General features: G+C 40.9%; 47 protein-coding genes, 1 pseudogene and 1 riboswitch (1 of these 49 running past the window's edge). Of the genes and pseudogenes, 20 read left to right on the plus strand and 28 right to left on the minus strand.

Annotation, left to right across the window (positions count from 1 at the left end):
* Nucleotides 1-177 precede the first annotated feature (177 nt).
* The 6 genes from V7K60_RS08615 to rpmI all read right to left on the minus strand — a co-directional run bounded on the left by V7K60_RS08615 (nt 178) and on the right by rpmI (nt 5,269).
* Complete coding sequence (locus V7K60_RS08615) at nt 178-747, minus strand: peptidylprolyl isomerase (protein ID WP_334924630.1); 570 nt, start codon at nt 745-747, stop codon at nt 178-180.
* A gap of 120 nt (nt 748-867) precedes the next feature.
* A complete protein-coding gene (locus tag V7K60_RS08620) occupies nt 868-2,850 on the minus strand; it encodes a primary-amine oxidase (protein WP_334924632.1) in 1,983 nt (660 codons plus the stop codon).
* A 402-nt stretch (nt 2,851-3,252) separates the two neighbouring features.
* Nucleotides 3,253-3,777, minus strand: a complete 525-nt coding sequence (locus V7K60_RS08625) for a tetratricopeptide repeat protein (RefSeq protein ID WP_334924634.1) — start codon at nt 3,775-3,777, stop codon at nt 3,253-3,255.
* 90 nt (nt 3,778-3,867) lie between these two features.
* The gene (locus tag V7K60_RS08630) at nt 3,868-4,683 is read right to left on the minus strand and encodes a transporter substrate-binding domain-containing protein (protein WP_334924636.1); all 816 of its coding nucleotides are present in this window, start codon (nt 4,681-4,683) and stop codon (nt 3,868-3,870) included.
* 12 nt (nt 4,684-4,695) lie between these two features.
* On the minus strand, nt 4,696-5,052 hold the full coding sequence (gene rplT, locus V7K60_RS08635) for a 50S ribosomal protein L20 (protein WP_179065135.1): 357 nt from the start codon (nt 5,050-5,052) through the stop codon (nt 4,696-4,698).
* A gap of 19 nt (nt 5,053-5,071) precedes the next feature.
* Nucleotides 5,072-5,269, minus strand: coding sequence for a 50S ribosomal protein L35 (rpmI, locus tag V7K60_RS08640; RefSeq protein ID WP_104908269.1), 198 nt, complete (start codon nt 5,267-5,269; stop codon nt 5,072-5,074).
* A gap of 115 nt (nt 5,270-5,384) precedes the next feature.
* Between rpmI and V7K60_RS08645 the strand changes: the two genes are divergently transcribed.
* Nucleotides 5,385-5,924, plus strand: a complete 540-nt coding sequence (locus V7K60_RS08645) for a GrpB family protein (protein ID WP_334924638.1) — start codon at nt 5,385-5,387, stop codon at nt 5,922-5,924.
* Nucleotides 5,925-5,937: 13 nt separating this feature from the next.
* On the opposite strand, the gene V7K60_RS08650 is transcribed toward V7K60_RS08645, so the two are convergent.
* The 4 genes from V7K60_RS08650 to V7K60_RS08665 form a co-directional block, all read right to left on the minus strand.
* Complete coding sequence (locus V7K60_RS08650) at nt 5,938-6,651, minus strand: hypothetical protein (protein WP_334924640.1); 714 nt, start codon at nt 6,649-6,651, stop codon at nt 5,938-5,940.
* A gap of 281 nt (nt 6,652-6,932) precedes the next feature.
* A complete protein-coding gene (locus V7K60_RS08655) occupies nt 6,933-9,392 on the minus strand; it encodes an ATP-dependent helicase (RefSeq protein ID WP_334924642.1) in 2,460 nt (819 codons plus the stop codon).
* A 255-nt stretch (nt 9,393-9,647) separates the two neighbouring features.
* On the minus strand, nt 9,648-10,400 hold the full coding sequence (gene aqpZ, locus V7K60_RS08660; protein ID WP_334924644.1) for an aquaporin Z: 753 nt from the start codon (nt 10,398-10,400) through the stop codon (nt 9,648-9,650).
* An 885-nt stretch (nt 10,401-11,285) separates the two neighbouring features.
* Nucleotides 11,286-12,374, minus strand: a complete 1,089-nt coding sequence (locus V7K60_RS08665) for a RuBisCO accumulation factor 1 (protein WP_334924646.1) — start codon at nt 12,372-12,374, stop codon at nt 11,286-11,288.
* 309 nt (nt 12,375-12,683) lie between these two features.
* On the opposite strand from V7K60_RS08665, the gene V7K60_RS08670 reads away from it, so the two are divergent.
* The 3 genes from V7K60_RS08670 to V7K60_RS08680 all read left to right on the plus strand — a co-directional run bounded on the left by V7K60_RS08670 (nt 12,684) and on the right by V7K60_RS08680 (nt 15,793).
* Complete coding sequence (locus tag V7K60_RS08670; RefSeq protein WP_334924647.1) at nt 12,684-13,628, plus strand: response regulator; 945 nt, start codon at nt 12,684-12,686, stop codon at nt 13,626-13,628.
* 82 nt (nt 13,629-13,710) lie between these two features.
* Entirely contained in the window at nt 13,711-14,415 is a 705-nt protein-coding gene (ubiE, locus tag V7K60_RS08675) for a bifunctional demethylmenaquinone methyltransferase/2-methoxy-6-polyprenyl-1,4-benzoquinol methylase UbiE (RefSeq protein WP_334924649.1), read from the plus strand.
* 142 nt (nt 14,416-14,557) lie between these two features.
* Nucleotides 14,558-15,793 (plus strand): DUF445 domain-containing protein, encoded by a 1,236-nt coding sequence (locus V7K60_RS08680; RefSeq protein ID WP_334924651.1) that lies wholly within the window; start codon nt 14,558-14,560, stop codon nt 15,791-15,793.
* A gap of 137 nt (nt 15,794-15,930) precedes the next feature.
* On the opposite strand, the gene V7K60_RS08685 is transcribed toward V7K60_RS08680, so the two are convergent.
* The 5 genes from V7K60_RS08685 to V7K60_RS08705 form a co-directional block, all read right to left on the minus strand.
* A complete protein-coding gene (locus V7K60_RS08685) occupies nt 15,931-16,506 on the minus strand; it encodes a Uma2 family endonuclease (protein WP_334924653.1) in 576 nt (191 codons plus the stop codon).
* Nucleotides 16,507-16,767: 261 nt separating this feature from the next.
* Complete coding sequence (locus tag V7K60_RS08690; RefSeq protein WP_334924654.1) at nt 16,768-17,100, minus strand: hypothetical protein; 333 nt, start codon at nt 17,098-17,100, stop codon at nt 16,768-16,770.
* Between the two features lie 17 nt (nt 17,101-17,117).
* A complete protein-coding gene (locus V7K60_RS08695) occupies nt 17,118-17,837 on the minus strand; it encodes a cold shock domain-containing protein (protein WP_334924656.1) in 720 nt (239 codons plus the stop codon).
* A 124-nt stretch (nt 17,838-17,961) separates the two neighbouring features.
* On the minus strand, nt 17,962-19,314 hold the full coding sequence (locus V7K60_RS08700) for a cytochrome P450 (RefSeq protein WP_334924658.1): 1,353 nt from the start codon (nt 19,312-19,314) through the stop codon (nt 17,962-17,964).
* Between the two features lie 70 nt (nt 19,315-19,384).
* Nucleotides 19,385-20,338 (minus strand): Rieske 2Fe-2S domain-containing protein, encoded by a 954-nt coding sequence (locus tag V7K60_RS08705; RefSeq protein WP_334924660.1) that lies wholly within the window; start codon nt 20,336-20,338, stop codon nt 19,385-19,387.
* Nucleotides 20,339-20,761: 423 nt separating this feature from the next.
* On the opposite strand from V7K60_RS08705, the gene V7K60_RS08710 reads away from it, so the two are divergent.
* Both V7K60_RS08710 and V7K60_RS08715 read left to right on the plus strand, forming a co-directional pair.
* Nucleotides 20,762-21,418: a TetR/AcrR family transcriptional regulator gene (locus tag V7K60_RS08710; protein WP_334924662.1), complete on the plus strand. Its 657-nt coding sequence runs from the start codon at nt 20,762-20,764 to the stop codon at nt 21,416-21,418.
* Between the two features lie 500 nt (nt 21,419-21,918).
* A complete protein-coding gene (locus V7K60_RS08715; RefSeq protein ID WP_334924664.1) occupies nt 21,919-22,302 on the plus strand; it encodes a hypothetical protein in 384 nt (127 codons plus the stop codon).
* A 285-nt stretch (nt 22,303-22,587) separates the two neighbouring features.
* Here the strand turns inward: V7K60_RS08715 and V7K60_RS08720 are convergent, their stop codons facing one another.
* The 6 genes from V7K60_RS08720 to topA form a co-directional block, all read right to left on the minus strand.
* On the minus strand, nt 22,588-22,806 hold the full coding sequence (locus V7K60_RS08720; RefSeq protein WP_334924665.1) for a toxin-antitoxin system HicB family antitoxin: 219 nt from the start codon (nt 22,804-22,806) through the stop codon (nt 22,588-22,590).
* An 83-nt stretch (nt 22,807-22,889) separates the two neighbouring features.
* Complete coding sequence (locus tag V7K60_RS08725) at nt 22,890-25,607, minus strand: HD family phosphohydrolase (protein ID WP_334924666.1); 2,718 nt, start codon at nt 25,605-25,607, stop codon at nt 22,890-22,892.
* A gap of 229 nt (nt 25,608-25,836) precedes the next feature.
* Nucleotides 25,837-26,763: an ADP-ribosylglycohydrolase family protein gene (locus V7K60_RS08730; protein WP_334924668.1), complete on the minus strand. Its 927-nt coding sequence runs from the start codon at nt 26,761-26,763 to the stop codon at nt 25,837-25,839.
* 86 nt (nt 26,764-26,849) lie between these two features.
* Nucleotides 26,850-27,299 carry a type II 3-dehydroquinate dehydratase gene (gene aroQ, locus V7K60_RS08735; RefSeq protein ID WP_334925506.1) on the minus strand — a complete coding sequence of 150 codons (450 nt, stop codon included), beginning with the start codon at nt 27,297-27,299 and terminating at the stop codon, nt 26,850-26,852.
* A 22-nt stretch (nt 27,300-27,321) separates the two neighbouring features.
* Nucleotides 27,322-27,462: a hypothetical protein gene (locus tag V7K60_RS08740; protein ID WP_012410890.1), complete on the minus strand. Its 141-nt coding sequence runs from the start codon at nt 27,460-27,462 to the stop codon at nt 27,322-27,324.
* Nucleotides 27,463-27,893: 431 nt separating this feature from the next.
* Entirely contained in the window at nt 27,894-30,545 is a 2,652-nt protein-coding gene (gene topA / locus V7K60_RS08745; RefSeq protein ID WP_334924670.1) for a type I DNA topoisomerase, read from the minus strand.
* A 481-nt stretch (nt 30,546-31,026) separates the two neighbouring features.
* On the opposite strand from topA, the gene V7K60_RS08750 reads away from it, so the two are divergent.
* Nucleotides 31,027-31,320: a hypothetical protein gene (locus V7K60_RS08750; RefSeq protein WP_334924672.1), complete on the plus strand. Its 294-nt coding sequence runs from the start codon at nt 31,027-31,029 to the stop codon at nt 31,318-31,320.
* Nucleotides 31,307-32,329, plus strand: a complete 1,023-nt coding sequence (locus tag V7K60_RS08755) for a DUF6745 domain-containing protein (RefSeq protein ID WP_334924674.1) — start codon at nt 31,307-31,309, stop codon at nt 32,327-32,329. Before V7K60_RS08750 ends, V7K60_RS08755 begins: the two co-directional genes overlap by 14 nt.
* A 32-nt stretch (nt 32,330-32,361) precedes the next feature.
* On the opposite strand, the gene V7K60_RS08760 is transcribed toward V7K60_RS08755, so the two are convergent.
* Nucleotides 32,362-33,051: a Uma2 family endonuclease gene (locus V7K60_RS08760; RefSeq protein WP_334924676.1), complete on the minus strand. Its 690-nt coding sequence runs from the start codon at nt 33,049-33,051 to the stop codon at nt 32,362-32,364.
* Nucleotides 33,052-33,500: 449 nt separating this feature from the next.
* Between V7K60_RS08760 and bchB the strand changes: the two genes are divergently transcribed.
* Together bchB and V7K60_RS08770 are read left to right on the plus strand one after the other, a co-directional pair.
* A complete protein-coding gene (gene bchB, locus V7K60_RS08765) occupies nt 33,501-35,027 on the plus strand; it encodes a ferredoxin:protochlorophyllide reductase (ATP-dependent) subunit B (protein ID WP_334924678.1) in 1,527 nt (508 codons plus the stop codon).
* 715 nt (nt 35,028-35,742) lie between these two features.
* Nucleotides 35,743-35,961, plus strand: coding sequence for a hypothetical protein (locus V7K60_RS08770; protein WP_334924680.1), 219 nt, complete (start codon nt 35,743-35,745; stop codon nt 35,959-35,961).
* Between the two features lie 50 nt (nt 35,962-36,011).
* Here the strand turns inward: V7K60_RS08770 and V7K60_RS08775 are convergent.
* Nucleotides 36,012-36,764, minus strand: a pseudogene (locus V7K60_RS08775) (tetratricopeptide repeat protein); the annotation flags it as partial.
* Between the two features lie 381 nt (nt 36,765-37,145).
* Between V7K60_RS08775 and V7K60_RS08780 the strand changes: the two are divergent.
* Both V7K60_RS08780 and V7K60_RS08785 read left to right on the plus strand, forming a co-directional pair.
* Nucleotides 37,146-37,439 carry a type II toxin-antitoxin system Phd/YefM family antitoxin gene (locus V7K60_RS08780; protein WP_334924682.1) on the plus strand — a complete coding sequence of 98 codons (294 nt, stop codon included), beginning with the start codon at nt 37,146-37,148 and terminating at the stop codon, nt 37,437-37,439.
* Nucleotides 37,417-37,719: a Txe/YoeB family addiction module toxin gene (locus V7K60_RS08785; protein WP_334924683.1), complete on the plus strand. Its 303-nt coding sequence runs from the start codon at nt 37,417-37,419 to the stop codon at nt 37,717-37,719. The genes V7K60_RS08780 and V7K60_RS08785 overlap by 23 nt, the downstream gene beginning before the upstream one ends.
* Before the next feature lie 276 nt (nt 37,720-37,995).
* Here V7K60_RS08785 and V7K60_RS08790 read toward each other — a convergent pair whose 3' ends face one another.
* On the minus strand, nt 37,996-38,811 hold the full coding sequence (locus tag V7K60_RS08790; RefSeq protein ID WP_334924685.1) for a hypothetical protein: 816 nt from the start codon (nt 38,809-38,811) through the stop codon (nt 37,996-37,998).
* 922 nt (nt 38,812-39,733) lie between these two features.
* Between V7K60_RS08790 and V7K60_RS08795 the strand changes: the two genes are divergently transcribed.
* Nucleotides 39,734-42,901, plus strand: a complete 3,168-nt coding sequence (locus V7K60_RS08795) for a plasmid replication protein, CyRepA1 family (RefSeq protein ID WP_334924687.1) — start codon at nt 39,734-39,736, stop codon at nt 42,899-42,901.
* A gap of 53 nt (nt 42,902-42,954) precedes the next feature.
* On the opposite strand, the gene V7K60_RS08800 is transcribed toward V7K60_RS08795, so the two are convergent.
* Complete coding sequence (locus V7K60_RS08800; protein ID WP_334924689.1) at nt 42,955-44,565, minus strand: long-chain-fatty-acid--CoA ligase; 1,611 nt, start codon at nt 44,563-44,565, stop codon at nt 42,955-42,957.
* Nucleotides 44,566-44,933: 368 nt separating this feature from the next.
* Between V7K60_RS08800 and V7K60_RS08805 the strand changes: the two genes are divergently transcribed.
* Nucleotides 44,934-46,754, plus strand: a complete 1,821-nt coding sequence (locus V7K60_RS08805) for a tetratricopeptide repeat protein (RefSeq protein WP_334924691.1) — start codon at nt 44,934-44,936, stop codon at nt 46,752-46,754.
* 37 nt (nt 46,755-46,791) lie between these two features.
* Here the strand turns inward: V7K60_RS08805 and V7K60_RS08810 are convergent, their stop codons facing one another.
* The 3 genes from V7K60_RS08810 to V7K60_RS08820 form a co-directional block, all read right to left on the minus strand.
* Nucleotides 46,792-47,607, minus strand: coding sequence for a creatininase family protein (locus V7K60_RS08810; protein WP_334924692.1), 816 nt, complete (start codon nt 47,605-47,607; stop codon nt 46,792-46,794).
* A 92-nt stretch (nt 47,608-47,699) separates the two neighbouring features.
* Complete coding sequence (locus V7K60_RS08815; RefSeq protein WP_334924693.1) at nt 47,700-48,251, minus strand: GNAT family N-acetyltransferase; 552 nt, start codon at nt 48,249-48,251, stop codon at nt 47,700-47,702.
* 38 nt (nt 48,252-48,289) lie between these two features.
* A riboswitch (ZMP/ZTP riboswitch) is annotated at nt 48,290-48,374 on the minus strand.
* A 186-nt stretch (nt 48,375-48,560) separates the two neighbouring features.
* A complete protein-coding gene (locus tag V7K60_RS08820) occupies nt 48,561-49,790 on the minus strand; it encodes an FAD-dependent oxidoreductase (RefSeq protein ID WP_334924695.1) in 1,230 nt (409 codons plus the stop codon).
* Nucleotides 49,791-50,068: 278 nt separating this feature from the next.
* Here V7K60_RS08820 and V7K60_RS08825 point away from each other — a divergent pair, with 278 nt between their 5' ends.
* The 6 genes from V7K60_RS08825 to V7K60_RS08850 form a co-directional block, all read left to right on the plus strand.
* Complete coding sequence (locus V7K60_RS08825) at nt 50,069-50,779, plus strand: pentapeptide repeat-containing protein (RefSeq protein WP_334924697.1); 711 nt, start codon at nt 50,069-50,071, stop codon at nt 50,777-50,779.
* 363 nt (nt 50,780-51,142) lie between these two features.
* A complete protein-coding gene (locus V7K60_RS08830; protein WP_334924699.1) occupies nt 51,143-52,618 on the plus strand; it encodes a pentapeptide repeat-containing protein in 1,476 nt (491 codons plus the stop codon).
* 115 nt (nt 52,619-52,733) lie between these two features.
* Nucleotides 52,734-53,810: a pentapeptide repeat-containing protein gene (locus V7K60_RS08835; RefSeq protein ID WP_334924701.1), complete on the plus strand. Its 1,077-nt coding sequence runs from the start codon at nt 52,734-52,736 to the stop codon at nt 53,808-53,810.
* A gap of 200 nt (nt 53,811-54,010) precedes the next feature.
* Nucleotides 54,011-55,315: a P-loop NTPase fold protein gene (locus tag V7K60_RS08840; protein WP_334924703.1), complete on the plus strand. Its 1,305-nt coding sequence runs from the start codon at nt 54,011-54,013 to the stop codon at nt 55,313-55,315.
* A gap of 106 nt (nt 55,316-55,421) precedes the next feature.
* Nucleotides 55,422-55,811 (plus strand): hypothetical protein, encoded by a 390-nt coding sequence (locus V7K60_RS08845; RefSeq protein ID WP_334924705.1) that lies wholly within the window; start codon nt 55,422-55,424, stop codon nt 55,809-55,811.
* Between the two features lie 94 nt (nt 55,812-55,905).
* Nucleotides 55,906-57,671, plus strand: the start of a protein-coding gene (locus V7K60_RS08850; RefSeq protein WP_334924707.1) for an nSTAND1 domain-containing NTPase. It continues 3,130 nt past the right edge of the window; only the first 1,766 of its 4,896 coding nucleotides appear in the window; the start codon lies at nt 55,906-55,908; the stop codon falls past the right edge of the window.

The following is a 57,671-nucleotide window of genomic DNA, read 5'->3' on the forward strand; positions in this document are numbered from 1 at the left end:
ACGTTTTTTACTCATGATGTAATCTAAGAACATCAATCAAGATGTTCTTAGATTACATCTTCTGCATCCTTTTTGCTTAAGTTGACACCAATGGGCACTGCCATACCCCTACACCCCGCGATATAATTTTGTACCGCATCTGAATGGGAACCGCTATACTACAAACCCAGATGTTAATTACTGCCGAAAAATTTCTACTTTTTGTAACACTACTTCTTGATTAGGACGATCTCTAGTTGTAGGCACATTAGCAATCTTGCTGACTATATCTAGACCTTCGACAACTTCACCAAAAACACTGTGATTGTTGTCAAGGTGAGGCGTTGGTGCTTCTGTAATGAACCATTGCGAACCATTAGTACCGCGTCCGGCATTAGCCATCGACAGGATACCTGCACCAGTGTGTCTCAATTCAGGATGAAACTCATCCTCAAATTGATATCCTGGGCCACCAGTACCCCATCGGTTGGCTGTATCCAAATAACGACTCAGAGGATCGCCACACTGAATCATAAAATCAGGGATGACCCGGTGAAAGCGAACCCCATCGTAGGCTGGAGTCCCCTTACCAGATTGACCAGTTTTAGGGTCTTTCCAGTCGATTGTTCCAGTTGCTAGACCGACAAAATTTTTGACAGTGTTAGGAGTTCGTTCTTCCTCTAAACGAACTACAATTTCACCCAAGGAAGTAATTAAACGAGCGTGCAGTGTTCCATCACCGGGAATATTAATTTCTGGAAAGTTCATTAGATATCCTACTTTTAACAAGTGCCAGTATTTGACCTATATAAGTTTATCAGCATTCAAGTTACCGCCTTTAGACATGACAAAAAACCTGAAGGAAGGAAACTTGAGCCAACAAATATTTTACTCAGGTAAATTTATCGCTGGATTCCGGCTAAAGAATCCTCTAGGGACTAACTTAAAGCCAACTCGGTGAACAGGCATCACAGGCCAATCTTCCGATCGCGGAATATGAGTTACGCCCATTGTGTACCACAGTACGATATCTTCACCCAGCAAAGACTCATTGTCTGAGATATATTTTGGTAAACCCTGTCCGGGTTGAGTTTGGTTGGGATAATCTCCCCCTGCATAAAGTTCAGTAGGTTTATATTTTGTTACCCAGAGATGATGAGTCGCAAATTCTGCCCGTTGACGGATTTTTGAGCCTTCTACAGGGAAAAATATGGAATTTCCTTCAGGCATCAGCATATATCCAGGTGCAGCCCCTAAAACATTCTTTTTATCTGCACTGACAATCATCCATTCTCGACTGCTTTTCATATTCAAATCGCGTACAGCAGCCGTTTCTTTGGCTAGTGGGGTTTCTGCAACTGTGATCGCATTTCCTAAAGGATTTTTCTCATCCATCGGCAAAGCATTCACATTCATTTCCATCACAGTATTCGCCTGACCATCGACATCAAAATCTAGGCGATAGTTGAAAAAGTGCTGATGATTTACTCCGAAGATATTCTTAGCAATTAACCGACCAGATGAATCATCATCAGATTGCTTTTGTGCAGCCGTTCCCTGCGCTAGTACAATACCTGTTAACTCATTTTTGACTTCCAAAGTCCCATCTTGGTGAAAGATCCAATTGATGCTGTAATCATAGTTGTCAATGGCCGCAGTCATCGTCATGACTAATTCTCGACTGCGACGGACATTATTACGCTGTGTGCCATAGTCATAGTGCTTCCACAGCATACCGTTATTTCGTTCGTATATGCCGATAACTCCTGGCATGACATAAGGTTCTCCGTCGCCATTAGCAAACACAGCATTTAGCAAAAGACCGTTTTCAGGAATTTCTTTACCTAACTCCATCGTGGTTGCTAGGGAACCAAAATTGTATTCTCCAACATCAAAGGCATTTCTGAATGACCAAGTGGGATCTGGATCGCCGTAAGGCACTACCGTCTCTGATAAGCTAGCGCGGTACAGCACTGGTCGGATATTTTCCCCATCGTTGTGTGTCACTTGGTACAGCACTAATCCACTGCGGGGATGCATGAGATAGCGAAACTTCCAACCTTGCCAGCTAATTTCATTGCCTTTTATCTGGAAACTTGCACCATTTGGTTGGAGAATTTTTAATGCTTTAAGTGGTGAAAGTAATTTACCCAAGGACTTTACATCGTAGTTCCAGTTTTCTTTAGAAAAAGGAACTATCCCTCTATCCACGAAACTGGAAATTTTACCTGTATTCAAATTAACGGTTGCCAGTATTCCTTCAATTGGACTGCCGTAATAATTCCAGTGTTGGCCCTTGTAATAGAATAAACCCCGACAAAGACGGTTTCCTGCTGCTTCTTCCTGTTTACTTAGGATTCCTGGCGACCAACAACTTATTTTTACTTGGTTCAAGTCTGTAATCCCCCGCTTTCGCATCGCTATTTGCCATCGGGGATCGGATTTAAAAGCCTGAGTTGCCAGTTCATATTCTAAAGCAACGATCGCAGGTTGAACTGACGGTATTTCTTTCCAAGAACTTAAGGTTTTGCTTCTTAGGTCAACGATACCCTCAAAGGTTTTGTTTTCTGAACGTTCATAGATTACTAAAAAAACTTTTCGTTCAAAAACTTTACCATGTGCAAACTTTAGAACTTCTTCTTTGTCTGGTTCTTGTAAAGTAATAAGTGGAAAAGCTGCCATTTCACTCAAACTTTTTTCTTTTCTGATAACCGAAACAGCTGTATTAATTTCTGCCTCAGTTAACGAAGTGAGAGGATGGGAAATAGAAGGCTGTTGAGCCGTCAATATTCCTATGAATCCAAGTGAGAAAGAAATGACGGAAATGATAGCAATAGATAGCCACAAAAAACGCTTTAGCCGCTTAATCATCTTTTACATTTTTACAAAAGACTTATAGTTATCTATTTCCAAGCCTAAAATTGAAAACCGATAAATTAAGAGGCTAAAGCTAAATTAATTATAATAAAAGAACCCCACCCCCAACCCCTGCCCGCAAGCCTACAGTGTATACACAAGTCAAATTACCCCCCTTAATCCCCCCCTTCGACAAGCTCAGGGCATCGCTTGGAAAGGGTGGAAAAAGAAATCTAGTTCCCTCCCCAATACATATGGGGAGGGTTAGGGTGGGGTAAAATTGACGCGAAAAACTAGGTGAGTAAACTGTTCCGGAGTTGTGTATACACCGTAGCCCCACAAGCGGGAAGGGGAACTAAAGCACAGCTTTGGCGGGGTGGGGTTCTGGGTATTATGCTTAATTACCTGGACATTATCTTACGCAGAAACCAAACGGCGTAAAGATTCAGCCCGACGTTTAGCAATAGAGTTATTTGGAGCAAATTTGAGTGCTTCTTCGTAAGCTTGTAACGCCTGAGTAGTTAATTTTTTCTTCTCGTAGGCGTGACCGAGATTATTCAATCCTGTCACGTAGTCTGGTTTAGACTTAAGAGCTTCTTTGTACTGACGAATTGCTAAGTCATATTGCTCTTGGGTGAAATAAACATAGCCCAGCCCGTTGTAGATAGGGGCGATATTTGCTTCTTCCTCTTCTTCGGCAGCTTTCAGAGCTTTTTGAAATAGCGCGATCGCTGGAGAATACATTTTTTTTTCTGAATAAATACTGGCTAACTCATAATATTCTTGAGTCGTACCTTTTTCTTTCTCTAACTTCTTTCGCAATTTTGCAAAAGAGCCTTCAACCTTGCGAGTTTTGAAAATCTGGCGAAAAACACCCACGGCTGCAAGTGTGAGTAGAACCACCAAAATTGAGAGATAAACAACGGCTAGACTGTTATCCATTACTGCAAATACAAATATTATAAAGTTTGTTATTTGTCATTTGTCATTTGTCATTTGTCCTTGGTTATTCGTTAATGACTAATGACCAATTTACGGTAAACCCCAATATTGAGAGCGTTGCTGGAGCCAACCTTTTTCTAAATAACGAGCGATCGCTTGATTCACATTTCGTCTTAACTCATCGTACTGCAATCCCTTGGGCATTACTACAGACAAGGGTTCAGTTGATAGCTTAGTTGGTAGTAGCCGATATTGAGGATATTGTTGCACCCAACCGCTTAGAACACTAGCATCTGCGGCAAAGGCTGTTGCGGTATTATTTTCTATTCCCTCTCGCGCTTCTTGATAGGAATCCACTGCTACTAACTCGGCGTTTGGCAGATAGTACCGCACTTTAGCAATGGTACTGGAGTTGTTGAGCACAGCAATTTTTTGTTTTGACAAATCACTCAACTGCTGCACAGAAGCATCTTTTGTAACTAATACAGTGCCATCTAAATAGTAGGGAACACTGAAACTAACTATGCGGGCGCGTGACTCGGTTGCTGTGACTCTAGCGATCGCAAAATCAACTTTCTTGTCTAAGACTACAGACAGGCGATCGCGATTCGCTACAGGTTGAAATTTTACAGCTTCGGCTTTACCAACCAAGTCAACTGCCAAAAGCTTGGCCAAGTCAATTTCTAAGCCTTGCAAATTCCCGTTAGCATCTTTAAATCCCAAGGGACGCAAGTTATCTTTAACGGCAACATTTAAATAGCCCCGCTGCTGAATTTCTGACATTTCGGCAGCAGATGCAGTTAATCCCGTTCCCACTAGAGAAAAGCAAAAAATCCAAAAGATAGTGGCGGATAATACCAGATGTAACCGAGTAATTGCTTGCCGTCTGTTACATCTGTTATACATCCCTTACCACCTTTATCCTTTAGCTTGAATTGCCAATTCAGCAACCTTGCCGAAACTAGCTGGATCGAGGACTGCCAATTGCGCCAACATTTTGCGATTTAGTTGGATATCAGCTTTTTTCAAGTTACCGATCAACTGGCTGTAACTCAAGCCATGTTGCCTGGAAGCAGCGTTGATGCGGGTGATCCAGAGGCGACGAAAATCGCGCTTTTTCTTTTTGCGATCGCGGTAGGCACTCCGTAGCGCCTTCATCACTTGTTGGTTGGCAGTTCTAAACAGAGTTGAATGGGAACCGCGAAAACCTTTAGCTAGTTTGAGAATTTTATTGCGGCGTTTGCGAGCTACATTACCGCGTTTTACCCGAGTCATAACTTATTTCCTAAAATACTTACAAATATGGGAGCATCAAGCGCACGTTAAGTTCATCGCGTTCGTGTACAAGCGTACTCTGGCGCATACCACGTTTTTTGTCAGAAGATTTGTGTTCTAAAAGGTGGCTTTTGAACGCTTTACGACGGACGATTTTACCACTACCGGTGGCACGGAATCGTTTTGCTGCGGCTTTACGAGTCTTTAGTTTAGGCATGGTCTAGCTTTGATTCGACACGATCCATTATTATATACTATTAAAATTGCTATAACTGCAATTAAATAAAGGATTTAAGCAACCGCGATCGCTGTAGATCAACTTAGCTTCACTTATGGATGAGGTCAATATAGTCGAATATGACCCACGTTGGGCGACTTTGTTTACAGAAGAAGCCGAGCGGATTTGGCAGGCACTAGGCAATGACTTGGTTGTAGAAATTGAACATATTGGTAGTACCGCAGTACCAGGAATGGTAGCCAAACCAGTTATTGACATCATGGTGGGAGTGCATTCCTTAGTAGATGCAAAATCTGCTATTTTGGCTTTAGAATCTTTGGGATACGTTTATTGGCATGAAGATCCGCGTCCTGGACGGATGTTTTTTGTTAAAGGAATGCCACCATACGGAAAGCAACGTACTCATCATATTCACATAGTCGAGATTGACAGCGAATTTTGGGAGCGCAAGTTATTTTGTGACTATCTGAGAAAGCATCCTGAAGAAGCGAAACGTTACGAAGTACTAAAACGCGATTTGGCGGCAAGTTTTCGCAGCGATCGCGAAGCTTATACCAATGGTAAAAATGACTATATCCGTGCTTTGATGGTCAAAGCACGGTGTAATGAGATGGGAAAAAGCCAAAGCCATTGATTATTTAACTTTTTTAACTGGTCTTGACTTTGGGATCTAAAATTATTTGCGAAGTGGATTTATTCACATGGTAAGTCCAAGATTGCTCTCTAACCTTGACAATCACTTCCCAGCCTTCCACGGGGTCGTACTGCTGGGTGCAGACTTCACCAAAGTTGAATTGGCAGAGATTTCCAAAGGTTTTTGGTGTAGTTTTAGTAATTTTTAAATCAGTAATTCCCACCCCAGAACGGCTTGAGGCATCACTCAAAATTGCATCTGCGATCGCCTTCGGTAATGTTTGTAAAGTAATCACTTTCGGATCTAAAAGGATTTGCTTTCCAGATTTATCTACATGGTAAGTCCACGAATCTTGACGGACTTTGACAACTACTTCCCAGCCTTCAATGGGGTTGTATTCTCTAGTACAAACTTCTCCAAATTTGAACTCACAGGGATTACCAAAGGTTTTCGATGTGACTTGGGTAATTTCTAATTCCCGTTTAGGTAGGCCGGAACGGAAGGATGCATTTCGTAAAATCTTATCAGCGATCGCTTTCAGCAACTCGTTTGCTTGCGATTTGGATAATTGAGTGCTGTCTGGGTAAGGAATAGCCCCAGCAGAATTGTTTTCAATAAGTCCGAATCCATAAGATAGCAAGCTTGTCAACACCAGTGTCAAGAAAATTCCTCTGGGTGACTGGAAGGTGCTTTTAATTACGGCGGATGCTTGGATGATTGATTTCATATATTATGTATTGATTGTTAAAAATTGAACGAATAATATCGCAATTACAATTATAATTTGTTTGACATTGCAGTTTAAATTCAGTTTCCTTATAAGGAGTGGGAAAGTAGTAGTGCTGAGTGCTGTTATCTATCCGCTAATGGGATTGTTTTGCCTAATGCCCGATGCCCAATACTTCATTCAGCTTCTCTTCTCTACGAGAGGCTGCGCCAACGAGACGCTACACGTAGCTTGCTTCCCCGCAGGGGTACGCTCAGTACAAGTGCCCAATGTCCCATCCCTTATACTTGTTTACTCATTGCCGCTAAATTCACCACACATTCAGGAAATTGACGTTTTAATGCTGGAAACACCGGACAAGGCGCTTGTTCTTGTAAATTATCCGGTTTACTCCAAGTAAAGGGGGCTTTCTGCGCCGCAGACATCCACAACAGAAGCTTTGCTCGTGTCATGGCAACATAGAGTAAACGATACTCTTCAGATGTTTTCAAATTTTTTGCCACCTCCCATGCCTGACTAACATCCGGTATGATAGATTCTTCGTGGAGAGTAGCGCGAATTTGGGCGCGGGCTACTTCTGATAAGGTAAAATCGCCTAAAAATTGGCTTTGGGGAGGAACCCAAAATCTGCCAGGAATCAAGTTTTCATGGAGAAAGGGAAGAAATACATAGTCCCAATCTAGCCCTTTAGCTTTGTGCATAGTGATAATCGTCAGTTGACCACGACGGGTATAACGTTCTTCCGAATCCTCGGTTTCCACTGGTTCAAACCGTTCGGAACTAACGATTTCACTTAAAGCTGAAAGCATTCCCCCCATCGAACTATTGCCAGCTATCTGCTGGTTTACCCGTTCTGTGAGTTTATCAGCAGTTGCCAATTCTGCCTGGTCGTAGTTTAAGGTCAAGGCGAGAAAGGAAATTAGCTGGTATAAGGGTAGTTCTAAACGAGCGCGAAGTAAATTGCGACACAAGCGGGCAGCTTTTTGTACTGTTTCTGGCTGGGGTGTTGCTAAGGGGCCAGGATACAAAAACTCTTCTGGCAGACTGACAAGGGCATTGAGGTCTTGGGTAGGAATTAATTGGCGCTGTACTAATGCTTCTAGGGCGGCTTTGAGGTAATCGGGGGAGTGGGGGCGATCGCAAAATTGCAATAATGCCAAAATTTCTTGAGGAACATGGGAACGGCGATCGCGTTCTCCGACATCGTAAAGTGTAATTTTATGCTCTTTGCACAGAGGTGTTAGAGCCTCTGCTAACCATCGTCCTTGACGATTTTCTCGGACTAAAATCGCTGCACTATTTTTTGTTGGATCTTCACCAAATAACTCAATTACCCTTTGAGATAACAATTCAACCGTGTGATGAATGTCACGCGGTGTATAAAGTTCTAATCCTCGTCCTACGGGTGCAGGGTTGGCGTTAGCTTGCGGATCGCCAGCTTCCACGGGGCGAATTGTCTGCAAGCGAAATGGTCCTTGTCGGTTGCCAGGAATCTGTTGTTTGTTGTTAGTTTTGGTTGTTGCTAACCACTGATTATTGATCCATTTGAGGGCAAAGTTAGCGGCTTCAATGATAATTCTAGTACTGCGACCAGCTCGATCCATCGTTGCCAATCGTTCGATGCGATCGCACTCTTCGCAAAATTGCCGGAAATAAATCGGATCGGCTGGAGTAAAGGTAGAGTTAATCGCCTGGTTAGGGTCGCCAACTCGGACTAAATTTAGTGGGGAGTGCGTAGAGACGCGATGAATCGCGTCTGTATTGAGTGAGGAATTAAGAGTTAGAAGTGAAGAATTCTCTCGCTGATATTCCCCATTACTTGCCAAAATTTCTAATAGCTGCGTCTGAAGAGGGCTAGAATCTTGGGCTTCGTCTTCAAAGACGGCGAATATTTGGTTTTGCTCGATCTGACGGGCACTGTCGTTTTCTAAAACGCGCAGTGCAGCTAAAATCATATCGTCGTAATCTATAAAGTCACGCGATCGCATCAATTTTTGATATTGCTCGTACAATCCTGCTGCTACGCTCAAAATTGCATATTCGTCTGTGGTTTGTTTACTCCACTCCCGCAACAATTCTGGCGATATCCCAGAACTTTTTGCTTCATGAATTACCGTATTAGCCAATTCTGGCAATACTTCTGTTCGCAGCACCGATTGACGACGCAACCTTTCTGTCTCTTCTCCATCAAATTGATGACCTTCCAATAACCGCAAATATACATCTGGATGATTTGCAATCCATTGCTCAACAGCAGTTCTGATAAAGCGGTGACTTTGAGTTGGTGTAATTAATATGACATTTTCTAACTGCAAACCCGACAAATCAGAATGGCGGTTAGCAATGTTCAATGCTAGACCGTGTAGGGTATAGACAAAAAAGCCCGTCTGAGGTAAAGATAAATCATCTCGTAAAAATTTGCGAATCTTCGCTTTAATATTGGCAGCAGCGGAGCGAGTAAAAGTAACGACTACCAACTGACGACGGGAAGATGAACGCTCATATTGACGGGCAATTGCGATCGCTGCTGCTGCCGCCATCCCAGTAGATTTGCCTGCGCCAGGAACGGCTGAAATAGCCAAAGGGCCAGATTGCCAATCAGCCATTTGCTGCTGTCCAGGGCGGAGACTGTTGCGGATTGCAAGAATTTTCTCCTGCAAAGAAGGAATAAGCGATCGCTCAGACAATTCTGAGTCGAGTAATTCTTGAATAGCAGGAGCAGTAAATTTAGAGTCGGACATCTTAAATTATATATTTTAAATAGATATTGAATTTAATTCCCAAACCGCAGATATGAATAATCTTCGGTGATTCTTAATCCCAAATTACTAACAAAATACTTTACTGTTCTTGTTTTAACTGTTCTAGTAAACGATCTGCATCAAATGCGTGTATATATACTTAAATATTATGTCAACCCCCTGACTAAACATATAACACTTAGTTAATTTGTTTAGTTAGGGGATTGTTAAGAAAGTTAAACTAGTTCTTTAAGTTTACCGTTCTTCCACAGTTGATTCACTAAAGATAGCTACGTACAACCATCCTGCTAAAATAGCCCCCAAGATAGGAGCTATCCAGAACAGCCAGATTTGCGAAAAGAGTTCTACACCTGCAAATAGAGCAACTCCAGTACTACGGGCAGGATTAACCGAAGTATTGGTTACAGGAATACTAATCAGGTGAATTAAAGTGAGTCCAAAACCAATTGCCAGCGGTGCAAATCCTTTAGGAGCACGGCTATCAGTCACACCCAGAATAATCAGCAGAAACATGAAAGTCATTACAACTTCAGTAATGAGGCAAGCAAACAGCGTGTAACCACCTGGAGAATGAGTACCATAGCCGTTGGTAGCCAGTGGGTTGAAGCCAGTCAGCGTAAATCCAGTTTTGCCGCTAGCAATCAGGTAGATAATGCCCGCAGCAACAACTGCACCGATCACTTGAGAGAGGATGTAAGGTAGTAAGTCAGACCCCGGAAAGCGCTTACCTGCCCATAGTCCAAACGAAACAGCTGGATTGAAATGACCACCAGAAATATGACCAAAAGCATAAGCCCCTGTGAGGACAGTAAGCCCAAATGCCAGGGATACACCTACTAATCCAATACCCAATGGAAAAGAAGTATTCTCGCTAATTTTTGCAGCATCTTCTGTGTAGGCGGCGGCTATAACAGCACTACCACAGCCACCTAAAACAAGCCAGAATGTACCGATAAATTCGGCCAAACAACGTTTCGTAAGAGACATTTTCAGAAAACTCCTTGTTCAGCTACAAACGAGTAATAGCTATGTTGAATAATGCTTGAGTCATTCCTATAAACAGGAAATCTATTGCGTTTGTTTCGTTATGAAACTAAATTGAAAAAATAGTAATTTGTTTTTTCCTCAATAATTGTGGTGATAAAATATGAAGATACTGGAAAAGCTAAAATTCCAAAAAAATGCTTAATTTATTAAGAATTTTGCTCTCATGATATAAAACTCATATTTGATTTTTTAAATATCCGTAGGGGAGCCAGTGCGTTGCAGTGAATCCAGCGCTGTAGGCGACTGGTGTTAGCGTAGCGGTAGCAGCTAGCTGTGCGTAGCGTCACCGGGAGGTTCCCGACGCTTGTAAGCGTTACGTTACGCGATAACACAATGCCAGTCCGCTCAAGTCGAGCCAGCCGCTTGCGGGGGTTTTCCCCGTTGTGCGGACTGGCGTGGTAAACCCGCCCACAGAACTGGCTCCCCTACATTACTTAAACTTTTTCAAAAATCAAATCGTATTGGTATATCTGTTGAGATTCTTGATCCAGTGCGTTCTATTAAAAGTTATTACGAAATTCAAATAATTTTTGTGCTTTATACACTTTCAGCTTAAAAAATTTGGGTTTTTCTTGTTACAGTCGTTACTTTGTGACTGTTCAGGGGATGTCATCATCCCTCAAAATATGGAATTACACAAGTCAGCGAAAAATCAAGGGTTTAGGCAAAGCATTGCCAAGCCAGTGCCAAGTTCAGGGTAAGAGAGTTAAAGCAGATGGGGCATTGACTAAACAAAAAATTGAACCAATGCCGCCATTTGCTATCTGCTGTTTGAACAGTCAAAACAAGTTCACATCACGCAGTTAGTTCTGTCTAAAATTAAATTTATTCGTCAATTTGCCATGAATCCTTAGTTAATTCTTCATCCAAAATTTTCTTAGGACGCACAATGATAATAATTTGTCCTAGTAGAGGAATGTCTGGCTCATTTTCAAACCATTGAAAATCTAATTCACCACCATTTTCAACAACAAAGTAGCTAGAGACATCCCATTTTCGTTGGGCACGATCTATTACTACTACGACTGGCCCTATTTGGCTTTGGGTTTGGATGGGAAAGCGATCGCTATTTGCTAAAATCACTACTGGATCTTCTGCCGCCAATAACACTTGCCAACCCGGTAATGGTATCCAAGCTTGCTCTCCAGAAAACTTGACCATCCGAAATGGTTCAATTTCTGTCAGTATGGGCATAGCTTGTAAGTCTTGTCGTGATAAAGGCAACTCGCCTACTACGGGCAAGATTCGGGGTAATTGTTCTTCAAATTCCAGGCGGTAAAATGGTAAAATTGGCGCTGGACGCTGGGGAACGGTAGTAAAATCAGTCAGCAGCTGTTCGATTTTTTGCCTTGCACCTGGCGTGTGAGCAAAGCGTAAACCTTTGGCAATTAAACGCGATCGCTGTTGTAAATCTGCATTTTGGCGTGCCAGTTTCCAAACTTGGTGAGCAACAGCATCCCCAGGATGAGCAGAAAACCCTTCTGGTAAAGTGCGGAAATAGGAGAATTCTTTAATTGCTTTTGCCACTTCCTTCACCTCATCGGCATCAAGTTTCTGGACAAAGATCAGTTCGGCGGCGGCGGCGCGTTCTTCTTGAGTAAGTAAACGTAGCTCGTACAAAACATCGCTGCCACGTGTGGCATAATGCGATCGCGTTTCTACCGATACTCCAGAGTTTTCCAAAGAATTGTAAACTTGAGAACCAACAACCACCTGATTTTGTTGAATTGGCTCAAATCCAGTCGCCTCAAAAATTTCTTGGGGGTTATAACCGGCTTTTAGCAACGAGGCGATCGCGGTTCCCCATTCCACCCAGTTGCCTTGTTTTTGCCTCAGCCTTCGCAGTAACTCTTGTGCTACATCGTTGGTAGCATTATCTTCGGGATTCTGAGTGTTGGGTGGTAAATCAGTCATAATCGGAGTGCGAGCTTCAACTTGAGAGGTTAATTAACACCTCATGAGCAAGTCTTATTCTAATCTATACCCAGACCTACACCTCATCCACGATCAAAACTGCCATAGTTTTGCTGATTTAGTTAGTTTTTCTAGCGCAACATTTTTTAATTCAGATATTTAGGCAGACAAATTTCCTCTGTAGCGCTCACTATTAGCGTTTTAGAATATGCAAAATAACTCCGTATAAACCCTTGGCGGTCTTCAGCTATTCTCAACTAAACTTGGTATGGAATATAACAAGAGAGTGAATATTTAAAGGAAAATCTTATGGATAAACCCAATCTCGAAATTGATAAAGTCCAATCTCAAGTTATGACTCTCGAACGACCGAAAAAGCTGAAAATCCTGGTGGTCGACGATGAGCCAGATAATCTCGATTTACTTTATCGCACATTTCGACGCGACTTTAATGTTCTGAAAGCTGATAGTGGGGTAAACGCTCTACAAGTTTTGGCAACAGAAGGGGAGGTAGCTGTGATTATCTCCGATCAACGGATGCCAGAAATGAAAGGGACTGAGTTTCTCAGCAAGACTGTACCTCAGTTTCCCGATACAGTAAGAATAATTCTCACTGGATTTACTGATATAGAAGACTTGGTAGAAGCAATTAATGCTGGGCAAGTCTACAAATATATCACCAAGCCTTGGGACCCAGGGGAACTGAAGGCAGTGGTGCAAAGAGCAGCAGAAACCTACGACTTGCTCAAGCAACGTACAGAAGAATTACGCCGCGCTTATGCTCAAATGGCGCTGCTGAGTGTTTTGGTACAAGTAACTCAAGCCGCTTCTAGTTTAGAAGAAACTCTCGCTCCCATTGCTAGGGCTGTGAGTGAAACTTTTGGGGCAGAAGGCTGTATTTTACAACTTACAAATGGAAATACTCTGGTTGCAACTCAAGGAACTTACAGCGATACAGGTACAATAGAAAATTGGCTATCTCAAGACCCACTAACCAGGGAAGCGATCGCCACGGGACAAATGCAAGTTTCCTTAAATGTACTTAAAGACACTAAATTAGTTGATGCAATTCACTACAAAAATACGAATGTACAAGCACACTTAGTGATCCCAATTAGCTACCGCCATCAACTTTTGGGTGTATTGTCGCTACAGTGGAAACAACCTTGCACTTTGCGAGAAGATGAATTGGTGCTAATTAATTTATCAGCACAACTAGTGGCGATCGCTCTGACTAGTAGTCACTCTCATTAGGGTATTGTGTAGTTGTCATTAGTCATTTGTCCTTTATCCTTGGCAAATGACGAATGACTAATGACCAATGACTTATTGACCAATGACTAACGAAATTCAGTCCATTTTTAACCGCATTGCTCCAGTTTATGACCAGTTAAACGATTGGTTGAGTCTGGGACAGCATCGGATCTGGAAGGAAATGGCAGTAAAATGGAGTGCAGCTAAACCAGGAGATGCTGCATTAGATTTGTGTTGCGGTAGTGGTGATTTAGCTTTACGTTTGGCACGGCGTATCGGAGCTACAGGACAGGTGTATGGAGTGGATTTTTCCCAAAACCTGCTAGAAAAGGCTAAAGAACGCTCACATTGGCAGTACCCTCAACCTGCTATCAGCTGGGTAGAAGCTGATGTACTCAATTTACCCTTTGACGACAACCAATTTGATGCCGCAACAATGGGCTATGGTTTAAGAAATGTTAAAGATATTCCTCGCAGTCTCCAAGAGTTATACCGTGTTTTGAAGCCGGGAGCTAAAGCCGCAATTTTAGACTTTCATCGACCGAGTAATCCTCAGCTACGTGCCTTTCAACAGTGGTATCTGGACGGTTTGGTGGTACCAGTTGCCAATTATTTAGGCTTAAAAGAAGAATATGCTTACATCAGTCCCAGCTTAGATCGCTTTCCCATCGGTAAAGAGCAAATAGAGTTAGCTCATCAAGTTGGTTTTGCAGTTGCCACACACTACCCCATTGCGAACGGTATGATGGGAGTGCTAGTGCTTAGTAAGTTAGGAGTTATTATTTAAAAGTTATGAATTATGAGTAGTGATAAATTCTCATTTAAAATTTATCATTCCTAACTCCTAACTCTTGTACAGACGCGATTAATCGTGTCTCTCTTAACTCCTAACTCTAAGCTCTAACCTCCTAACTTTTTTAATTCTTCCCTTGGACTGGTCTCATCTTTGGCTTTATGTGTCTCCCCCGGTACTGGGTGGAATTATTGGCTATTTCACAAATGATATAGCCATCAAAATGTTGTTCCGTCCTTACCGAGCAATTTATATCGCTGGACGAAGAGTACCCTTTACCCCTGGATTGATCCCCCGTAATCAAGAACGTCTGGCTAAGAATATTTCTAATACAATCATGGGGTCACTATTGACACCACAAGAATTGCAAAATTTGGCGCGGCGTTTGTTGCAAACAGAACGCGTGCAATCAGCAATTCTCTGGTTGTTGCGGTTGGCAATTGAACAAATAAAAACAGATAAAAACGAGAAAAGTGCCAAAATTGTAGCGGGAATTTTACGGGATTTACTAGGAGAATCTTTGCCACGATTGCTTAAGGTTTTAGCGCGGCGTGAAGATTTTTTGGAAGTGCAGATCAATCAAATTTTTGACCAGATATTGCTGGAATTTCAACTGAGTGAAGAACAAGCTACGCGGCTTGCTGATTGGTTGTTGCAAGTGGTTTTACCGCCGGATATTCTCCGCCAAACAATAGTTGATTTTTTGACCGATCGCACGATTCAAATTATCGATGAAGGCTTCCGCGAAAAGACTAGTGGAACTTATTGGGTAGTAGCAAATTTGTTTGGCTTACGTAATACTCTTACACGCCTACGAACTTTTTGTTTGGATGAAAAAGAGGCTGCTAATACCCGCTTGCAGGAATTGACTCAAGATTTGCAGATGCGCGATCGCATTCGGAAATTACTGCAAAATTTATCATTACAAAACTTGCCAATGGGTACGGTTCGCCAACTACGAAAAACCACCCGCGAAAGTGTCCGCCATTACCTGCAAAATAGTGGTAGTGATTTTTTACAAGGATTAACTGATTCTGTTGATTGGCAAAATATTGCTGTAGTGCTGCTGAATCGTCTTAGTACTTCACCAGTTGTCAGTACTTCTTTAGAAGTCATGAGTCAAGAGTTGGCTCTAATTTTAGAGAAGTATTTGGAAAAAGATTTAGAAGCAATTGTGGCACAGGCAATTCCAATTTTGTCAATAGATGAAGTGATAGTTGACCGGGTAAAATCAACTTCATCGGCTGATTTAGAAGCTGCAATTGAGGGAATTGTCAAAAATGAATTGCAGGCGATTGTGACTTTAGGTGGTGTTTTAGGTTTTGTTATCGGGTTATTCCAGACAGCATTTTTAATATTAAGTCAATATTAATTTTTTGTGTTTACCTGTAAAATTTGATCAAATTATAGTTGCAATATCGTCAAACTATGAAATGAGGGGAATTGAGCGATGTCTACGACGGGCTACGCCTACGCCTTTTGAGAAGATATGTGAGTAAAAAGCGATCGCTAACTCAAAATCTGTGCTAAATTCAGCACAAATCCAGGTAATACATCCTCTCCTGATAAGCTAGTAGGCGATTGTAAAACCTCCACATCCTGTCCTGGGCGGTAAATTTCCACCTGTTGGTTTTGCGGATCAATCAGCCATCCTAAACGCACACCGTTGTCAATGTACTCCTGCATTTTTTGTTGCACAGTCTTTAAGCTGTCTGAAGCAGAGCGTAATTCTACCGCAAAATCTGGAGCGATGGGTAGAAATTTGTCGGGGTCTGGATTCAGGGCTTCTAATTGCTCTCGGCTGACCCAAGATGCATCTGGAGAGCGATTTGCACCATTGGGGAGTTTGAAACCCGTTGAAGAGTCAAAAGCCAAACCTGTACCATCAGCGTCAGCCCAATTACCTAAGCGCTGTGTCAGTTTACTATTGCGATTTCCGGTTCCCCATCCAGTTGGTGGCATGATAATCAATTCTCCCTCTGCCGTGCGCTCAAGTCGCAAATCTCGATTATTTTGACACAGTTGGAAGAACTGCTCATCTGTTAGTTCAATGGTAGGGCTGAGGTTCAGAATCAGGGCAGTCATAGTTGCCTCTCAATCTTGCTAAGTAGGACGACGTAAATAATTAAAAGTTTGTAGTGAGGGCTTTAGCCTTACTTTGAGGACTGAAGCCCTCACTACAAACTAATTTGAATATTTTTTACATTAGTTAATATAGTTTGAATTATTCTCACCGACTTACTTAACTGTAGCGTAGCACTTGCTCAACCTAGTATGTTAACCATCTATGGAAATGAGCTTCTAGCTCAGTATAGAAATTGGAGTAAGTGCCATAAAAGAGTAAAATTAAGTTTTATCAATCACTGCAAGGTGTGCAGATAGTTCATCTTCTTCAAAAGCATCTGAATATAATCTTTTATTAAATATCTGAATTAAATCTTGTACTGAAATTTCCTTAATACGAATACCATCAACATCATATAATTCTCTAGTATTTTCTTGGGTAATTATCCATACTTGACGATTTTTACCTTGAATTTGGATCGTTTTTTTCCTGCCTCCACCATCTGTCAGTCTGACATCAATTGTCATCTGAGAATTTTTTAATTTATTTACATAATTTTCAATCTGCTCTTTTTTGTGTTCATCAAAGTTTTTTCTAAGCGTGCAATCATACATTACTGCAAGGCTTCCAATTATAAAGAAACCATCTGCTCTACCAGCTTGATTTTTTTGTCATACTGATACAAGTTATGGATACCGAGAAGTCTAAGAACCATAAATACATAGTCCTCAAACTCTGCTGAGTCTGAAAGCTTCATGCAATTACCTAAGCATGAACTAATTTTTTCTTTGATATCTTTAACATTGAAAGTATCAGTATTAGGAATATCTCTGATATTCAAAGATGCCGTTGGTTTAAGTAAACTTGGAAAAAATAAACGAATTTTCTTAACCGCTTTTATAACCCTTCCATCTTTATAATTTATATTTTGTAATGTAAATTCTACCTGATCTCCTTTAGAGAGATTTTCAAGTGTAATTTCCTCTAAATCTTGCTTAAAAAAGAGCAAATCTTTATCTTGGTTTTTTAGTGGTTTGTCAGGTCTAATAAAACCTCTACCTTCTTGTTGATTCAGCCAGTTAATAACTCCTGTTAATCTGGCATTTTCATTCAAAACACGTACTTCGTCAGCAATTTTTTCTATAGTACCATCTTTTCTATTCCATTCTTTGACACAGAATTCTACTAAGTTGCCTCTTTCTAAATCTTCAATAGTGATGCCAATTAGTTTATCTGCAAAAAAAAGTATATTACCTTCATGACCTGCTATTGGTGTATCAGGAGCAATAAATCCACAAGGTACTTTTCCTTGTTTGATACTGATACCCCTGATTGTTCCTGTAATTTTCATACCTCTTGGCTGACAAGTGTTATAGAGTTTCAAATATAGGATTCCCTAGAAACTGAATGGTATAACACTGCTTGAAAGTTGTAGCAGTTATGCTTAATTTTCGGTTATCGAACTTTATGTCACTTTAAAGACTTAAGTTGCTACCTAAAGGCTCAATATATGCTTCTAGAGTATCTTTAACTTTAGAAGGCTGACGAATTGGAGCGATCGCAGAATAATCCGGTTTTACTGTCCAGTCGTAATGGCGAAGCAGTGTCGAAAGCACAATTTTCATTTCCATCTGGGCAAATTCCATGCCTAAACAACTGTGCGAACCATGACCAAAACCCACTAGTGCTAAGGGATGTTTTTTATCTTCTTCACGAGGTGGTGCAAAGCGATCGGGGTCGAAGCGATCGGGATCGGTGTACAGTTCTGGTAAACGGTGAGTCAACATCGGCGAAATAGTCACAAACCAACCAGCAGGGATGCGATAGCCTGCATACTCAATATCCTTGAGGACGCCACGATTATAGGCATACACTGGCGGATAGAGCCTTTCTGCTTCTTTTAGCACATTGGTTAACTGTGGAAGTTGTTTGAGATGGGACATGCTAAGGGGATTATTTCCCACAACTGCTAACTGTTCTTGGTGCAGTCGCTCTCGCCATTCTGGGTGATTACCTAATTCAAAGATTACCCAAGTTAGCAAGGAGGCTGTTGTTTCATGTCCAGCAAACAGCAGTAGCAATGCCTCGTTGATTACCTGTGCTTCGCTCAATTTATTGCCGTCTTCATCAACAGCCGCTAGCAGCAATCCCAAAACATCTTTTGATTCTTCTAAGTTACCCTGATCGATACGCTCTGCGATCACTTCACGCAAGAAAGCCACTAACTTACCCCTAGCATTTTGACCGCGACCATATAAAGTGAATGGCAGATTCCATTTGAATATCGCCATACTGCTATCTATCAGTTGAGTAAACCACTGACTGGTTTGCTCAACTTCGCTCTTGTTTTGACTTCCCAAAAAGAGGCGAGTAGCAACCATCAGAGTCAGCTGGCGGAAACTAGAATTTAAAGAAATCGTTCCCCGCTCTCCCCAATCTTTGAGGAAGTCATGCACAATATTTTGAATGGTGTCGAAGTATGTAGCGATCGCTTTTCCGTGAAATGCTGGATACATTAAGCGGCGAGTTAACCGATGTTCTTCTCCATCTTGTAATAAAATATTGTTGCCAAATGTTGATTCTAGGAAATACCACCCTATCCGCGACGACATATTTTCTGCTTGTTCCACCAGCACCAGTCGATTAGCATCAGGGCCAATTAAATAAGCACGTTTACGTCCCATGACGCTCGTCTTAAAAACTGAACCATGCTGCTGGAATCGTCGCCATATATACAGTTCTAAATCCCGAAATATTTCTAAAGTCTCCCCCAAGATGGGCAAGCCATAGCTACCAGGCATTTCCTCGGCGGATTTTAGCTGCCGCATATTTGAGTACCTCCAGCAGTAATTAGCTACAGTTTAATTGTAAAGCGCAGTTAGACTTTGCAAATCTAAATTACCAATTGCGGTAGAGTTTTTCTGCATAGAACATAATCTCTTCATTTGGCAATCTAATTTTTGGTTTTTGTCGAAGATACAAACTTTCGACAGTACTTGTATCCTGTTCAATAACTGTAGCTGCTGCTTGTAAAACTGAGTTTTTAAACATAAATTTCATCAAAGGATTGATGACTTTGGCATACATTAAAATAAACGTCTTGGTAATTTTTTCTGTTTCCGGGTAGAGAATATGAATTTGAGCAATATCACCAATAGGCGTTTTAGCAAAAAAAGCTGTAGTTGAAGGAAAAGCGTATTCAAGTGTGTTGGCAAGCTTTCTAGGGAAGATTCCCAAAATAGGATTTTTGAGAATTTCTCCTAACGTGTTGTTGGCTCTTGTCAGTTCTTGTTTGACTGTGGAATAGTATCCTTTTTCTTCAAAATGACTTACATTACAAGATGTAATTCTAAATAGTTCTTTATGAGTACCATTCTGGTGGTTATAGTCATAGTTAACCATCAGGTTACTCAAAAAATTACCTTGAATACTTTTGTCCCCAGCTACTCCGATGAACTCGTATTCATCTCCAATTTTCTGATGCAAATCTGGGATGGGCAATCTTGGCTCAAATCCGGCATAAGTCCAGATACAATCATTGCTAATAATTAGCTCTAATGGTTTGCTAATTGGCTGAGTGTCTTTTTTATCTCCTTGGTTTAGTCTGCCTTGTCCATCAAATTCTAGTGCATGAAAAGGGCAAGTAATAGTATCTCTTTCTTGACAAACCCAGCCTTGTGATAAGGGTGCTTGCATGTGCGGACAGATGTTATCAAGGGCAAACACTGCGCCTTTTTGGTTTTGCCAAATAACATAATCCTGTCCATTTAATGTGATTTTATTGGGTTTATTCACTCCCAATATAGATTTGTGTGCAATTAACCAAGGCGCACCAGGTAAAATCGGTTCCATTTTTCTTCCAAAATTTTGATAATTTTTTGAAAAGTCGCTAGATGTGTTAGCAAAAGGTAACGCAATCTTGAAACTTAAAAGTTGTAAGCTAATCGGCATTTAAATTGCATAAAAGCAGAGCTAGAGCCGCTTACTACGAGCGAATCATTCTGGAAAAATGAATGACGATTAGCTTAGACAAGCTGGTGTCGCCTGTTCTACATCACTCTTTTGAATGTAAATTGGGATAACTAAAGTCTTGTCTGCAATAGACGAACTAATACTACCGGGCAAATGCTTGGCTAACTTCGGCTACTGTATAGACAAATTATACAGTTAACTAAATTTTTAGTTAGTAGATATTAATTTAATAAATTTCATCTTCTATGTCAACTACTAACCAAGTTTTTAGTTAATATATTTTCGTTATGATGATGGAGCAATGTGGGTCGTTCAACGCAGTCAAAATTTTCATCTAAAAAGCCGCGTCAGGTGCGCGATGCAGAAGCAACGAAAAAGCAGATTCTCAATGCAGCGGAAGCAGAGTTTGCCAGAAATGGACTTCAAGGGGCGCGGACAGAGGCGATCGCTAGAGGTGCAGGTGTCACCACAGCGATGATTTACTACTACTTTCAGAGCAAGGAAGGACTGTATCAAGCGGTTCTGCAACGTCCGGTGGTGGAAATGCACGAAGGGTTAGGGCAGCTAAATCTGGATCAGTTCCCACCAGAGGAGGCTTTGAAACTACTAGTCAAAGAAGCGATCGCCTATGAAGCTGCTCACCCGCACAGAGGGATGCTTTGGTTCCAAGAAGCAAACCAAAATCAGGGAAAGTATTTCAAAGAGGCGAATTGGCAAGAAAATTTTAGCTATCTGATCAAGATTTTAGAGCGGGGTATGGCGGAAGGTTGTTTCCGTCAACTCGATCCATTTCTCACTACCCTGCATATTATTGGGGTTTGTAATCTATACTTCAATGCTTACGAAAACATCAAGCATACTAGACCCGATTTGCAACTACTGAGTCCAGAAATGATTGAGCAGCAAACTCAAGCAGCAGTTAATTTTATTGTGGCTGGTGTGCAACGTATTGGGGATTAAAAATTGAATATTAGGGAAAAACAATTTTAAGAAAAGGCGGTTTCGAGGTTCGTATCTACCTTAACGATCATATTCCTGCTTATGTCCATGTTTTAAAGGGGGCAAAAAGGCAAAAATTAACTTCGTAGGTTGGATAATACCCACCTTATTTTTTGATGGAGCAATAACTATCAACTTTTAAGTAAAATCCCTTGTTGCCAGTATTTTATATACAAGGCTACCATTAGTATAGTATTTATCATTTGGCATTTAATATGTTTAGTATAAAATTCATTATAGCCTTTTTAATAGATTTTATATTTTATACTTTTGGTATATATATCATTGGTTATATTTTGGATCGAATAATTAAAAAGTTGTTTAAGATTAACTTTAGCAAGTATTTTAATGAGTCTGATAAACTGAAAATAGTTTTGATTATCAGCCTAATGTTTATAACTATTAAAATATATTATTTTTATAATAAAAGCAAAGTTATAATCGATAACAACGTGGTTACAATGAACGCTCAAGCATCAAATAATAGTCTAAAAGAACTGATGGTAGGTTCTCATAAATTGAGAGTATATAGTGTGATGTATCGAGTTTGGGATGAAAAAATTTGTATTAATAAACTTAATGGAAATATTGTGGATTTATTAGTAAAAGATAAAAAAAATAATGGTTTTATTTGTGTTTCTGATAACTTTGAATATATAGGTAAAGAAGATACAGTAGGCATAAATTTTCAAGTACATGATTCAGCCCAATGTCAAAATATTGTTGCTATGTATTGGTCGAATTATCCTCGTAACCATTACTCTTGGTATCCCAATCCACCAGTAAAAGAACGTAAGCAATTCAAAATAGAAAATAATACTTGTAGTGTTGAATATCCTAATTAACAGCATAATTGCTATTAGATATACAATTATAGCATTTTCCGACCTGGTGAAGTATATTTTCAAAGCTACTAACCTTGGTAAACAAGATTTGGGTGTACCTCAGTTGCTTAGGAAACGCTATATATCTAACCTGTGATCTATGTAAAACTTTGTTTGATCGCACCTCAAAAAAACCTCTTAACAAGATTATCAACAGGTATGCGTAGACGTGGCCCGTTGTAGACATCGCACCTATAATCGCCTCAACTGGGTGCTTGCATCATCCCGCTACAAGCTCTCTTATTTCTATTCTGTCAGATTATCAAGTTTAGCCAGTATTCTTAAGCCTTCTTCTGGGTTGCCAGTTGCAGCCATTGTTTTAAATCTGGTATTGGCATCAAATTCTGCTAGAGCTATGGTAGAAAGTTCTTCAATCAGCTTATTTACACTTATGCCTTTGGCTTGAGCAAGTTCTTTTAATGTGTTGTGCTTGTCGTCTGGTAAATGAATAGTTAAAGTAGCCATTTGTGTTTAACTCCTAATAATTTATTCAGGTTTTAAAATTGATAAGTTAGGAAATAACAATTCAGCATTTTGAAAATCTTTAATTACGAATTCCGCCCAGTGCTACTAGCCTTCAACTTAGGATAAGCAATGCGTTTGTGATGAAATTGCTGCCAAACATCCACAAATATCTGGGCAATTTGTGACATTTCTTCTCTTGTTAGTCCTGAATCTACGAGTTGATTTTCTTGCCATTTGGCACGCAGAATATTGTTAAGCATTGCTAAAGCTTGTTCGCTAGAAACATCTTTGAGCGATCGCTTCTCTCCCACAGATTTAGCCGGGACTTGCAGCGATCGCAGCGCTGCTTCGCAAGAATCTGCTAACATGACAATTCCGGTTTCCCGTGATTGGGGAATTGGGCCGTCGTAGCGAAAATCCACGTCGTCTACAGTTAAACTTGGATCTGACTGAGCCATTTGCTGGGCTTGGTGATGAAAATAAGCAATCAGCATCGTTCCCTGATGTTCTGGAATAAAAGCTTGAATTGCCGTAGGTAAAAGGTGTTTACGCGCCATTACCAACCCTTCAGTTACGTGCTTTTTAATAATTTCTGCACTTTTCCAAGGGTCTTTAATCTCTGTATCGTGTTTATTCGGCCCCCCCATTTGATTTTCAATAAAGCCAAGAGGGTCGTGCATTTTGCCAATATCGTGATATAGTGTTCCAGCCCTGACTAGTTCAACATTGCATCCTAATTCTTTGGCAGCAGCTTCAGCAAGGGTAGCCACAAGTAAGGTATGTTGAAAAGTTCCCGGAGTTTCAGTAGCGAGTCGTTTTAATAAAGGGCGATTAGGGTTCGCCAATTCTGCTAGGCGGATTGGGGTAACTAAATCAAAAACTTTTTCTAGATAAGGACTCAAGCCCAAGGCGATAACACTCCAGCCTAAGCCGGATAAAGCAAATAATCCCGCTTCTTGGAAGACAATATACCAGGTTGAACCAAATACTTGACCAATTAAGATTTTAACAATCAGGTAAATGCCACCCTGAGTTAAGGCGATCGCAACGCCTAATAATGCCAACTCTTCACGCGATCGCAATCGTTGGGCAATATAACTACCTAATATTCCTCCCCCAACACCAGCCAAAAGCGCAGCCTTGCTCATATCCAAGCTAATGCCTAATATCGGCCACAGCAGGCCGACAACTGTCAACCCCAAAGTCGGGCCGTAAAAGCTTCCCAACAATAAACCAAGGGCGCTCCAGGTGGTATAAGGCAATCCGATTACGATTACTCCTGGCACACTCAGAGTTAGCAATAACACCAATAGGCGATCGCGTTGTCGCAATTCGTAATCAATATGGCGTTCTACCCAGACAAAAATGCCAATAGCGATCGCAATAACGCCTCCTAACTTCACCAACTCCTGCCACTTTACCTCCCGGCGAATCAGGTGATAATGCTCCAGCACCTCAAAGTTCCATGCAGTAATCTGCGCCCCTTTTTTGACAATCACCTCACCATGCCGTACCTTCACCATCACACGTGGCACATCAGCCGCAGCCTTTTGAGCGTTTTGTCTGGTTTGCTCTTCATCTTTTTGCAGATTCGGCTTGAGTACAGCTAACAACAGATTCTTTGCCAATGTTTCAGCGGATTCTGGTACAAAGGTCTGTAATTGTAAACTCACCGCATCTTGCAAGATATTTTTTGGCAGTCCCTGTGGAATGCCTTGGGTGAGAATCCTCTCTATACTTTGATGGATTCCTATTTGTGTTTTTTCCCATTCCACATCTGATAAATCCAAAAGTAGAGATTCTTCATATACTGCTTCGGCGCTAAGAGTCTCTAACTTTAAAAGTTTGGCAGTGGCTTGGGTGTATCTTTGACGTGTTTGGGAAATTTTGGCAATTAGTAAGGACAAGCTTTTCTCAGAAGTTGTGAGGCGGTAAGATTCTAGTTCTGCTTCTGCTTGAGTAAAATCAGTGTTTTGAGAAAAATCTACTGCCTGTGTCTTTTCTAGACTCTGGGTATCAGATTTAGATGTGATGTGCGGCTGGCGTTTCTGATTGGGTGCAGCTATGGATGATGGACGGGATGAAGCGGTGGTTTGTCCGATTCCCTTCTGCTGTTGATTTTTACTATTTTCTACAGCCGATAGCAGTGCTTGCCATTGCAACTCAGAACAAGAACGGAGATAACGTTGGGTAGAGATGGATAAAACTACAGGATCAAAAAAAGGAAAAGCTCCAGCAACAGCGCGAATTTCGGTGCCATCAGCTAGAAGTTGTTGCAAATTTTCGTTGATTTTTTCGTTGATTCGCGCATCAAGCATCAATATCTGTAAGGAGCTTGTACTGACGGCTTTGCGCTCGGCTTCGGTTTTTTTCTGATCTTCGATGCTAGCTGTATAAGGCGCTGTAATCGTTTGGGGCGCGGGATGTCCCACTTGGAGTTGAGTCTGATTGTATAATTTATGCCCAATCACGCCTGTGAGGGACACTACAGCGATCGCCAAAATCACGGAGTAACGCTGTTTATATGCCCAATCTAAAGCGACTGCATAAATGCTACTCTTAATTTTGACAGATTTTGCCTTTGACCTTAGCGCTCTTTCTTGTTTTCGGCGTTCGCTTTTCTCATTAGTTTTTGATAAAAACAGGAATACATTCTTGAGCATAGTCCTTATAAGTTCCCTTCTATGGGTTTTACTTTTGGGACTTCTCATTAACTTTCCCTTACGGCGCAGTGTTTTGTACTGTCGCCTCCAGTGAGTCAATTGCTGGTTCAAGAACTGCAAAAATTTATGCATTTTCATTATCTCTACCTGCAATTGCCGACTTTGATAGCTCAAAAAAAGACAATCATCAGGAAAGTTTGATCTGCGGCGGCTGCAACTCGGTGGTGGAACTTTTTTATTGCTGATTTGCCACAATAGCTAGCTACAGAATCAGTCCAAGGGTTTACTGAAAAATTCTAGTATCTGAGACTAATACACTGTGGCAGAAGTTTGCCTACCTTTAACTCTTTATCTGGTTAATTTAAGATTAACGCGACCGAATAACGCGAGGAGCTGCGTAAACTGAAAGCAAAGCCACCTCACATCCCTCCTCTGTTAACTCTTTTGGGTTTAAGGTAAGATTATACACTCCTGACCACACCCCCACAAATGCATCGGTCAATTCTAACATTTGAGAAAAGCTAGTTAGTCCCCATGCTGGAGAATTCCTCTGTAAGAGCAAAACTTGCCAATTTACGGGAATTCCGCCTGTCCCGTTATATGCTCCCGACAAAGCACCACTAATTGCACCTGTAGCCTGTGAGCTTAGAAGCGTAGCATCTTGCACTTTCGCCTGCAAAACTGTCAGACGAAAATCTTCTAAGGTACTCAAGAAGCAGTAAAATGCCATAGCAATAGTGTTACTGAGTTTTTCTTCCTTAGCAAACTCTGCTTGCATCGTTGATAATCCAGCCCCTTGCTCTAATAAATTCTGGACTCTTAATAATTTTTTTGGTATTGATGTCGGTGTTTCTCCGATAAAAGAAATTGTTTGTGGGATAAGAGTTAGAGGTTCAAGTTTTTCAGTTAGGGCAAGAGTGATCGCATATCCTACTGCTAGTGTTCCATCCCTGATTACTGGATCATCCTCCCAGATTTTCAGCACACGCAGCAAGTTTTGTCGGAGCTTAATCGGATTTTCGTGAAAAAAGAGTGCTACTGGTAATGTGGCAATAATTATTTTTATCGAGATGTCATCAGTTGCTACTAAATGAGGAGATTCTTCTTGTTGACGCTCTATCCAATCATCTAAATCTAATCTACCCAACGCAATCAAACTTTGGATACCCAGAACTGCCATTCTGCCTAAATCTAGGTAACTTTCAAACTCTACTTTACCACCAGAAGCTAAACTTCCCCCCAAGAATGCTCCGAGTAAAGTTCCTTTAAACCGACTTATAGGAGAGTAACGCATAAATTATGTAGTTAAAAGTCAGGAATGAAGAGTTAATGAAATATTACTAATTCCCAACTTTACTACCAACTACCAATTCTTAACTTCTAACTCTTAACTCTTAAATGCTCTATCAAAGCTTGTAAGCCCAATAAGTAACTTTGAACGCCAAAACCACTTATTTGCCCGATCGCAACTGGGGCAATGTACGAATGATGGCGAAATTCTTCCCGGCGGTAAATATTACTCAGGTGTACTTCCACTGTGGGCAAATTAACAGCAGCGATCGCATCTCGCAAGGCCACACTTGTGTGGGTGTAAGCTCCTGCATTAATCAGAATTCCCTGATGTTGCCCTAACGCACCATGAATAGTATCTACCAAAATTCCTTCATGATTTGACTGCAAAGGAAAAACTTTCGCCTGTAATTTGAATGCTTCTTCTTCTAACAGGCGGTTAATTTCAGCTAGTGTCAACGAACCATAAATTCCTGGTTCTCGCTGTCCTAACAAATTTAAGTTTGGCCCATGCAGTGCCAGAATACTTAAGGATTGCAACGTCGAGTTTACCACTGTGGGGTTAGTGGCGACGGCGCGAGCGATCGTTCACAGGAATCGGAATCAGTTCCGGTTCCGGTTCAGCCTCTGGCCCTAATAGGCTTTCGATTAGCCTACGAGCTAATTCCTTAAGCTTTTCCAGCACCTTTTCTATATAGTCCATGAACTGACCGCTCCTGAGATACTACCTCAATTTTTGATAAACAGGTACGCAGAAAATGACATACTTTCGCACCTCTGGCTTCCAATCGGGCTGATACACAATCCCGCATTTGGGACATAAGCCACTTCTAAAATTTAGTGTTGTGTTTTCCCTTACTTTTTAGAGTATCACACTTGAACCTACTGAACTGTATCCTATCAAGGATGGATATCAAGGGTCAAGAGTTAAAAATCGGACTTTAGATAGACTATTGAGTAGGAATTTTAGATTTTAGATTTTGGATTAAGAGAATTTTGAGATTCATGCATCGTCCATTATTATGGGCGAAATAAATCTAAAAGACGCTCCTTCTCCCAAGGGGAGACGCTTACGCGAACGTCGCTAACGCTACGCTATCGTAAATCTAAAATCCAAAATTGTTTGACTTGCCACTAACCTTCTGTGCCCTTTTTCTTTGCAGCAGTCGTTGATGATTTAGCAGTTGACTTAGATTTGGAAGTCGTTGATTTACTCGTTTTGCGAGTCGATTTCCCGGTCGATGTCTTAGCTGCCAACAAGTTCAGCGCCGCCGCCAGGGTTACATTTTCTACCGTTTGACCTTCTGGGATACTTACATTAGTTTTGCCATACTTGATATAAGGGCCATAAGGGCCATCGTAGATGTTAATTGTTTCCCCGTCCTCTGGATGCGTACCCAATTCGCGTAAGGCTGCTTTGGACTTGCTGTTGGTGGAACTGCGTCCCTTTTTCGGTTCGGATAACAATTCTAAGGCACGTTCTAAGCTAATTGTCAACACATTGTCAGCAGATTTCAGAGAGCGGTAGTCTTTCCCCTCCTTACCTTGATCATGAACGACATAAGGGCCAAAGCGTCCCAAACTTGCTTGGATTTTGCCGCCAGTAGCTGGATGAACCCCTAACGTCCGGGGTAGTGCCAACAGACCAACAGCCATTTCCAGGGTAACGGTTTCTGGGGTGACACCTTTGAGTAGGGAGGCTTGTTTCGGTTTGGGGTTTTCGTCAGTTTTGTCACCCAATTGGACATAAGGCCCGTAAGCACCAATTTTTACATAAATTGGTTCGCCAGTTTCGGGATGGCGACCTACTTGATCAGGTCCTGTGATTTTTTGCCGCAGCAATACTTCTACCTGTTTGGGGTCGAGGTCAGCTGGTGTCAGGTCTTTGGGAATTGAAGCGGTGATAACTCCTTCCCCATTTTCGACTTCAATATAAGGGCCATATTTACCAATGCGGACTTTGGCATCTAAATTTTCCAGTTCTACAGTCCTAGCTTTGGTAGCATCAATTTGACTTTCCTGCTCTTTTACCAGCGTTTCCAGTCCTTTGTCTCCCAGATAGAATTTCTGCAAGTAGGGCAGCCATTTCGCTTCACCTGTGGCAATATCATCGAGGGTTTGCTCCATCTTCGAGGTAAAACTAGGATCAACAATGTCTGGGAAATGTTTTTCCAGCAAGTCGGTGACGGCGAAAGCGGTGAAGGTGGGAATGAGAGCGTTAGTCACCAAATGGGCATAACCCTTATCGATGATTGTGCCAATGATGCTGGCGTATGTACTGGGACGACCAATACCTTCGCTTTCTAAGGTTTTTACTAAAGTTGCTTCGGTGTATCTAGCTGGCGGTTGAGTTTCGTGCCCAACGGCTTCTAAATCTGTACAATTCGGATGATCTCCCACTTTCAGATTCGGCAAAATTACTTCCTGGTCTTCCAGTGCTGCTTCCGGGTCGTCTGAACCTTCAACATAGGCACGTAAGTATCCTGGAAAGTCAATCCGTTTGCCAGAAGAACGAAATCCAGCGTCTTCGACTTGCAATTGCACCATAATTTGAGTTTGGCGGGAATCAGCCATTTGACAGGCGACAGTCCGCTTCCAAATCAAATCGTAAAGGGCAAGTTCTCGACCGCCCAAACCAGTTTCTTGGGGGGTGCGGAAGCTGCTACCGGCTGGACGAATTGCTTCGTGCGCCTCTTGTGCGCCTTTGGATTTGGTGGTGTATTGCCGGGGTTGAGGACTGAGGTATTGTTGACCATAAAGCTTTTCTACACAACTTCGAGCAGCTGCGATCGCTTGATCTGACAAATGCACCGAATCTGTCCGCATATAGGTAATATACCCTTGCTCGTACAAATTCTGGGCAACCCGCATTGTGTCACGAGCCGAGAGGCGTAGTTTCCGGTTAGATTCTTGTTGCAACGTCGAGGTGGTGAACGGTGGCGACGGTTTACGAGTTACTGGGCGTTCCTCAATGTCGTTAACATTCCAGGTTTTACCAGTTAGGCGTTCCTTGAGCGCTACCGCTTGTTCTTCGTTGAGCAACAAGACATTGCGACCTGCGGTAATTTCTCCGGTCGCAGCGTCAAAATCATTACCATTAGCGATTCTGGTTCCTCCCAGTGTTACCAACTGGGCACCAAAGGGGGTTTTTTCCTTTGACAAACTAGCTTTCAAATCCCAGTACGTACCCTCATGGAAAGCGCGACGTTGACGTTCCCTAGTGACTAAAAGCCGCACAGCTACAGATTGTACCCGCCCAGCAGATAATCCCCAGGCGATTTTTTTCCATAGCAGGGGAGAAAGAGTATAGCCGACAAGCCGATCTAAAATCCGCCGGGTTTCTTGAGCACGAACCAACTGCTCATCAATATTGCGGCAGTCTTTCAGAGCTTTTTTGATTGCCTCTTGGGTAATTTCGTGAAACACCATCCGCTTAGTCGGAACTTTCGGCTTTAGCAATTGGTATAAATGCCAACTAATGCTTTCGCCTTCCCGGTCTTCGTCCGTTGCCAGAATCAGTTCATCTACATCCTTGAGGGCATCTTTGAGCTGGGTAACAATTTTCTTTTTGTCTTTTGGGACAACATATACCGGTTCAAAGTCGGCGTCCACATTTACCCCTAGCTGCGCCCATGTTTCCCCCTTGACGGCAGCGGGAATTTCACTAGCCGACTGGGGTAGGTCACGCACATGACCCATAGATGCCTCCACCCGATAGCCTGCTGGCAGGTAGTTGCGAATGGTACGAGCTTTGGTTGGAGATTCGACGATGACGAGGGTTGACATGGAAATTTCAATAAAAAGAAGAGCTACTAAGCTAAACAGTCAAATTGAGGTAACTTTTGCAAATTGTCAAGATAAATGGTCACGCTTAGGGCGGTGATTTAATCCTCACATAAACTGCCTGCTTGGGAGAAAATCCGCTGAACTTAATGCCCAGTCTGTCCCAGAGGATAAATGAGGGTACGCTGGGTCTGAATTTCCAGCTATTTCAATCTTTAACTTATCTAACGCATAATTGGCGACTACAGTTTTCAAAATATTCTTTAATTGGGGAATTGGGCATGGGGCATGGGGAATGGAGAGTGGGGACTGGGAGATGAGAAAGCAGGGGGAGCAAGGGAAGAATAATTATTGAATTGACCTATACCTAATTCCCAATTTCCAATTCCCAATTCCCCATTGTCATAGAGCTTGTGCCAAAATTAAATCAAACTTGAGAGCAAAAGCGAAATGGGATTTGTACCCATGTCAGGAAAGCAAAACCATGAAACCAATTCGTCAGGGTGATGTTATCTTACTACCTGTGCAGCAGGTTGAAGGACAAAAAATACCTCATTTAACTTTGGCAGAAGGCGAAGTTACGGGGCATAAACATCGTATCACTGAGGGCAAGGCAGAATTATCTGAAAAAGATAGCACACTTTATTTACGTGTTTTTTCAGAGTCGGCATTGCTAGCTCATGAGGAGCATAAAGCTATTTCTATTCCCCAAGGTGACTGGATGGTGAAAATTCAGCGAGAATACGAGCCTGAAGGTTGGCGTTATGTCGCTGATTGAAAAGTTAACGCCTGAGCAAGAGGCTTTGATTCCAGTTTATCGGGACAAGTGGAGAGCGATCACCCTTTCAACTGAGAAGATAAATAGGAAAAAAGCTGCAAAATCGGTAAATAAAGCCTATGCTTTAAATGATTTAGCTAAACCTGAGATTATATTTATTGATAGTCCTCGTACTGTTATATCCTCTAGCGGCTTTAGTGTATGGATAGAACCAAGAGGAGAACTAGATAGCTACCTTTCAAGTCAGTTTCGCAATCAGCTTGAAAAATCTATTTGGAACTTAATTTCAGCAAACCTTTTTCAGACTATTAATATTGACCAGGAAATATTAATAGATTTGTATGATTCTATAAAATATTTAACTTTAGACAAAAGATTTAAAATAGATGGATATAATACTTTTGAACCAAAATACTGGTTAGCTTATAGCTGTTTATTTGATTTTTGTATTTCTGTTTTAAATTGCGCTTATCCAGCAAGACATTTGCAAGCTGTGCAGGATGTAGCTGAATATTGTGGCTTAATTTTTTGTTCAGAAAGTCTAGTAGTTATCTGTGAGCGTCCGACTAAAATTTCCTTTGACAATCAAAATCGCCTCCACGCGGAAGGCGAACCCGCCATCGAATTTACCGATGGATATAGGCTCTACTCCTACCACGGTGTAACCTTGCCTGAAAAATACGGCAAAATCCACCCGCAGCAATGGCAATCTCAATGGCTTTTAACAGAAGAAAGCGCCGAACTACGCCGAGTGTTAATTCAGGGTGTTGGTTACGCCCAAATTTGCCAAGAATTACAAGCTATTGAACTAGATAATTGGCAAGAATATACACTATTAAAAATTGATAACAATGTGGATATCGAGCCGATTTATTTATTAAAAATGACTTGCCACAGCACAAGCTTTATTCATGCCTTGCGAGTTCCACCAAGTATGAACTCAGCGCGTGAAGCGATTCGCTGGGTTAATTGGGGAGTAGATCCAGAAGAATTTAGTGTGCAAACTTAATTGCTTAAGAGACTTTCCCCATTTATAACGGGTTAATCACTACCCAATTTCTTGATAAAATCTCCATGTTCAGCAGACTGCAAACCTGCTTGTAAAACTTTCAACACACCCTGCATATTACCTGCTAATAACTCCGTCGCCGCTAACCACAACCCTGGAAATACCCGACTTCGCAAAATGCCTTCATTGTCAGGTACTAATTCTAGATATTCACCCTGTTCAAGAAAAAACCAAGTCAATTTTTGGTCTAAAACTTGCCAAACAATATATTCTTTGACACCGTTGCGACGATAAGCCTGTTTTTTGCCATGAAGGTCAATAGCCGCACTACTAGCAGCAATTTCCACAACTAACTCTGGCGCACCTTCAATATAATCATCTTCACTCAGCTGCGTTTGACCACCTGCTTCCGGTTCAATCAACAGAACAGCATCGGGTTGAGGTTCGTTATCTAAGTCTAAGCGGACGGTAGGTTCAACTCCCAACGCTACACCAAGAGTTGCAGCTTCGTAAGTAACTAACCAACCAATAATCCAACCATGCGGTTGACCGTGACTTCGGAAACGCAAAGCAGCAGGCATAATATAGACAATCCCTTCGGTTAATTCAGCTTTTTTCAGGTTGGGGGTGGCATTATAGCGACGCTCAAATTCATAGCGGGTAAGTTTGTCGCCATTTTCCAAAGGAGGAATTGTCCAAAGCTGGGAGGGTGTCTTCACCATAATTGTTGTGAAAATAAGCTTGTGTACATCCTAGCGAATTAGGTAAAAACGCAATTGACTAGGGAATGAGAGATTAATCAACAAATTTACTTGAACATTAAGATTTTTTTACAAAATCACCAGCAATATTGTTTAAATTGATAGCTGCATCCCAAGCATTAAATAGGTTTCAGCTATATCGCCTCACCTAAAACCCGCAACAAACCTTATTTTTTTTCAGCTAGCAGGTTTGAGAAAATCAGAAACGATTTAATAATCAAGTACTTGTAAGTAGATGGGCTGAATTACAAAGATAATATCTCTCTCCAAACCCTCCCCTTCCTTATCAACGGCACGCTGGGCGATGCCTACGGCGGTAAACTACGCACGAAGGGGTTGGTGGTAAGCTCTATCTTATATTTTTTACGCCCACTTACTTAGTTATTTGAGTTTAAAAGGGAGACACAAACATGAAATTGGCTTACTGGATGTATGCTGGACCAGCCCACATCGGCACTCTGCGAATCGCCAGTTCTTTTAAAAATGTTCATGCGATCATGCACGCCCCCATTGGCGATGACTACTTTAATGTCATGCGCTCCATGTTATCGCGGGAGAGGAATTTTACTCCGGTGACAACCAGTGTCGTCGATCGCAACGTTTTAGCACGCGGCTCCCAAGAGAAGGTGGTAGATAACATCGTCCGCAAGGATGCCGAAGAACACCCAGATTTGATTGTGTTAACTCCCACCTGCACCTCCAGCATTTTGCAAGAGGATTTGCACAACTTTGTCGAACGGGCGCAGTTGGAAGCGAAAGGAGACGTAATGCTGGCGGATGTGAACCACTACCGCTACAACGAACTGCAAGCCGCCGATCGCACTTTGGATCAAATTGTCCAATATTACATCGAAAAAGCCCGGAAGCGAGGCGAATTGGCACAGGGCAAAACAGCAAAGCCCTCGGTTAACATTATCGGTACTACCACTCTCGGTTTCCACAATAATCACGACTGTACCGAACTGAAACGGCTGATGGCTGACTTGGGAATTGAGGTAAATACCTTAATTCCCGAAGGTGCTTCGGTGAACGACTTGAAAAAGATGTCCCAAGCTTGGTTTAACCTGGTTCCTTACCGTGAACTCGGTTTGACCACAGCTCGTTACCTGGAAGAACAATTTGGCACACCTTATATAGACATTACTCCAATGGGTGTAGTGGAAACTGCCCGTTGTATTCGCAAGATTCAGCAGGTAATTAACGCTCAAGGTGCAGAAGTTGACTACGAAGACTTCATTAATGAGCAAACCTTGCATGTCTCTCAGGCTGCTTGGTTCTCCCGTTCCATTGACTGTCAAAACTTGACTGGCAAAAAAGCTGTGGTTTTTGGTGACAACACCCACGCCGCCGCCATCACCAAGATTCTGGCGCGAGAAATGGGGATTCATGTTGTTTGGGCTGGAACCTACTGTAAATATGATGCAGACTGGTTCCGCGAACAGGTTAGCGAGTATTGCGATGAAGTGCTAATCTCCGAAGATCATGGTGCAATTGGGGATGCGATCGCTCGTGTCGAACCCTCTGCTATTTTCGGTACGCAAATGGAACGCCACGTTGGTAAGCGCTTGGATATTCCTTGCGGCGTAATTGCAGCACCCATCCACGTCCAAAACTTCCCCATTGGTTATAAACCATTTATGGGTTACGAAGGCACGAATCAGATTACAGATTTGATCTACAATTCCTTCACTTTGGGAATGGAAGATCACCTATTAGAAATCTTTGGTGGTCATGATACTAAAGAAGTTATTACTAGGGGAATTTCAGCTGATTCTGATTTGAATTGGACAAAAGATGGTCAAGCAGAATTGAATAAGATTCCGGGATTTGTTCGTGGAAAAGTGAAGCGTAATACTGAGAAATTTGCGCGCGATCGCGGTTTCAAAGAAATCAACGCTGAGGTTTTATACGCTGCTAAGGAAGCAGTCGGGGCTTAATGAGAATTTAGTTATCAGCTATAAAACTGATAGCTAGAACTCCATAGAAGAGTGTTTATTTTAAAAAACACTCTTCTGCTTATTATGAAATAAATTTTCCTGTACAAACTAATTTATTAAAAATGATGTATTTATGAGCAGTAATCAATTACCTAGCAGTCCTAACGAAAATAGACTATATACCAGATTAATTACAACTCTAAAAATAGTTCAGTTTATCGGTTATTTCATTGTAATGTTTTTGTCATTTGTCCTATTTCCAATGTTTAATTCGGCTTTCTATTTTGGTTTTGGTGGATTTAATATAATAGTTTTTGTCTATTTAATTTATGTAGGGGGTATCTGCATTATTATAAATATATTTACAGCAGTATTGATAGCAATCATCGACCTTTTAAGCCGCATAGAACGGAATACAAGGTCTGAATAATAACTGCTATTTAGCAATGATTTGATGTAACAGAATATAGATATAGTCCAGCATCAAGAAACTTAATTGCGATCGCGGTTTCAAAAAAATCAATACTGAGGTGTTGTACGCCGCCAAGGAAGCTGTCGGGGCATAGGTTAACGAGTTAGCTTATTATTGTTTTAAAGTGAGGAATCAAAAATACTCCTCACTGTTTATAAAGCATTATTTCAATTACAAATAATTTTACATATATTTAATAGACAGAATATGTATAATAAAAGCTGATACTTTATCTGTATATTTATGAAGTTTATTCAAGTTGGTGATCGGCTTATTAACTTAAGTGCCATAGCCACTATTGAGCTTTTTGAAGATAAGATTATTATGCTATTAGCAAATTCTACTCAAGAGCGTCTTGAATTTTCTGGGCAAATAGCCCAAGATATCAAAGATTACTTTAATAATCAAAAATTAGTGGATATAGTACCACCACCACCAAGATCACCTCTAGAAGCAGTATAAAACTTGGTATTATCGCTAAATTATCTATATTCATACAGCAACAAGACTTTTCATAGTGTTAATTGTCTCTTTTCGCAATCTTTAATAGTATTTAATGTAGTTTGATAGCCTTCCATATCACCTTGCTCCAAGAAAAAGTTTGCAGCCTTCTGCAAATCATCTATTGCACCTCTCTGATCGCCTAACATATAACGACCAATAGCACGATAGGAGTAGGCTGGAGCAAAATTAGGAGCAAATTTTAATGATTGATTAAAAAGCTCAATTGCTCTTTTATCATCTTTATTCATAACAGAGATCAGTCCTAGACCATAGTAAGCGTAAAAATTGCTAGGATCTAATACAACTACTTGATTATAATCTTCCATTGCTCTGGAATAATCTTCTAAAATGGCATAAGCAAAGGCTCTATATCTATAAGCATCTACTAATTTAGGATAATTGATAATCACTTGAGTGAAGTCTTGAATTGCTATTTTATGGTATCCTGCTCTTAAATAAGAAAGTCCCCGGTTATAACGAGTAAACCCATCGTTTGGATTAAAACCTAATACCCGATTGCAATCTTCAACTGCTGCTTTGTAATTTTCCACTTGAAGATAAACAAATCCCCGGTGAAAATAAGCTACAACATGATTAGGATTGATTTTTATTGCTTGGTTAAAATCTTGAATAGCCCGGTCATAGTCTTTTAATTCAGTACGGACAAGACCTCGCTTAAAGTAAGCAATAGCATTATTGGGATCAAAACTAATTGCTTGGTTAAGGGCTTCAAGCGCTTCCTCAGTATTGCCTCGCTCTAAACTACTGTCTCCCTAGCCAGCCAAAAACATACTCAAAAAATTTTTCACTTTCTTTTACTCTCCCGTAGCTAATCTTATTCTGAAGGTTAAGTAATCAGTTATATCTCAATAAATTTCAGATAAGCTCAAAAAACATACGTATGTGGGCGATTAATCGCATTTCAATTTTATGTTTTAGAATTATTGGATAGCCTCGGAGATTATACGGTTTAAGGTTTATTAATATATAATATATTCATGGAATTTTAGAGTAATTATACTCATAAAGATTCAATAAGTAATTTTAGTTACTTTTTTTACATTGCGGAAAGAGCGATCGCACCTCTAACCAGTCAAGCTATTATGTTCTGTAAAGCCTACAGCATTAGGAAATTTCCCACCATGTCCAAGCAGACAAACTTGACTGATGCTCGTAACAACCTAGCCGAACTCTGCAATCAAGTAGTTGCAGATAGAGAAGTGGTAATTATCACTCGACAAGAAGGCGAAAACGTCGCCCTAATTGCTGTTGATGAACTAGATAGTTTACTAGAAACATCTCATTTACTTCGTTCACCTAAAAATGCAGTCCGTCTGTTAACTGCTTTGGAAAGAGCAAAAGCTAGAACTTTAAAATCTCAAAGTATTAATGAATTACGTCAGGAGTTGGGTATTGACGAAGAAGAAGAAAGATGAAACCCAACCCCAAGAAAATAAAGTTCGAGATGCTGTATTTCATCCAGAATTTCGGGAAGACCTCGCTTATTGGGTAGAGATAAACCGCAAAACTGCGCTTCGCGCTTTTGACTTAATTGAATCAATTATGCGAGATCCTTTTACAGGGATTGGGAAACCTGAACCATTGAAATACTTAGACTCAAATGCTTGGTCACGGCGACTTACCCAAGAACACCGGATTGTTTATCTAGTAAGTGATGACCGAATTGATTTTCTTCAAGCTCGATATCACTACTGAAATAGCTAACACCAGTAACGTGACTTTACAGTTAATTTTAGTTATTTTTATTACATTCTTTTAAAGAGTAATGCCTACGGTGGGCTGCGGCTACGCACCTCTATCTATTGCAAAAACTTAGTGTGATCACTTGTATTTTTCTCGCAATTGCAGCAAGTAATCATAACCGTCTACACCAATAAGTTTAATAATGTTAGTTCAGTTTTGTAACAAGACTGAAAAGCAAGAAGCTTTTCAGTCCGTGAGAATTTGTTGCACAGCTGCGGTAACTGGGGCTTAATTTAGTTTTTGTTTTTGGATTTGTTCCCATTCCCCTTGAATAGTTTGCAATGCCTTCAAGGTGCGATTTAAACGAGCTTTCTTTAACTCAGGAGTCTCTTTTTGGAATAAACTTGGAGAATTTATTACTTTATGTAGTTCAGATTGAGTAGAATGCAAGCGATCGCTCAAACAGCGTTCAAAGATTTCACTATTATCACTGCTCACATTTTTTATTAATTGGCTATATATATACTCTTTAGAACTGATTTGACTGTTGAGGGCAGTATTAACAATTTCCCCGATTAACTTGTGGTAGGATTCAGATAATAAATTAGATGCTGTGGCTGGCGTGGGTTCTGCTGCTAGATTATTTGTTTCAGAAGTAGAGGGATCGGATATTTCTTCTTTAGTTGGCGTTACGAAAGTTTCCTCAGAACTAGGGGATTCCTCTTTAGTTGGTGTTGGTAAAGTTTTCCGAGAATTTGTAGGTGAAGAATTTGCTTTAGAATTAGATAAGTAATAATCTGCTAAAGAGCCGCAGAGAAACTCTTCACGAAAGCGGTTTATTTTAGCACGTGACTGGATTTTGCGGTAACGACGTTTTTGGTACCATAAACCAGAAATTAGTAAGCCTGCGATCGCTCCTATACCAACTCCTGTCATACCAACCTTGGCATCTTCTAAAGCTTGATTTTGTTGCCCAGATTCGACAGTCGGATTGGAAGATGCACTTTGAGCAATAGCATAGTCACTCGCTGAACTTAGCTGCACACTAGTGGCGATCGCCGCAGCCGACAGTATAGATCTAAATACTAACTTTGATTTCCACATAATTTTACAGTTTAAAAATATGTTATCTATTACTAGAGACTAACCGCCTCCCCAAGGAGTGAATAGTTAATAATCAAACTAACTAGATCCCTCTTTTACGAAGGAAGTTCCACTCATATAGAAAATCAACTTTGTCAACAGTAGTTTACGGAAGATGTTCTTATTTTTTAACATTATTTGTGTGTCAAGGAATCTTGACAAAGCCATATATTAATATCATTTCTCAAAGTATCTGTATTAGATATTTCGTAAAATGGTGATGATTTATAGTCATCGCATAATCAAGCAGCATTGAGTTTGGTAGGTAATAGTCGAGGATGTGCGATCGCTGCTAGGCTCTCCCTCACAACTAAAAGCAAAGGGTTTATAAAGCAGATTGAACTTATTTGAAAAGTTGTTGTTTATTTTACCTCCAATCAGCTTTAGAAGTTACCGTACTACTTGAGTAAAAGTGTTACGTCAAGTTATCTGTACTAAGTGCGATCGCAAATAAAGATTAACACTCAAGGCGATCTCAAACCTTTGGAGCGAAGTTAAAGGGTTCTGTAGTGTGAGCGTTTTTGTCTTTATTCATTCAGAGAGGTCATATCTCACAGATGAGGCGTGGTACAGGTGAATGCTCAGTATAAAGCCTTTACTGAACTTAATGAATATATTACCTCATAGCGATGTTATGCAGCGATCGCATTCCTTAACACAGAAATTTACTGATAAATAAAAATTAAAAGCGAACAAATATCACAATACAAAATTATTACTTCGGGGATCTAATAGGCAGAATAACCCACTATCACTCTAACCGATGTGTCTCCGGCAACGAAGTAAAAAAAGCATCACAAAAGCATCGCAATCTCGCGTATTAAAAAAAAGTAGATGCATGTTACTGTTTTAATCTCATTGTCTTCCCTTCACGCCTTTCCCTATGCATCTGCACTATTTACACCCCCAACACCTTGAAGAATTAGTCAAGAGTAGTGGTATAGACTTACACTTAGTGCATCTCAATTTTAGGTCGCTCCAAGGTGTAACAGCTTATGAGTACCTGTTGATTTCTGAGCTACTCCCCCGCACCAATACTGGAATGGTGAAAAGTAGTTGGTTGCAGCGTTACGCTCACATCACAGAAGGTGGTTGGTGGTGTTCGGGACTAGACCCTCTGAATAATTGGCAAATGATGGAATGGGGATGCTTTAAGCCAAACCAACCCCGACAAAATCACAATGGCAAATCCATCAAGTACGAGCATCCTCCCAGCACACCAACGCGAGTGTTTTGTTTGCGGGTAACGTTGCAAGTATGGCAGCAAGTCGCTGGGTGTTACAATCTGATCATGCCTGATAATATCACCATTACTCCTGATGGTGAGGCTGGAGGCTTTTGGCAATGGGTGATGCAACAGAATATCCCCCTTATCATCTGCGAGGGTGTAAAGAAAGCAGCCACATTGTTGACGCAAGGATATGTAGCTATTGCCATTCCCGGAATTACCAGTGGTTATCGGGTTGTGAAAGATGAATTTGGTAAAGTTACCCGTCGTCAGCTAATTCCTGATTTAGCTGCGTTTGCGATTACAAAGCGCAGCTTTTACATTTGCTTTGATTTTGAAACTCAACCCAAGACAATTGCTGCTGTTAATAATGCTATTTCTCAACTTGGTTGTTTATTCAAACAAAAAAATTGCCCTGTAAAAGTCATCGAACTTCCAGGAATAGAAAAAGGGGTTGATGAGTTTATTGTTGCTAAGGGTGCAAGTAGTTTCGATAAAATTTATCGACAAAGTGTTGATTTAGAAATTTATCTTGCTCAAACTAAACCCCATACAGAGTTAAGCATTCCTGCTACACTTACCTTCAACCGTCCTTATATAGGTGAAATACCTTTCCCCACCTCTGGATTAGTAGGAGTAAAATCAGCGAAAGGAACGGGGAAAACTACGGCATTGCAAGGCGTTGTTCAACAAGCAAAAAGTAGAAACCAACCCGTTTTATTAATTACTCACAGAATCCTACTTGGACGATTTTTGTGTGAAAAAATTGGTATTCAATGGGGAACACATAAAGAAGATGGAGAAAAAAGGATTGATAAAACACTTACTCCTGCTCCTCCCATCCTGCGCTCTCTATTTCCTCAGCAATCCCTCGGTTTATGCGTTGACTCGATTTGGAAACTTAACCCGGAAAATTGGCGAGGGGCAATAGTAATTTTAGATGAAGTAGAACAATCTTTATGGCATCTGTTAAATAGTAATACTTGTAAGCACAAACGGGTAAAAATATTAAAGTTATTTCAGCAACTCATTGCGACAGTTTTAACAAGCGGGGGTTTAGTAATTGCCCAAGATGCTGATTTGTCAGATGTTTCACTGGAATATTTACAGGGATTGGCAGGAATTAAATTAACACCTTGGGTAGTTCTTAATCAGTGGAAGCCTCAACAAGGTTGGGACGTTACTTTTTATGATTCACCAAACCCAACACCCCTAATTCACCAACTAGAATTGGATTTACTTGCTGGACGTAAATGTTATGTTACTACCGATAGTCGCGCTGGGCGTTATAGTTGTGAAACAATTGAACGTTATCTGAAAGAGCGGCTACAAAAATTACGGCGACAATTTCCTAAAACTTTGGTAGTTAGTAGTCACACTACAAACACACCTGGTCATGCAGCGGTTGATTTTATTGCAGCGATTAATCAAAAAATATCTGAATATGATGGCGTTTTTGTTACCCCTAGTCTTGGTACGGGAATTAGTATTGATGTCCAACATTTCGACCGAGTTTATGGTATTTTCCAAGGGGTAATTCCAGACTCGGAAGCAAGACAAGCGCTAGCAAGAGTCAGGGATGATGTACCGCGTGTTGTCTGGTGTGCTAAACGAGGTATTGGTCTAATTGGTAGTGGAAGTACGAATTATCGCTTGTTATCTGATTGGTATCAAGAAAATCAAAAAGAAAACTTAGCTTTGCTGAGTCCCCTACATAAAATAGATGTGGATTTACCCTTAGTTTATGACCCAATTCATTTACGAACTTGGGCAAAGTTATCTGCAAGGGTAAATGCTTCTATTCGCCTCTACCGACAATCGATGCAAGATGGTTTGATTGCCGATGGGCATCAAATTCAGGTACGGAGTAATGCAGTTCACAATAATATTATTCGAGATTTGCGTTTGGCCTTTTTGGCAACTGATGCAGGTGATTTAGCTACCCGCAAAAGGTTAATTTTAGAAATTATTAAGGTTCAAAAAGATTGGGTACAAAGTCGTCAAAAAGCTAAAGAAATTAAACGCAAAATTAAAGAAATTAAGCAGCAAAATCAACTATCGTTAGCAACAGCTGTAGCTAATGCTAAAGATATCGATTATGTAGAATATGAGCAGATGTTAGTTAAGCATTCCCTAACGGATGGAGAACGTAACCAAATTAACAAATATGTTCTTAAACAAAGATATGATATAGAAATTACTCCTTGGCTGAAATTGCAAGATGAACAAGGATATTATGGTCAACTGTTAATTCACTATTATTTAACTCACGAAAGCGAGTATTTTCACGTTAAAGACGAGCAAGAATGGCATCAGCAATTGTCTTGGGGTGAAGGGAAAGTTTTTCTCCCAGATTTAAAAACTTATACGCTCAAAGTTGAAGCTATGAGAGCTTTAGGAATGCTTCAGTTTCTTGAAAAAAAACGCAAATTTAATGAGAACGATCAAGATTTGATATTGTTAAAAAATATTGTTTTCCAGCATAGTAAGCATATTAAAAGAGCGCTTGGTATTAATTTAATTGGAGAGAAAAAGCAGGTTTCGGCAATAAAAATACTCAGCCGACTATTAAATTTGTTGGGTTTGAAGCTAAAGCGAGTAAATGATGTTTATCAAATTGACCTAGAAACGCTATATGATGGCAGGGAAAAAATATTTGCTGTTTGGTATCAACGAGATGAGTTGATGTTGGCTCATGTTAAGAGTGTTGGTTACGAGTTTCCTGATTATTCTTCAGAGTGTAAATTTGAAATTACACAAACTAAGTCTGTAAAGGCAAACTATATGATGTCTATGGCTACTTCTCCGTTATCAAAGATATAGCAATATCAGGGGCAATAAACTGGTAAACTTGGCAGTAAATTTCGATATCGCAACTAACTGCCATAAATCCTCTTTTCATAACCTATCCATTCTTTCTCTCGTAACAGATATTTTTGAATTTTACCAGTGCTAGTTTTTGGGAGAGTAGTAAATTCAATCGTCGTAGGACATTTAAAAGCAGCAATTTGATGGCGGCAGAATTGGATTAATTTTTGTTCTGTAACTTGCGCGTTTTCTTTGAGGGTAACAAAAGCTTTTGGCACTTCACCACGCTTGGCATGAGGTACAGCAATAACTGCACACTCTAACACGGCTTCATGGCGATAAAGACATTGTTCAACTTCAATACTAGAGACATTTTCCCCATTTGTAATGATGATATCTTTGATGCGATCGCGCACCTCAATATAACCGTCAGGGTGCATTACTGCTAAATCACCGCTATGAAACCATCCTCCTCTAAATACCCTTTCGGTTGCTTCTGGGTCATTATAATAACCTTTCATCACCATATTTCCCCGCATCACCACTTCCCCCATTGTTTCACCGTCCGCCGGGACATCACTCATATTTTGATCTACAACTCGCAAACCATCTGCACCGATATAAGGTACGCCTTGGCGTGCCATAAGTTTTGCTTGTTTTTCAATATTTAAATTATTCCAATCTGATTGATATTCACAAACACTATATGGGCCATAAACTTCTGTTAAACCATAAACGTGAATAATTTTTGCGCCAATGTTAGTAAGTTTTTCAATCAATGTAGGTGAAGGTGGTGCGCCTGCTGTAGTAATAGTTAAAGGTTTTGCCAATAATTGCGGACAGTCTGGATGATTGAGGAGAGAACTTAAAACTACAGGTGCAGCATTTAAATGAGTTACTCCAAGTTGTTGAATTAACTTCCAAATATTAGCAGGGTTAAACTTACGCAAACAAATATGAGTACCACCGATAGCAGTTACCGCCCAAGTAAAACACCAACCATTGCAGTGAAACATAGGCAGAGTCCATAAATAAACTGAGTTAGGTGTTAGTGTTGTTTCAATTATTTCTCCTAAAGAGTTAATATATGCACCGCGATGAGAATACATTACACCTTTGGGTTTACCAGAAGTCCCACTCGTGTAATTAATAGAAATCGTATCCATTTCATCCGTAATTCCCCAAGATAAAGGAGTAGGGGTACCAGTTTGGAGAAATGCTTCATAATCCTCTCCATTTATAGGTTCAAATCCTTCAGTATCGCTGATATTGATTATATATTTAACAGTTTTTAGACTATTTTGAATAGGTCGAATTATATTTGCTAACTCTGTATCAATAAAAAGAAATTTAGCACCGCAATCATTTAAGATATAAGCAACTTCTTGGGGAGATAAACGAGTATTAATAGATACTAGAATACCACCTATTAAAGGCACAGCAAAATGGGCTTCCAGCATGGGTGGAGTATTAAAACAAAAAAAAGCGACGCGATCGCCTTTTTCAAGTCCAGCATGATGCAGTGCTGAGGCTAGACAATTTATCCGCTCTGCAAATTCCCTATAAGTAAAGCGTTTTTGATTATATATAATAGAAACTTTATGACTATAGACTTTAGCATTACGTTGAATAAAAGTTAGAGGTGTGAGAAAGCTGCGCTCAACTGCTTCAGGATTCATGGCTAATGCTAACAGTAATTATTTACTGCATGAGCATACCATACGCCCTCATCCCATCCATACCCACCCAATTATTACTTCCATCTTCATTAATGGGGGGTGTGGACGGAGCGTTAATTCCATACTGTGTCTGCATCCCACGATATTCCAATACCTTCTGGGCAAACTCGACATAGTGATGATTCGTTTCAAGCTTAACTCGTTTACAGCTTGTCCAAAAGTATCTGCTTGCAAATAAATTAAACCCGTTCGCAAGATTAAAAATAAATCCTTGCAACAGGCACAATAGTAGTTGGAATGATTTTTAAAACATATCGTTAAGAATCCTAATGCTTTAGGCTAGAGAATGTCAAAAGCTAAAAAATTATATGAATTCTGAAGATTTTTTCAACCAAGGATTAAAGCATAATTTGCAAGGAGACTATCAAGCCGCGATCGCAGCTTACACCCAAGCAATCAAGCTAAATCCTGACTATGCCGAAGCTTACCATAATCGAGGGCTGATTTTAAGTGGTCAACTCAAAGATTATCGCAGTGCGATCGCCAACTTCAATCGCGCCATCGAAATAAATCCCAATTTTGCCACAGCCTATTACAACTGCGCTAATGCTCGTTACTTTTTAGCCGATTATCAAGGTGCGATTGCAGATCATAACGTAGCATTACAATTAGATCCTAATCTGGCGCAATCTTACCACAGCCGCGGAAATGCCTACTTTGCTTTGGAAAACTACGACAAAGCGATCGCAGATTATATCCAAACAATAGAAATGAGTACCCAATTAGCTGATAATATCAATATTGATATTGCCAACGCTTATCATAATCGGGGTGTAACTCGTTTTGAACGTGGCGATCGTCAAGAAGCGCTCGCAGATTTTCAGCAAGCTTTACAATGGCATCCCCATTTTGCCGCAGCTTACAGCAATCGCGGCAATATTCACCAGATTTTAGGAAATTATCAGGAAGCGATCGCTGACCATAACCAGGCATTACAATTAGATCCTAACTTGGCGGAGGCTTATCATAATCGAGGTAATGCTCACTACGCTTTAGCAGATTATCAAAGTGCAATCGCAGATTACAACCACGCCCTAGAAATCAATCCCAGCTTTGCCGGAGCGTACTATAATCGGGGTCTGGTGCTTGCTCACCTCAAAAACTATCACGGAGCAATTGAAGACTTTAACCAAGCATTAAAGCTGAATCCTGATGATGTGCAAGCTTATTGTGAGCGAGGTCTGGTTCGTAGTACTCTTGAAGACTATCAGGGTGCGATCGCAGATTATGACCAAGCATTACAAGAAAATCCGACTCTAGCTTTAGTATACGGATTTCGGGCAAATGCTCGTCGGCGATTGGGAGACTATCAAGGTGCAATTGAAGATAGTAATCGCCTGTTACAACTCAATCCTAATTTAGCAGAAGGATATTGCGATCGCGCGGCGGCTCGTCGTTCTGTAGGAGATCATAAAGGAGCAATTAAAGATTACGATCGAGCATTGCAAATTAATGATAACTTAGCCGCAGCTTATTATGGTCGGAGTATTGCCCGTGAAGCTCTGCAAGATTTACAGGGAGCAATTGATGATAATACTCAAGCCATAGAGCTTGTTCCTGAATTTTCCCAAGCGTATTGCAATCGGGGAAATGCTCGTCGTCTTTTAGGAGATGAACAAGGAGCGATCGCAGATTATAATCAAGCATTAAAAATTAATCCTGATTTAATTGAAGCATATTACAACCGAGGTTCTACCTACTATGCTTTAGAAGCTTATGAAAGTGCGATCGCAGATTACACCCAAGCTTTGCAAATCAATCCCCAATCTGCTGCATTTTACAGCGATCGCGCTAATGCTCGCTATGCCTTAGAAGATTATCAAGGGGCAATAGAAGATTACAGTCGAGCGATCGCGATCGACCCCAGCTATGCTGAAGACTGGTACAATCGGGGTCGTAGCCGTTCTCTGTTGGGAGACTTACAAGGAGCGCTTGCAGACTTAAACCAAGCCTTACAGCATCAGCCTAATTGGGCTTCAGCTTATATCCTTCGGGCAGATGTCTACCGCAATCTAGGAGACTCTCAAGGAGCAATTGCCGATTTCCAGAAATCTGCAGACTTATATTACCAAGAAGGGAATATCCAGTATTATCAACAAATTGTTGAGCTAATTGAACAGCTTCAATAAAGATAGAATGTATCGGTAAAATCGATAAGGTGAAAGATCATCCTTGCTGTAGTGGATCAACGGCAGCGGGTTGGAGATGGCTTAAATCAAACTGAGCAATTTGTTCAACCAACTCACTGAGACGACCTACAATGTGTTTAAGAATTTGTTCACCTTTTTGAGCAGTGGCGATGGTTGCGTCGCCCCAAGCACCAGTTTCACAGATATCCTGGCTCAACCAGCCGAAGTTTGCTGGCCCGAACGGACTCAGAAGCGAATCTTTTGACTCTAGGACAAAGGGTTTCAGTTTTGCTTGCTTCATCTGATCCCGCCTGACCAAATCCGGTTCGAGATGCAGCATTAGTGATGTTTCGATAGCACCTGCGTGCAAACCAAGACTCATCTCATAGTCATTGAAAATACCTTTAGGAACACCAAGGGCAAACCAACTTGTTGCAACTGCCAGCATACTATAGCGGCGGCGTAGCGCTAGAATTGCTTCGCTAATGACGGATTGATTGCCGCCATGAGAGTTTAGAATTAAGAGCCGCCGGATACCAACTGCTGTGAGGTTTGCTGTGAGTTGTTTGAAAATTTCCAGAAGTATATCAGGAGAAAGCGCCAAAGAGCCTGGAAAATCCAGATGTTCCAGGCTTTGACCAATAGTCTGCGTTGGGAGAACTAGTACATTAGCTGAATCAGTGCCTTCGGTCAAGAAGCACTCGATTATTCCGTTGACGATACGTGTATCAGTCCAAACTGGCAAATGTGGCCCGTGCTGTTCAATCGCACCTATCGGCAGGATAGCTATATTACTACTATCGAGATTTCCGAAATCAACCGTTGTGAGTTCATGCCAGTAGTACTTTGACATTGTTTAGGAGGGTATTTGAAATAGTACGGTAGAGTCTACTAAAGTTAAAACGGCTGTAAATGCAGTATGAACAGAAATTGTAGAATTGACTTCTATAGAAATACTAAAACTTTCTCGAAGACAATTGCATCAACCCACACATCTGAGTTGTAAATTAGTTCTCCCACTTGTTGATATCCTCGGCTTTTATAGAAAGACAACAGCTTTGGGTGTGTCTTCACTCCATCCAAGCGTACAGCAGAGTAACCGCGCTCAATGGTAAGCTTCTCAATAGCTTGCATACACCACGTTCCTAGTCCTTTGCCTTGCTTTGATGGAAGTATCGCTAGTTTATGTACGTATACTGCCGGAATATCTGATATCTGCCAAAGAATGTTTCCATACTTGATGTAGCTCAATGGAGCTGTTGTCATCATCTCAAGTGTGAAGGTACCAACTAGGTTCTCGCCGACTGTGACGGCGTAGACCTCTTGCTCCATAGCATCCTGGAGCATTTGCTCAAGCGGATAATTTGGTGGCATCCAGTGACTTAAACCGAAGCGGTCTTTCATATCAAGACCGCAAGCCACCAAGATTTGGTAAAGGGATGGAACCTCAGCTATGCTGACGTGTTGGAGACAGAGTTGTTTGCTATCGCTAACCATAAGCAGTTCCTCTAAAGACACATATTGCCTTACATCAAAGTGGCTGCCCAGGCGTTTGGCATAAGATTTCCACATGCTCCCTAGTAGTTTTTTCTACTTAAATCGCCAGTCACATGAGGGGGTTGATGGTTTTAGCTAATCTTTTAGCCATCAACAATATTAAATATATTAATCGGAATCTGCACTAAATGTTCCTAATTTATATAGAGAATTAGAACTTAGTCTACTGAGATTGAAATTTTACAGATGGATAATATTTGGGTTGGTGTTATTAACACATGCTTGCACTATTTTACCTGTGCCATGCCATCAGAAGTTGCGGAAGCCTTCCATGAAACGGCGGTCAATCCAATCTTTGTAACGCCACAAGAGTTTGTGGGGTGGTAAGGTAAAAGTGCTTCTGGTTGCAATCGCTCGTTTGTCTCCTGTACCAATTAAACTCAAATATTGTTTCTGTGGTCTATAAGGTTTGAGTGACTTACCTAATAAAATTCGCTGCAAATTCTCAAATAAAGGTTTGCCTTGCCTAACAGCAAATACCCCAGCTTTTGGACGGGGATGATTTACCATTGTGGCAATGTCACCAGATGCAAATATCTGCGGGTGCGTTTGAGATTGCAACGTGTCTTCTACCAAAATAAAACCTTGCTTATTAGTTACTAATCCAGCAGTTTTTAACCATTCGGGTGCTGAAGCTTGTGTTACCCAAAAAATTTTATTGCACTCTACTGTCAAACCAGATTCACATTTAATTTCAAATACTTCTTTATTTCCCCTCTCTGCTTGCGGAGAGAGGTTAGGGGTGAGGTTTTTAGGTGCAATTTTACACACAGTTTCCCCAATATGTAACTTAATATCTCGGTCAGTTAAAATTTGCTGAAGTTGATGCTGCACTGATTGATGATAATTGGGCATCAGTTCTTGTCCACGCTGGAATAAATGAATTTCTAGGTTTTGAATAGGTTGTTGAGTTTCATGCAAAATCCGATGTAAACGAGATTGCATCGATAGCGCTAATTCTACACCGCCAGCGCCTCCACCTACGATCGCAATCCTAATTGGTTCTTGAGGATTTCTATTTACAGCTTCAATTAGTTCATACCAATGCTCTAATAGCTGCGATACTGGTTTAGCTGCGATCGCATATTCTGCCGCACCTGATACAGACAGTATGGCCGGAGTGCTGCCAATATCAATAGACAGCATATCAAAATCTACCACAAGTCCGTTAGCACAAAGAACTTTGTTGTTTTTTAAGTCAAGGGCAACTACTGTGTCAATATACAATTGTACTTGAGCAAAGTTCGCCAAGGGTCGCAAGTCAATATGGCATTCATTGTGGCTGTAAAATCCGGCAATATGTCCTGGTAACATCCCAGAGTAGGCTGTCTCTGATGCTGTGGTAATCAGTGTCAAACGTACTCCTGTTAACGGTTTGATGCCGAACATTTTCATAACAATAGCATGGCTGTGACCGCCACCAATTAACACTATATTTTTAGCTATTGGTTGTATATTTTGCTGAACTTTAATAGTCATTTTTAGTTAATCAATGATTATAAATAAATCAAAATTATCATGACGAGAGTTAATTGTCAGTGAAGACTAAAGACTAGTGAGTATAACTGATTATTGGAAATGGCAAGAGTATGTATGCTTATATCTACTTACTCAAAAATATAATTTTCGATTTTGTTGGTTACATGAGGAGCTTTCAGTACTAACTATGTATTAAAAAATAGCAGACGCAAAAATTTTATTCCATAAAAAGTAGATATTGAAATTTATTTAAATTAATTATTAATGCTTTTAATGCCATGAAAAATATTTTATCAAAAACTTCCATCCAGCTATCAAAAATATTCCTGCAGATACCTATTTTCCAGGAACCAGTTAAACAAAATCAGCATCAGGTGCTAAAACGACGCTTCAGAATAGCAAGTGAACAGCTTGAAAATAATACTATAGAAACCAGTGTAGCTGTAATTAATGATTTAGAGCAAATTGCCTATAGTTATCCACAGTACCACTGGATAATCATAGATATTCTTACAACTTTTGTACGAAAAAATGCTCCTTATACATCCCAAGAGAAACTAACGAGCAACCTGTCAACAAAAATTCGTTTAGATATTCAAGCCGCGCTGACTGTTATCGCTAGAAGAGATGCAAACGAAGACCCAGTAAATGAGCAACTTGATTTGAGCTTCACAGATATGAAAGGAGCAAACTTGAAAGGGGCAAATCTACAACAGATAAATCTTTATCAAGCTAATCTAGCTGGGGCCAATCTCAGAGAAGCTAATCTAGCGGGGGCAATACTTAGTGCAGCTAACCTAGAAGGAGCTAATTTATATCTGGCAAACTTAGAAGGAGCAATCCTCAGTGCAGCTAACCTTTCTGAAGCTAACCTTTCTGGAGCTAACCTGCATCGTGCCAGTTTATATCTAGCTAGCTTAGATGGGGCAATTCTCTATGACACCATACTCGATGGCGCAAACCTCAGAGAAACCAAATTCTCTGAGTAATATCATATCCGCTTGATTGCTTTTTAAACGCTAAAAACTCCACCCCAGTAAAACCACGCTTTGTCTTCCCTACCCTTACTAAAGGGACGGGATTAAGGGGTAGAATGCAAGTCAATGAAAATTTTTTTCCCTACTCTCTAGTAGAGACACGATTAATCGCGTCTCTCCTCATTCCTTACTGCCAGCCTAATTCGTAATTCTAGTACCGCAAGCGTTTCTTTGTGTCGTGACGTAAAATTATATTCGATATCATTGCCTAGTTCAATGAGTGTTTTGACACCTATTATAATTTTCTGCTAAATGCTATACTATTTTTCCTCAACAGCTAAGTAATAATTCTAGGTTGTAAGGAAAATTTTTACCATGTCTTCTAAAAAGACAGACGCTCTTTTGAATTGGTTGATAACTTTAACAGTTATATTTGGCTGCTCGTTGACTGTAATTTTCTTTGTCTTGTCCAGTATTAAAGAATTGTCAATTCAAGAAAAAATTCAGTATAGAAACCAAGCTTTAACAACTACTGCAATAGTTTTTCTTGCATCGGCAGCAATGTTTAATACTTATTATGCAGCAAGGCGTGCCCAAGCGATGCAGAAGAGTGCGATCGCATCTGAGAAAAACTTAGAAATTGGCCTGCAAAATGCCAAACTCAATCAAGACAGATTAATTGCAGAGCGCTTTATGGGCGCAATTGCCCAGCTTGGCCATGAAAAGGTTGAAACCCGGACAGGCGCAATTTATGCTTTAGAAAGGGTTGCTCAGGATTTTCCTCAAGAACACTGGACAATTATGGAAATTCTCACTGCCTTTGTGCGCGAGAATGCACCCATCCAGCAGGTAAAAGGGGAGCAACAACAGCCGGAATATCAAGGAGCAATTTACTCAAGCAGGCGTAGAGGTGGGTCGCGTCCGACACCGCAGTTGGAGCAAAATCTCCATGAAGAATTCCCAAAAATATGCACCGATATTCAAGCAGCCCTGACTGTTATCGGTAGGCGTAATTTACTCGAAGACCCAAAAGATCAGAAACTTGATTTACGTAACACCGACATTAGACAAGCAGACCTGCTAAAAACTAACCTGCAACAAGCAGATCTGCGTGGGGCTGATTTGAGTGGGGCTGACCTGCGTGGGGCTGACTTGAGTGGAGCAGACCTTAGTGGCACTAAACTCATTAGGTCGATTCTTTATGAAACAAAATTACTAAAAGCTAGTTTATATGGAGCCAACCTTTGTTGGGCTAACCTGAATCGTACTAACCTCTCTGGAGCAAACCTGCGTTCAGCCAATCTCTCTGGTGCAAGTCTGCGTGCAGCTAATTTACAAGGGGCAAACCTTTATAAAGCTAACTTGCAACAAGCGACCTTAAAAGTCGCTAACCTCTCTGGAGCAAAGTTGTTTTTAGCTAACTTGCAAGGAGCAAAATTGGGTAAAGCCAACCTACAGCAAACAGGTTTGATTGGTGCTAATCTCTGTGGGGCTAACTTGAATGGAGCTAACCTTTCTGGGGCTAATTTGAATGCAGCCAAACTCCACCAAACAGAAGTCTATTTTGCCAACCTTTCGGAAGCTAGCTTAACGGAAGCTGACCTGTATCAGGCTAATTTGATTGGAGCAAACCTGTATAGGGCAACCTTTTATCAAGCTAACCTAACTCAGGCAAATCTCATGGGAGCTAACTTTTCAGAAGCTAATCTCAGTGATGTCAAACTGGAAGGGACTATTTTGACAGGAGCGAAAAACTTAGAGATGGAGCAGATTAGAGAGGCACTTGGCGATCGCACCACTCGCCTACCTGATTATATCGAAGCACCGACACATTGGCGGCAATCGGGTTAAGTTAAGTTATCACAGCATCATTAGTTATTTGGGCGTATTCTACCGTTTTCATTTAGTACTATAGTTTTGACAAAAAATCTCCGTAACAATTCTGGAGATGAGGAAGACTAAAGCTATGTCTGATAATAAGACAGACCCTCTGAGAAATTGGTTAATAGTTCTACCATTTATATTTATTCTTTGCTTATTTATTGTTTTTTTAGCTTTTGTGAATGTTGAAGGTTTATCAACAGAGCAAAGGTTAGATTATGGAATTAAATCTTTAACAACTACTGGAACAATTTTTGTTGGAATTGCTGTATTCATTAATGCGTTCTATGCAGCTAAACGTGCAGAAGCTATGGATAAAAGTGCTGAAGCTGCAAATGAGAGTGCTAAAGCTGCACTCCAAAATGCTAAAGCTGCACAAGACAAGCAAATCACAGAGCGCTTTGCTAAGGCAATTGAACAGCTTGGAAATGAAAAGATTGAAGTGCGATTAGGGGCAATTTATACTTTAGAACGAATCGCTAAAGATTCCAAAGATGATCACTGGACAATCATGGAAGTCCTCACAGCTTTTGTGCGAGAAAATGCGCCTTTGAAAAAAGACGACGAGCAGGAATCACCAAAAATTTGCACCGATATTCAAGCAGCCCTTACCGTTATCGGACGACGCAATTGTAAGAATGACCTGGAAAATCAGAGATTGAACTTAGATAATATCAATATTAAGAGAACACAACTCAAGGGAGCTAATCTGCAAGGGGCAGACTTCAGGGAAGCTAATCTTCAAGGGGCAGACCTCAGGGAAGCCAATCTGCAAGGGGCAGACCTCAGGAAAGCTAATCTGCAAGGGGCAGACCTCAGGAAAGCTAATCTTCAAGGGGCAGTCCTTTGGGAAGCTAATCTTCAAGGGGCAGACCTCAGGAAAGCTAATCTTCAAGGGGCATTCCTTTGGGAAGCCAATCTGCAAAAGGCAGTCCTTTTGGAAGCTAATCTGCAAGGGACAGAACTCACGGAAGCCAATCTGCAAGGGGCAAAGCTCTGGGGAGCTAATCTGCAAGGGGCAAAGCTCTGGGGAGCCAATTTGCAAGGGACAGACCTCTGGGGAGCCGAAAATCTAGAACAACAGCAGATTGAAGAGGCAAAAAGCGATCGCACAACCATCCTACCGGAAAATCTTCAACCACCCGAACGTTGGAAAGGTTAATCAGCTATTTCAGACTTGTGTATACGCCGTAGCCTCGCTTGTGAGGAGGGGTTGGGGGTGGGGTTCATCTGAATTCTGTTTAATTAAACAGACAAAAATAATCACTCAATCTGAAGAAGTTTTTTCCGAAATAACCGCTTTATCGTCTGTATAATCACTGAAATAGGCAAGAGTGTCAGGCTGATTTCGGGTAATTTGTGATGAAACTAGATTTAGTCAGGTTTTTTCAAGCTTGCAACCCCAGTAAAACTCTGGTCGTGAGCAAACCGGAGGATAGACAATATTATATTGATTTCTCTAAAGTGCGTGGTGCCAAGATTATTGAAGAACTTGGGCGAACTATCACCCGCCTTTCACCTGAGCAACCCACTTGTCAATTGTTTACCGGACATATCGGTTGTGGCAAATCCACTGAATTACTGCGGCTAAAGGCAGAGTTAGAGCAGCAGGGATTTCATGTGGTTTATTTCGAGTCTAGCCAAAGCCTGGATATGGCTGATATTGATGTTACAGATATTTTATTAGCAGTAGCTCGTGAGGTTAGTCAAAGTTTGGAAGCAATCAAAATTAACCTCAAGCCAGGATACTTTAAAAATCTGTTTACGGAAATTTCTGAGTTTTTGCAAACGCCGCTAGATATAGGCGTTGAGGCTGAATTATCTGTAGGTATTGCCAAGATTACCGCCAAAACTAAAGATAGTCCCAAACTTCGCGGTCAGTTACGGCAATATTTAGAACCGCGCACCAACGGCATTTTAGAATCAATTAACAAGGAATTGCTCAAGCCTGCTAGAGAAAAACTTAAGCAGCAGGATAAAAAAGGACTGGTGGTAATTATAGATAATCTTGACAGAGTGGATAATTCTCAAAAACCTTCCGGTCATTATCAGCCAGAATATCTCTTTGTAGAACGGGGCGAACAGTTAAACCAGCTAAATTGTCATGTTGTTTATACCATTCCGTTAGTGTTGATTTTTTCCAACGCTTTAGGAAGGTTAACAAATCGCTTTGGCGTAGACCCCAAGGTTTTGCCGATGGTTCCTGTGGAATTACAAGATGGTTCGCAATTCTCACAGGGAATTGTACTGCTGCAACAGATGGTTATGGCCAGGGCTTTTCCTGGTGTCAGTTGGGAACAAAGTCAGAATTTAATTACTGAGGTTTTTGATAGTCCTGATACTTTAGAGCGACTTTGCCAAGTTAGCGGTGGTCATTTGCGTAACTTGTTGATGTTATTGTTTCGCTGTCTTCAGCAAGAAGACCCACCTTTGTCGCGGGAGTGTGTGGATAGGGTGATTAAACAACGCCGCAATGAGCTAACTTTGGCAATTACCCCCGATGAATGGGAATTACTGCGTGAGGTGGCGCAAGACAAAAACTTAAGAGGTCATGAAAGATACGAACTTTTGCTCCGCAGTATGTTTGTATTTGAATACCGGAATGAGGATGGTTCGTGGTTTGATATTAATCCGATTTTGGCAGAAGCCAAGGAATTTAGGTTATAAATCGGCTGTAGAAGAAGCATAGAGTTGTACGCCCTTTACCTATCAGGTATTTTATGAAATGGTACAACGTTAGCGGTGTCAGCAATTACGGGAACCGTATCAACAAGTGCAGGAGCTATATCAGCAAGTACGGGAGCTATATCAGCAAGTGCGGGAGCTATATCAACAAGTGCGGGAGCCATATCAACAAATGCGGGAGCCATATCAACAAATGCGGGAGCCATATCAACAAATGCGGGAGCCATATCAGCAAGTACGGGAGCTATATCAACAAGTGCGGCAGCCATATCAGCAAATGCGGGAGCCATATCAACAAATGCGGGAGCTATATCAGCAAGTGCGGCAGCCATGTCAGTTGTCATTTTCATTACTACAGCTTTTTACAACAGCAGAAATCGTCCGTCGTCCTTCGTGCCTGCTGCCTGCTGCCTCACTTCGACTCCTTTGGACTCCCTTCGACTCCCTTCGACTTCGCTCAGGGCAAGTCGCTCAGTGACCACCTGCTTGGTTGTTGAGCGTAGTCGAAACACTGCCTCCTGCCTCAAAACCCGTAGCTTTGTACTTCATGCAAAAGAAAACTGCTTTATGTTATGACTAATCAGCAAGAACCGGAAAATTTAGCCTTTGACAATGAGAGTTCATTAAAAACTTTAGTCAGAGCAATTACCTTTTCTCAAGGGCAATTTTCGCTGATTATATTGCGCTGTAACTATACTGCTTTAGGTCAGCGGATGGCAGAACGGTTGCACCAAATCTCTCCTGTGGAAATATGCGAAATTACCTTACCTGCATCAGTCAAAACGCTTTACACAAATATACGCGAACAACTGGGAGATGAACAGCCACCTGCGTTGATGATTTTTGGTTTAGAGTCGGTTAAAGATATTGATACAGTTCTGACTTCAGCTAACCAAGTACGGGAGGAGTTTAGAAAGAACTTCCCGTTTCCGATATTGTTGTGGGTTAATGATTCAGTTCTGCAAAAATTTATTCGATTAGCAACTGATTTAGAAAATTGGGCAACTATTATTGAGTTTAAAAACCCTACTGATGAGTTAGTCAACTTCCTTCAACAAAAAAGTGATGAAATCTTTGTAGGTGATGTAACGCCCAATCCCCAAATGTGCCGAGAACTAGAAACCGCCCGTCAATATTTGCAAAATCGAGGAGAAGTATTAGAAGCAGCACTTCAAGCAAGTTTAGAGTTTTTGCTTGGTTTAAATGATTATCTACATGACCAGATAGATTCTGCTATAGCACATTATCAACAGAGCTTGGGGTTCTGGCGACAAAGTAATTATTTAGAGCGACAAGGTATATTACTCGTTAATATTGCTTCAGCTTATAACCGCCAATCTGAAAAAAAACAAACAGAAAATCAACGTTATTGGCAAGAGTCGAGAAATTACTTTCAGCAAGCTATTGATATTTTTGAACAAGCACAACGTTCAGATTTAGTTGCAAAACATATTACTAAACTAGGTGAAGTTCTGCGAGATTTGCAAGCATGGCCAGAGTTGCAAATCCTTGTTGAAAAATCTCTACCGCTACATCAAAATTATGGCACACCGTTGCAATTGGCTAAAGATTACAGTTTTTTGGCAGAATTAGCCTTAGAGCAGTCACGCTGGGATGAAGCTCATCAACTTGCGGGGCAAGCATTGCAAATATTAGCTGATATACCTAATTTACAACCAGATCAATTTGGGTTGTATCGGTTTATTTTAGCTAAATCTCAACAGGGTTTAGGTCAATATCAAGTAGCAATTAATAGTTTCAAATCTGCAAAGTTTGAAAGTAATCATCAGTACAACCCACAATTATATATATCTATATTAGAAAGGTTACGCTTACTCTACTTTGAACAAGGTGAATATCTAGATGCTTTTAATATTAAGCAAGAACAATTACAAATTGAACAGCAGTATGGCTTTCGCGCTTTTGTTGGTGCATCTTATCTCAACCCGCAGCGACAGGCAATTAGTTCCGCACAGTTGCAAGTAGAAAATCCTGAAACCATTGCTCAAGAAATTGCCGCTTCTGGTCGGGGACAAGATGTGAAGCGGTTGCGAGAAAGAATTGGCGGGACTGAGCATAAATTGACTGTAATTCATGGTCAGTCAGGAGTGGGGAAAAGTTCAATTTTGCAGGGTGGATTAATCCCGGCGCTGCAACAGCAAGCAATTGGTGAGCGAGATGCTTTACCTATTTTGTTACGAGTTTATACAGATTGGGTGGGAATGTTGGGGCAGAGTTTAGCTAAGGCTTTTGAGGAAGTCAGAGGTAATCAATTATTTGCTAATCTTGATTCTTCAGCAGCTATTTTAGAACAATTACGAAGAAATGCTGACCGGAA

Source organism: Nostoc sp. (genome assembly GCF_036917555.1).
In the GTDB taxonomy this organism is placed as follows: Bacteria; Cyanobacteriota; Cyanobacteriia; order Cyanobacteriales; family Nostocaceae; genus Nostoc.

What these genes read in the sequence shown, in the direction of transcription:
- V7K60_RS08615 (WP_334924630.1), bottom strand. Translation starts at nt 747, where the DNA reads ATGAACTTTCCAGAAATTAATATTCCCGGTGATGGAACACTGCACGCT.
- V7K60_RS08620 (WP_334924632.1), bottom strand. Translation starts at nt 2,850, where the DNA reads ATGATTAAGCGGCTAAAGCGTTTTTTGTGGCTATCTATTGCTATCATT.
- V7K60_RS08625 (WP_334924634.1), bottom strand. Translation starts at nt 3,777, where the DNA reads ATGGATAACAGTCTAGCCGTTGTTTATCTCTCAATTTTGGTGGTTCTA.
- V7K60_RS08630 (WP_334924636.1), bottom strand. Translation starts at nt 4,683, where the DNA reads ATGTATAACAGATGTAACAGACGGCAAGCAATTACTCGGTTACATCTG.
- rplT (WP_179065135.1), bottom strand. Translation starts at nt 5,052, where the DNA reads ATGACTCGGGTAAAACGCGGTAATGTAGCTCGCAAACGCCGCAATAAA.
- rpmI (WP_104908269.1), bottom strand. Translation starts at nt 5,269, where the DNA reads ATGCCTAAACTAAAGACTCGTAAAGCCGCAGCAAAACGATTCCGTGCC.
- V7K60_RS08645 (WP_334924638.1), top strand. Translation starts at nt 5,385, where the DNA reads ATGGATGAGGTCAATATAGTCGAATATGACCCACGTTGGGCGACTTTG.
- V7K60_RS08650 (WP_334924640.1), bottom strand. Translation starts at nt 6,651, where the DNA reads ATGAAATCAATCATCCAAGCATCCGCCGTAATTAAAAGCACCTTCCAG.
- V7K60_RS08655 (WP_334924642.1), bottom strand. Translation starts at nt 9,392, where the DNA reads ATGTCCGACTCTAAATTTACTGCTCCTGCTATTCAAGAATTACTCGAC.
- aqpZ (WP_334924644.1), bottom strand. Translation starts at nt 10,400, where the DNA reads ATGTCTCTTACGAAACGTTGTTTGGCCGAATTTATCGGTACATTCTGG.
- V7K60_RS08665 (WP_334924646.1), bottom strand. Translation starts at nt 12,374, where the DNA reads ATGACTGATTTACCACCCAACACTCAGAATCCCGAAGATAATGCTACC.
- V7K60_RS08670 (WP_334924647.1), top strand. Translation starts at nt 12,684, where the DNA reads ATGGATAAACCCAATCTCGAAATTGATAAAGTCCAATCTCAAGTTATG.
- ubiE (WP_334924649.1), top strand. Translation starts at nt 13,711, where the DNA reads ATGACTAACGAAATTCAGTCCATTTTTAACCGCATTGCTCCAGTTTAT.
- V7K60_RS08685 (WP_334924653.1), bottom strand. Translation starts at nt 16,506, where the DNA reads ATGACTGCCCTGATTCTGAACCTCAGCCCTACCATTGAACTAACAGAT.
- V7K60_RS08690 (WP_334924654.1), bottom strand. Translation starts at nt 17,100, where the DNA reads ATGTATGATTGCACGCTTAGAAAAAACTTTGATGAACACAAAAAAGAG.
- V7K60_RS08695 (WP_334924656.1), bottom strand. Translation starts at nt 17,837, where the DNA reads ATGAAAATTACAGGAACAATCAGGGGTATCAGTATCAAACAAGGAAAA.
- V7K60_RS08700 (WP_334924658.1), bottom strand. Translation starts at nt 19,314, where the DNA reads ATGCGGCAGCTAAAATCCGCCGAGGAAATGCCTGGTAGCTATGGCTTG.
- V7K60_RS08705 (WP_334924660.1), bottom strand. Translation starts at nt 20,338, where the DNA reads ATGGAACCGATTTTACCTGGTGCGCCTTGGTTAATTGCACACAAATCT.
- V7K60_RS08715 (WP_334924664.1), top strand. Translation starts at nt 21,919, where the DNA reads ATGAACGCTCAAGCATCAAATAATAGTCTAAAAGAACTGATGGTAGGT.
- V7K60_RS08720 (WP_334924665.1), bottom strand. Translation starts at nt 22,806, where the DNA reads ATGGCTACTTTAACTATTCATTTACCAGACGACAAGCACAACACATTA.
- V7K60_RS08725 (WP_334924666.1), bottom strand. Translation starts at nt 25,607, where the DNA reads ATGAAAATGCATAAATTTTTGCAGTTCTTGAACCAGCAATTGACTCAC.
- V7K60_RS08730 (WP_334924668.1), bottom strand. Translation starts at nt 26,763, where the DNA reads ATGCGTTACTCTCCTATAAGTCGGTTTAAAGGAACTTTACTCGGAGCA.
- V7K60_RS08740 (WP_012410890.1), bottom strand. Translation starts at nt 27,462, where the DNA reads ATGGACTATATAGAAAAGGTGCTGGAAAAGCTTAAGGAATTAGCTCGT.
- topA (WP_334924670.1), bottom strand. Translation starts at nt 30,545, where the DNA reads ATGTCAACCCTCGTCATCGTCGAATCTCCAACCAAAGCTCGTACCATT.
- V7K60_RS08750 (WP_334924672.1), top strand. Translation starts at nt 31,027, where the DNA reads ATGAAACCAATTCGTCAGGGTGATGTTATCTTACTACCTGTGCAGCAG.
- V7K60_RS08755 (WP_334924674.1), top strand. Translation starts at nt 31,307, where the DNA reads ATGTCGCTGATTGAAAAGTTAACGCCTGAGCAAGAGGCTTTGATTCCA.
- V7K60_RS08760 (WP_334924676.1), bottom strand. Translation starts at nt 33,051, where the DNA reads ATGGTGAAGACACCCTCCCAGCTTTGGACAATTCCTCCTTTGGAAAAT.
- bchB (WP_334924678.1), top strand. Translation starts at nt 33,501, where the DNA reads ATGAAATTGGCTTACTGGATGTATGCTGGACCAGCCCACATCGGCACT.
- V7K60_RS08770 (WP_334924680.1), top strand. Translation starts at nt 35,743, where the DNA reads ATGAAGTTTATTCAAGTTGGTGATCGGCTTATTAACTTAAGTGCCATA.
- V7K60_RS08780 (WP_334924682.1), top strand. Translation starts at nt 37,146, where the DNA reads ATGTCCAAGCAGACAAACTTGACTGATGCTCGTAACAACCTAGCCGAA.
- V7K60_RS08790 (WP_334924685.1), bottom strand. Translation starts at nt 38,811, where the DNA reads ATGTGGAAATCAAAGTTAGTATTTAGATCTATACTGTCGGCTGCGGCG.
- V7K60_RS08795 (WP_334924687.1), top strand. Translation starts at nt 39,734, where the DNA reads ATGCATCTGCACTATTTACACCCCCAACACCTTGAAGAATTAGTCAAG.
- V7K60_RS08800 (WP_334924689.1), bottom strand. Translation starts at nt 44,565, where the DNA reads ATGAATCCTGAAGCAGTTGAGCGCAGCTTTCTCACACCTCTAACTTTT.
- V7K60_RS08805 (WP_334924691.1), top strand. Translation starts at nt 44,934, where the DNA reads ATGAATTCTGAAGATTTTTTCAACCAAGGATTAAAGCATAATTTGCAA.
- V7K60_RS08810 (WP_334924692.1), bottom strand. Translation starts at nt 47,607, where the DNA reads ATGTCAAAGTACTACTGGCATGAACTCACAACGGTTGATTTCGGAAAT.
- V7K60_RS08815 (WP_334924693.1), bottom strand. Translation starts at nt 48,251, where the DNA reads ATGGTTAGCGATAGCAAACAACTCTGTCTCCAACACGTCAGCATAGCT.
- V7K60_RS08820 (WP_334924695.1), bottom strand. Translation starts at nt 49,790, where the DNA reads ATGACTATTAAAGTTCAGCAAAATATACAACCAATAGCTAAAAATATA.
- V7K60_RS08825 (WP_334924697.1), top strand. Translation starts at nt 50,069, where the DNA reads ATGAAAAATATTTTATCAAAAACTTCCATCCAGCTATCAAAAATATTC.
- V7K60_RS08830 (WP_334924699.1), top strand. Translation starts at nt 51,143, where the DNA reads ATGTCTTCTAAAAAGACAGACGCTCTTTTGAATTGGTTGATAACTTTA.
- V7K60_RS08835 (WP_334924701.1), top strand. Translation starts at nt 52,734, where the DNA reads ATGTCTGATAATAAGACAGACCCTCTGAGAAATTGGTTAATAGTTCTA.
- V7K60_RS08840 (WP_334924703.1), top strand. Translation starts at nt 54,011, where the DNA reads ATGAAACTAGATTTAGTCAGGTTTTTTCAAGCTTGCAACCCCAGTAAA.